The sequence below is a fragment of the Tardiphaga robiniae genome (assembly GCF_013359755.1).
GTDB classification, from domain to species: domain Bacteria; phylum Pseudomonadota; class Alphaproteobacteria; order Rhizobiales; family Xanthobacteraceae; genus Tardiphaga; species Tardiphaga robiniae.
Window position 1 is genome coordinate 56,044 of the sequence record NZ_JABMCJ010000069.1, and the last position, 56,094, is coordinate 112,137.

57 protein-coding genes, 1 tRNA gene and 1 pseudogene (2 of these 59 cut by a window edge) are annotated in these 56,094 nt (G+C 62.3%); 22 read left to right on the plus strand and 37 right to left on the minus strand.

The genetic code is table 11. The annotated features are described in order from the left end of the window. On the plus strand, positions 1-169 hold the end of the coding sequence (locus HP556_RS04040) for a chloride channel protein (protein ID WP_175366008.1). The gene continues 1,586 nt to the left of window position 1, outside the view; 169 of the gene's 1,755 nt are visible here — the last part of the coding sequence; its start codon lies beyond the left edge, outside the window; its stop codon occupies positions 167-169. A gap of 10 nt (positions 170-179) precedes the next feature. Here the strand turns inward: HP556_RS04040 and HP556_RS04045 are convergent, their stop codons facing one another. Beyond that, positions 180-1,274, minus strand: a complete 1,095-nt coding sequence (locus tag HP556_RS04045; RefSeq protein ID WP_175366009.1) for a DUF2855 family protein — start codon at positions 1,272-1,274, stop codon at positions 180-182. Positions 1,275-1,379: 105 nt separating this feature from the next. After that, positions 1,380-2,171, minus strand: a pseudogene (locus HP556_RS04050) (SDR family oxidoreductase). Between the two features lie 74 nt (positions 2,172-2,245). Here HP556_RS04050 and HP556_RS04055 point away from each other — a divergent pair. Further along, positions 2,246-2,665: a winged helix-turn-helix transcriptional regulator gene (locus HP556_RS04055; RefSeq protein ID WP_175366010.1), complete on the plus strand. Its 420-nt coding sequence runs from the start codon at positions 2,246-2,248 to the stop codon at positions 2,663-2,665. Positions 2,666-2,703: 38 nt separating this feature from the next. Here the strand turns inward: HP556_RS04055 and HP556_RS04060 are convergent, their stop codons facing one another. After that, a complete protein-coding gene (locus HP556_RS04060; protein WP_175366011.1) occupies positions 2,704-3,360 on the minus strand; it encodes a DNA-3-methyladenine glycosylase family protein in 657 nt (218 codons plus the stop codon). 134 nt (positions 3,361-3,494) lie between these two features. Between HP556_RS04060 and HP556_RS04065 the strand changes: the two genes are divergently transcribed. Further along, complete coding sequence (locus HP556_RS04065) at positions 3,495-3,710, plus strand: hypothetical protein (protein ID WP_175366012.1); 216 nt, start codon at positions 3,495-3,497, stop codon at positions 3,708-3,710. A 90-nt stretch (positions 3,711-3,800) separates the two neighbouring features. Here HP556_RS04065 and HP556_RS04070 read toward each other — a convergent pair whose 3' ends face one another. The 5 genes from HP556_RS04070 to HP556_RS04090 form a co-directional block, all read right to left on the minus strand. Then, entirely contained in the window at positions 3,801-4,478 is a 678-nt protein-coding gene (locus HP556_RS04070; protein ID WP_175366013.1) for a DsbA family protein, read from the minus strand. Positions 4,479-4,511: 33 nt separating this feature from the next. Further along, positions 4,512-5,291 carry a sulfite exporter TauE/SafE family protein gene (locus HP556_RS04075; protein WP_068729255.1) on the minus strand — a complete coding sequence of 260 codons (780 nt, stop codon included), beginning with the start codon at positions 5,289-5,291 and terminating at the stop codon, positions 4,512-4,514. Between the two features lie 165 nt (positions 5,292-5,456). Continuing rightward, positions 5,457-6,179 carry an LrgB family protein gene (locus tag HP556_RS04080; protein ID WP_089267646.1) on the minus strand — a complete coding sequence of 241 codons (723 nt, stop codon included), beginning with the start codon at positions 6,177-6,179 and terminating at the stop codon, positions 5,457-5,459. After that, positions 6,179-6,562 carry a CidA/LrgA family protein gene (locus tag HP556_RS04085; RefSeq protein WP_175366014.1) on the minus strand — a complete coding sequence of 128 codons (384 nt, stop codon included), beginning with the start codon at positions 6,560-6,562 and terminating at the stop codon, positions 6,179-6,181. Before HP556_RS04085 ends, HP556_RS04080 begins: the two co-directional genes overlap by 1 nt. Positions 6,563-6,640: 78 nt before the next feature. Then, complete coding sequence (locus tag HP556_RS04090) at positions 6,641-7,162, minus strand: hypothetical protein (protein WP_175366015.1); 522 nt, start codon at positions 7,160-7,162, stop codon at positions 6,641-6,643. A gap of 195 nt (positions 7,163-7,357) precedes the next feature. On the opposite strand from HP556_RS04090, the gene HP556_RS04095 reads away from it, so the two are divergent. The 3 genes from HP556_RS04095 (at position 7,358) to HP556_RS04105 (ending at position 11,270) form a co-directional block, all read left to right on the plus strand. Continuing rightward, positions 7,358-7,633, plus strand: a complete 276-nt coding sequence (locus HP556_RS04095; RefSeq protein WP_089267649.1) for a PsiF family protein — start codon at positions 7,358-7,360, stop codon at positions 7,631-7,633. 115 nt (positions 7,634-7,748) lie between these two features. Continuing rightward, positions 7,749-8,813 (plus strand): AbrB family transcriptional regulator, encoded by a 1,065-nt coding sequence (locus HP556_RS04100; protein ID WP_175366016.1) that lies wholly within the window; start codon positions 7,749-7,751, stop codon positions 8,811-8,813. Positions 8,814-9,068: 255 nt separating this feature from the next. Continuing rightward, the gene (locus tag HP556_RS04105; protein WP_175366017.1) at positions 9,069-11,270 is read left to right on the plus strand and encodes a TonB-dependent siderophore receptor; all 2,202 of its coding nucleotides are present in this window, start codon (positions 9,069-9,071) and stop codon (positions 11,268-11,270) included. A 31-nt stretch (positions 11,271-11,301) separates the two neighbouring features. On the opposite strand, the gene HP556_RS04110 is transcribed toward HP556_RS04105, so the two are convergent. Next, positions 11,302-11,835: a disulfide bond formation protein B gene (locus HP556_RS04110; protein WP_175366018.1), complete on the minus strand. Its 534-nt coding sequence runs from the start codon at positions 11,833-11,835 to the stop codon at positions 11,302-11,304. Positions 11,836-12,012: 177 nt separating this feature from the next. On the opposite strand from HP556_RS04110, the gene HP556_RS04115 reads away from it, so the two are divergent. Beyond that, positions 12,013-12,097, plus strand: a tRNA-Leu gene (locus tag HP556_RS04115). An 85-nt stretch (positions 12,098-12,182) separates the two neighbouring features. Here HP556_RS04115 and HP556_RS04120 read toward each other — a convergent pair. Continuing rightward, a complete protein-coding gene (locus HP556_RS04120) occupies positions 12,183-13,400 on the minus strand; it encodes an MFS transporter (RefSeq protein ID WP_175366019.1) in 1,218 nt (405 codons plus the stop codon). A 307-nt stretch (positions 13,401-13,707) separates the two neighbouring features. Between HP556_RS04120 and HP556_RS04125 the strand changes: the two genes are divergently transcribed. The 3 genes from HP556_RS04125 (at position 13,708) to HP556_RS04135 (ending at position 17,136) form a co-directional block, all read left to right on the plus strand. After that, on the plus strand, positions 13,708-14,934 hold the full coding sequence (locus HP556_RS04125) for a hypothetical protein (protein ID WP_175366020.1): 1,227 nt from the start codon (positions 13,708-13,710) through the stop codon (positions 14,932-14,934). A gap of 175 nt (positions 14,935-15,109) precedes the next feature. Next, a complete protein-coding gene (locus HP556_RS04130; protein ID WP_175366021.1) occupies positions 15,110-16,024 on the plus strand; it encodes an alpha/beta fold hydrolase in 915 nt (304 codons plus the stop codon). Between the two features lie 98 nt (positions 16,025-16,122). Beyond that, positions 16,123-17,136, plus strand: coding sequence for an LLM class flavin-dependent oxidoreductase (locus HP556_RS04135; RefSeq protein ID WP_175366022.1), 1,014 nt, complete (start codon positions 16,123-16,125; stop codon positions 17,134-17,136). 6 nt (positions 17,137-17,142) lie between these two features. Here the strand turns inward: HP556_RS04135 and HP556_RS04140 are convergent, their stop codons facing one another. From HP556_RS04140 to HP556_RS04155, 4 genes are all read right to left on the minus strand, one after another. Continuing rightward, positions 17,143-18,504, minus strand: coding sequence for a carbohydrate porin (locus HP556_RS04140; RefSeq protein WP_175366023.1), 1,362 nt, complete (start codon positions 18,502-18,504; stop codon positions 17,143-17,145). Positions 18,505-18,509: 5 nt separating this feature from the next. Next, on the minus strand, positions 18,510-19,541 hold the full coding sequence (locus tag HP556_RS04145) for a transporter (RefSeq protein WP_175366024.1): 1,032 nt from the start codon (positions 19,539-19,541) through the stop codon (positions 18,510-18,512). Positions 19,542-19,781: 240 nt separating this feature from the next. After that, the gene (locus HP556_RS04150; RefSeq protein ID WP_175366025.1) at positions 19,782-20,555 is read right to left on the minus strand and encodes an acetoacetate decarboxylase; all 774 of its coding nucleotides are present in this window, start codon (positions 20,553-20,555) and stop codon (positions 19,782-19,784) included. Between the two features lie 50 nt (positions 20,556-20,605). Then, positions 20,606-21,388, minus strand: a complete 783-nt coding sequence (locus tag HP556_RS04155) for a 3-hydroxybutyrate dehydrogenase (RefSeq protein WP_120287308.1) — start codon at positions 21,386-21,388, stop codon at positions 20,606-20,608. Positions 21,389-21,593: 205 nt separating this feature from the next. On the opposite strand from HP556_RS04155, the gene HP556_RS04160 reads away from it, so the two are divergent. After that, positions 21,594-22,754, plus strand: coding sequence for a patatin-like phospholipase family protein (locus HP556_RS04160; RefSeq protein ID WP_175366026.1), 1,161 nt, complete (start codon positions 21,594-21,596; stop codon positions 22,752-22,754). A gap of 111 nt (positions 22,755-22,865) precedes the next feature. On the opposite strand, the gene HP556_RS04165 is transcribed toward HP556_RS04160, so the two are convergent. From HP556_RS04165 to HP556_RS04200, 8 genes are all read right to left on the minus strand, one after another. Then, entirely contained in the window at positions 22,866-24,494 is a 1,629-nt protein-coding gene (locus HP556_RS04165; RefSeq protein WP_093757439.1) for an inorganic phosphate transporter, read from the minus strand. Positions 24,495-24,630: 136 nt separating this feature from the next. Further along, entirely contained in the window at positions 24,631-25,308 is a 678-nt protein-coding gene (locus HP556_RS04170) for a hypothetical protein (protein WP_175366027.1), read from the minus strand. Between the two features lie 103 nt (positions 25,309-25,411). Continuing rightward, complete coding sequence (locus HP556_RS04175; protein WP_068729285.1) at positions 25,412-25,660, minus strand: hypothetical protein; 249 nt, start codon at positions 25,658-25,660, stop codon at positions 25,412-25,414. Between the two features lie 115 nt (positions 25,661-25,775). Beyond that, a complete protein-coding gene (locus HP556_RS04180) occupies positions 25,776-27,770 on the minus strand; it encodes an ATP-binding protein (protein WP_338117529.1) in 1,995 nt (664 codons plus the stop codon). A 59-nt stretch (positions 27,771-27,829) separates the two neighbouring features. After that, positions 27,830-29,326 carry an ATPase domain-containing protein gene (locus tag HP556_RS04185; protein WP_175366029.1) on the minus strand — a complete coding sequence of 499 codons (1,497 nt, stop codon included), beginning with the start codon at positions 29,324-29,326 and terminating at the stop codon, positions 27,830-27,832. 79 nt (positions 29,327-29,405) lie between these two features. Further along, positions 29,406-30,179: a thioesterase family protein gene (locus HP556_RS04190; RefSeq protein ID WP_175366030.1), complete on the minus strand. Its 774-nt coding sequence runs from the start codon at positions 30,177-30,179 to the stop codon at positions 29,406-29,408. Between the two features lie 24 nt (positions 30,180-30,203). Then, complete coding sequence (locus tag HP556_RS04195; protein WP_068729293.1) at positions 30,204-31,172, minus strand: NAD(P)H-dependent flavin oxidoreductase; 969 nt, start codon at positions 31,170-31,172, stop codon at positions 30,204-30,206. Positions 31,173-31,407: 235 nt separating this feature from the next. After that, positions 31,408-32,052 (minus strand): glutathione S-transferase, encoded by a 645-nt coding sequence (locus tag HP556_RS04200; protein WP_093758151.1) that lies wholly within the window; start codon positions 32,050-32,052, stop codon positions 31,408-31,410. Between the two features lie 155 nt (positions 32,053-32,207). On the opposite strand from HP556_RS04200, the gene HP556_RS04205 reads away from it, so the two are divergent. Beyond that, the gene (locus HP556_RS04205; protein WP_175366031.1) at positions 32,208-32,771 is read left to right on the plus strand and encodes a TetR/AcrR family transcriptional regulator; all 564 of its coding nucleotides are present in this window, start codon (positions 32,208-32,210) and stop codon (positions 32,769-32,771) included. 2 nt (positions 32,772-32,773) lie between these two features. Here HP556_RS04205 and HP556_RS04210 read toward each other — a convergent pair whose 3' ends face one another. From HP556_RS04210 to HP556_RS04225, 4 genes are all read right to left on the minus strand, one after another. Beyond that, positions 32,774-33,361, minus strand: a complete 588-nt coding sequence (locus tag HP556_RS04210; protein WP_068729297.1) for a hypothetical protein — start codon at positions 33,359-33,361, stop codon at positions 32,774-32,776. A gap of 46 nt (positions 33,362-33,407) precedes the next feature. Then, positions 33,408-33,989 carry a YqaA family protein gene (locus HP556_RS04215; RefSeq protein WP_089267665.1) on the minus strand — a complete coding sequence of 194 codons (582 nt, stop codon included), beginning with the start codon at positions 33,987-33,989 and terminating at the stop codon, positions 33,408-33,410. A 67-nt stretch (positions 33,990-34,056) separates the two neighbouring features. Beyond that, positions 34,057-34,455 carry a phosphoribosyl-ATP diphosphatase gene (hisE, locus tag HP556_RS04220; RefSeq protein ID WP_089267666.1) on the minus strand — a complete coding sequence of 133 codons (399 nt, stop codon included), beginning with the start codon at positions 34,453-34,455 and terminating at the stop codon, positions 34,057-34,059. Positions 34,456-34,605: 150 nt separating this feature from the next. Next, complete coding sequence (locus tag HP556_RS04225; RefSeq protein WP_120287316.1) at positions 34,606-35,037, minus strand: hypothetical protein; 432 nt, start codon at positions 35,035-35,037, stop codon at positions 34,606-34,608. A gap of 235 nt (positions 35,038-35,272) precedes the next feature. Here HP556_RS04225 and HP556_RS04230 point away from each other — a divergent pair, with 235 nt between their 5' ends. The 6 genes from HP556_RS04230 to HP556_RS04255 all read left to right on the plus strand — a co-directional run bounded on the left by HP556_RS04230 (position 35,273) and on the right by HP556_RS04255 (position 42,969). Continuing rightward, positions 35,273-36,346: an ABC transporter substrate-binding protein gene (locus HP556_RS04230; RefSeq protein ID WP_175366032.1), complete on the plus strand. Its 1,074-nt coding sequence runs from the start codon at positions 35,273-35,275 to the stop codon at positions 36,344-36,346. A gap of 105 nt (positions 36,347-36,451) precedes the next feature. Then, the gene (locus HP556_RS04235) at positions 36,452-38,248 is read left to right on the plus strand and encodes a glucan ABC transporter ATP-binding protein/ permease (protein WP_093757446.1); all 1,797 of its coding nucleotides are present in this window, start codon (positions 36,452-36,454) and stop codon (positions 38,246-38,248) included. 207 nt (positions 38,249-38,455) lie between these two features. Further along, positions 38,456-39,952 (plus strand): D-alanyl-D-alanine carboxypeptidase family protein, encoded by a 1,497-nt coding sequence (locus HP556_RS04240; RefSeq protein WP_175366033.1) that lies wholly within the window; start codon positions 38,456-38,458, stop codon positions 39,950-39,952. Positions 39,953-40,087: 135 nt separating this feature from the next. Next, entirely contained in the window at positions 40,088-41,776 is a 1,689-nt protein-coding gene (locus tag HP556_RS04245) for a long-chain fatty acid--CoA ligase (protein ID WP_175366034.1), read from the plus strand. Positions 41,777-41,830: 54 nt separating this feature from the next. Continuing rightward, the gene (locus HP556_RS04250) at positions 41,831-42,376 is read left to right on the plus strand and encodes a DUF924 family protein (protein WP_175366035.1); all 546 of its coding nucleotides are present in this window, start codon (positions 41,831-41,833) and stop codon (positions 42,374-42,376) included. Between the two features lie 107 nt (positions 42,377-42,483). Then, on the plus strand, positions 42,484-42,969 hold the full coding sequence (locus tag HP556_RS04255) for a peroxiredoxin (protein WP_089267673.1): 486 nt from the start codon (positions 42,484-42,486) through the stop codon (positions 42,967-42,969). Positions 42,970-43,156: 187 nt separating this feature from the next. Here HP556_RS04255 and rnhA read toward each other — a convergent pair whose 3' ends face one another. From rnhA to ispH, 3 genes are read right to left on the minus strand one after another with little or no spacing between them, the layout of a single operon-like run. Beyond that, a complete protein-coding gene (rnhA, locus tag HP556_RS04260) occupies positions 43,157-43,609 on the minus strand; it encodes a ribonuclease HI (RefSeq protein WP_120287321.1) in 453 nt (150 codons plus the stop codon). Further along, positions 43,606-44,586 (minus strand): homoserine kinase, encoded by a 981-nt coding sequence (locus tag HP556_RS04265; protein ID WP_175366036.1) that lies wholly within the window; start codon positions 44,584-44,586, stop codon positions 43,606-43,608. Before HP556_RS04265 ends, rnhA begins: the two co-directional genes overlap by 4 nt. 5 nt (positions 44,587-44,591) lie before the next feature. Next, entirely contained in the window at positions 44,592-45,557 is a 966-nt protein-coding gene (gene ispH, locus HP556_RS04270) for a 4-hydroxy-3-methylbut-2-enyl diphosphate reductase (RefSeq protein WP_089267676.1), read from the minus strand. 245 nt (positions 45,558-45,802) lie between these two features. On the opposite strand from ispH, the gene HP556_RS04275 reads away from it, so the two are divergent. Continuing rightward, positions 45,803-46,498: a DUF1013 domain-containing protein gene (locus HP556_RS04275; RefSeq protein WP_093757450.1), complete on the plus strand. Its 696-nt coding sequence runs from the start codon at positions 45,803-45,805 to the stop codon at positions 46,496-46,498. A 101-nt stretch (positions 46,499-46,599) separates the two neighbouring features. Here HP556_RS04275 and HP556_RS04280 read toward each other — a convergent pair whose 3' ends face one another. Continuing rightward, positions 46,600-47,190 carry an SMI1/KNR4 family protein gene (locus HP556_RS04280; protein ID WP_158596724.1) on the minus strand — a complete coding sequence of 197 codons (591 nt, stop codon included), beginning with the start codon at positions 47,188-47,190 and terminating at the stop codon, positions 46,600-46,602. 166 nt (positions 47,191-47,356) lie between these two features. On the opposite strand from HP556_RS04280, the gene HP556_RS04285 reads away from it, so the two are divergent. Further along, positions 47,357-47,686 carry a potassium channel family protein gene (locus HP556_RS04285; RefSeq protein ID WP_093757451.1) on the plus strand — a complete coding sequence of 110 codons (330 nt, stop codon included), beginning with the start codon at positions 47,357-47,359 and terminating at the stop codon, positions 47,684-47,686. Between the two features lie 11 nt (positions 47,687-47,697). On the opposite strand, the gene HP556_RS04290 is transcribed toward HP556_RS04285, so the two are convergent. The 7 genes from HP556_RS04290 to HP556_RS04320 form a co-directional block, all read right to left on the minus strand. Continuing rightward, entirely contained in the window at positions 47,698-47,916 is a 219-nt protein-coding gene (locus HP556_RS04290; RefSeq protein WP_011665834.1) for an alkylphosphonate utilization protein, read from the minus strand. Positions 47,917-48,060: 144 nt separating this feature from the next. Further along, positions 48,061-48,753 carry an OmpW/AlkL family protein gene (locus HP556_RS04295; protein ID WP_120287324.1) on the minus strand — a complete coding sequence of 231 codons (693 nt, stop codon included), beginning with the start codon at positions 48,751-48,753 and terminating at the stop codon, positions 48,061-48,063. 180 nt (positions 48,754-48,933) lie between these two features. Further along, entirely contained in the window at positions 48,934-49,200 is a 267-nt protein-coding gene (locus HP556_RS04300) for a hypothetical protein (RefSeq protein ID WP_120287325.1), read from the minus strand. A 72-nt stretch (positions 49,201-49,272) separates the two neighbouring features. Next, complete coding sequence (locus tag HP556_RS04305; protein ID WP_120287326.1) at positions 49,273-51,183, minus strand: propionyl-CoA synthetase; 1,911 nt, start codon at positions 51,181-51,183, stop codon at positions 49,273-49,275. Between the two features lie 65 nt (positions 51,184-51,248). Then, entirely contained in the window at positions 51,249-51,782 is a 534-nt protein-coding gene (locus HP556_RS04310; RefSeq protein WP_120287327.1) for a tetratricopeptide repeat protein, read from the minus strand. A 3-nt stretch (positions 51,783-51,785) separates the two neighbouring features. Further along, positions 51,786-52,787 (minus strand): tetratricopeptide repeat protein, encoded by a 1,002-nt coding sequence (locus tag HP556_RS04315; protein WP_120287328.1) that lies wholly within the window; start codon positions 52,785-52,787, stop codon positions 51,786-51,788. 29 nt (positions 52,788-52,816) lie between these two features. Continuing rightward, complete coding sequence (locus HP556_RS04320; RefSeq protein ID WP_120287329.1) at positions 52,817-53,758, minus strand: TAXI family TRAP transporter solute-binding subunit; 942 nt, start codon at positions 53,756-53,758, stop codon at positions 52,817-52,819. Between the two features lie 206 nt (positions 53,759-53,964). Here HP556_RS04320 and HP556_RS04325 point away from each other — a divergent pair, with 206 nt between their 5' ends. Together HP556_RS04325 and HP556_RS04330 are read left to right on the plus strand one after the other, a co-directional pair. Beyond that, positions 53,965-55,980 carry a TRAP transporter permease gene (locus tag HP556_RS04325; protein WP_089267687.1) on the plus strand — a complete coding sequence of 672 codons (2,016 nt, stop codon included), beginning with the start codon at positions 53,965-53,967 and terminating at the stop codon, positions 55,978-55,980. 87 nt (positions 55,981-56,067) lie between these two features. Continuing rightward, on the plus strand, positions 56,068-56,094 hold the start of the coding sequence (locus HP556_RS04330) for a TAXI family TRAP transporter solute-binding subunit (RefSeq protein WP_120287330.1). The gene runs 945 nt beyond the window's last position; only the first 27 of its 972 coding nucleotides appear in the window; its start codon is at positions 56,068-56,070; the stop codon falls past the right edge of the window.

Genomic DNA, 56,094 nt, shown 5'->3' on the forward strand with positions numbered 1-56,094 from the left:
GAACATCCGCGACGCCATGGTGGTATTCGAGGGCGCCGAAGCGGAATCGCTGGCGGTGGTCGAGGCCGAAAGCCACCGCGTGCTCGGCACGCTCTCGGAAGCCCACGCAACACGGCGCTATGCCGAAGAGTCCGAGCAGCGCCGCCGCGAAGCCCTCGGCGAGATGTGATGGTCCGCCGTTAGCCGTCCGCGAGCGACAGCATGTGCCCCTGATCGGGCGGCACCCGGCCGGCCAGTGTATCGCGATAGATATTCTCGACGGCGACAGGGCCACGGTTCTCGGCAACCGTGAGCGACTGTTCCAGCAGCGGCAAGAAGCCCGACCACGCCGCGTTGAAGCGGGTATCGATGCCGCCCGGTCCCCATTCTTTGGCGCGTTTGCGGATTTGGTCCGGCGCGAAGAACCATGAGGGCTTGGCGCCGGGAAGCTCTTCATCCACCGCTGCATCCTGATGGGTGAGCCCGACGCGCCCGCTATAAACGAGTTTGTCCTTGAGGTGCCGATGCAGCCGGCCGCGCAGGTCGGCATTCCCGGCCATATCGACGAAGGCCACCGGCTGATCGGCGGGCAGCGTATCGATATGATCGTAGAGCACGACATCGTCGTAGCAGCCGAGCGACCGCACGAAATCGGCGTTGCCCGTTGATGTGAGTCCGATCACACGAACCGGCTTGCGCTTGCTGTGCAGCAGATGCGCAAGACCGAAGGCTGTCTTGCTGGAGGCACTGGAGAGAATGACAGTGCGTGCACCGAAGAATTCCTCCTCGGCGAGAAAATCATCGACCAGGAACGAGAGCATGAAGAGCGGCCGCAGCAGCGCCTGATAGTCGCCATTGCGCCCGGCAAAGGCCGGGTCATCCGTCACCCGCGCATAGGCATTGTAGACCGGGGCCACGCCCTGCCGATGCGCCGCGCCGTCGCGCAGGCCGCGCTTGCTGACATCCGCGGCCTCGATCACCAGATGCGAGGCCATCGGGAAATAGCCGAACAGCCGCTCGCCTTCGGCGATCTGCGGGTGCATCGACGCGATCACCCTGCCAAAACCCCAGACCGGAATATTGCCGAAACCATCAGGCGCCTTGAACAACTGCCAGTATTTCATGACGTCGCCCAGCATCGCATAAGTGACGTTGTTCGCGGTGAAAGCGAAGCGTTCGACCTCGACCGGAAGGCAATCATCGGACAGCTCGTCCAGTCGCGGCAGCGACATCTGCACCAGCGCGGTGTTCTGAAAATTATTCTTGGCTATGTTGAATTGCGTATACGCGTTCATGATCGAACTCCGCTGCGTTTCCCTGCAGCGATCATTCCTTTCACCAATGTCTGTTTTGCGACAGCGGAGTTGTTTAAAACAACGTCCGTTTCAAACGCTGTTCGACTACACCGTGGGAACCGTGCCGCCGTCGATCACGAATTCTGCACCAGTGATTGATGCCGCGCGCGGCGATGCCAGAAATGCCACGAGGTCCCCGACTTCGTGCGGCCTGGCCGGGCGTCCGAGCGGAATACCGCCGAGCGAATCCATCAGCATTCTCTGCGCGCCCTCATAATCGGTGCTGTTCTCGTCGGCGATCGTCTGCACCAGCCCGACGGCGGCCTCGGTTTCCACCTAGCCCGGCGAGACGCGCACCACGCGGATGCCTTTCGGGCTAACTTCCTTTGATAGCGCCTTGCTGTAGTTTCCGAGTGCCGCTTTCGCTGCCGCGTAGGCCATCGTGGCATCGTGCAACGGCAGCACACGCTGGATCGAAGTGACATGAATGATCACGCCGGATTTCTGCTCCAGCATCGACGGCAACAGAGCGCGATCGAGTCGGACGGCAGCATAGAGATTCAGGTCCATTGCGCGCTGCCAAGCGGCGTCATCGAGCTTTGCGAAACCGCCCGCAGACGCGGACGACCCGCCAACGACGTGGACAATGATATCGATGCCACCGAGGCGCTTCAGGACCGCGTCGGCGAGCGCCGTGCACCCGTCGGCGGTGGCAACGTCAGCAACGACGAAGCCGGCATGGTCCGGCATGCCGGCCGGCCTGTTGCGCGCTGTCGTGAGCACCACTGCACCCTGTGCCAGCAGGCACGCGACGACGGCTGCACCAATACCTTTGGTCCCACCGGTCACGAGCGCCCGCTTGCCAGCAAGTTCGCCGCTCGCCTGATGATTTGTCATCGTCCAGTTCCTCGTTTTCACATCCGCACAGCGCGGCGCATTGTCTGCGAGGGAAATGCGGATATGTTTGCCGAATGACAAGAACGCACGAGAAAGTGGGGGACTTACCTCCAGGTAAGGAACCGTGGACTGCAACGACCGCATCGGACGGGATCGAGCAGTCGCTGAAGATGATCGGCGGACGCTGGAAGCTGGAAATCCTGTTTCGTCTGTTCGGGGGCCGAATTTTGCGCTTCTCTGAACTCGAACGCGCAATCCCTGCGGCCTCGCAGAAGATGCTCGCGCAGCAATTGCGGCAGCTCGAGGCCGACGGCATTGTTCGACGCGTCGTGCATGCGCAGGTGCCTCCGAAGGTTGAATATGCGCTAACGGATTGGGGCGAGTCTCTTTGCCCTTCGCTCGACGCACTGCTCACATGGTTCGCATGGAAGCCAGCGTCCGACGCCGCAGTATCTGCCATGGGGACATCCACCTCGCCTCCTGCCGAGGAATAGCCTGGCCCGCGCAGTCGATGCTGCGGCCCGCGACGTGTTCACTTCGCCGGTTTGCCGATCACGCCTTCGCGCTTCTTGATGGCGTGATAGTAAGCCCACCACAGATGCGCCGCGGCGCCGCGCAGCGGACGCCATGGTTCTGCCAGCGGCGCCATCTGTTTCACGGTCGGACGCTCCTTGAGACCGAGCCCGACCTTGATGGATTCCTGAATGGCGACATCGCCCGCCGGCCATGCGTCGCCATGGCCGAGACAAAACAGCAGATAGACGTCGGCCGTCCATGGTCCGATGCCGTGCAATGCGACCAGCGTGTTATGCGCAGCGTCGGCGTCTTCCTCGGCGAGCACATCGAGATTCAACCGCTCCTCGACGAGTTCGCGCGCCAGCGCCTTCAATGTCTTGATCTTCGCCGCCGACAGGCCAAGCCGGCCCAGGCGATCGGTACGCGCCTTGCGGATGGCGTGATGATCGAATGGCGAGAAGGCGCCGGAGACGCGTCCCCAGATCGCCGAAGCCGATGCCACCGAGACCTGCTGCCCGCAGACGATCTGCGCAAGCCCTTCGAAGCCCGGCGCACGTTGCCGCAGCGCCGGCATCCCGGCCATGGCCAGGATCGGTTTCAGCCGCGGGTCGAGCTTCACCAGCTCCATAACGGCGGCGTCGAGCACGGATTGATCGGTAAGATGAACGGTCATGATCCCCAAGGATCACCACGGCGTGACCGCAAGATCAATGCTGCCAATGAATGCGCTGCGGCAATAGCGCACCATGCAACCGGGAACCAAAGCCCCGGACGTCGCGTTGTTTGGGTTCAATGGAGGCTACCGCTATGCGGACGTTTTTTGGAATGATCCTGGGTGCACTGATCCTGGGCATCGGCGTTTACATCTACGATTCGATGTCGAGCTCGTCAGTGGCGAACGGCCAGACGGCGCAGGAGCGCCGGACGATCGTCAACTGGGATGTTGCTGCCAATGAGTGGGAAGCACTGAAGACGCGCACCAAGCAGGATTGGGCCAAGCTCACCTCGCAGGTGAAATCGTAAGCACATCAGCAACGAGAAGACTGGTTACGCCGATCAAAGATGCCCTCGCCGATGAGCGGGGGCATTTTTCTGTCTTGAACGTGCCGACTTTTACTTCTTCGCAGCCGCGGCCTTACGCGCATCGGCGATCGCGAGAACGAATTGTTCTTTGGTGATCGGCCCGGGAATGCGGAACTTGCCGACGATAAAGGATGGCGTGCCGTTAAAGCCGAAAGCCGTCGCCTGCTCATCGATCTGCTTCAGCTTGGCAACGATCGCATCCTGATTTTTCTGCAGATCGGCGACGGCGCGATCGACATCGATACCGGCCTTGGCGAGCCGGTCACGCGCGATCGCTTCCGTCAGTTTGGTATCGAGGCTGATCAGGGCGTCTTGCGCCTCGATGAACTTGTTCTGGTATCTGGCAGCGAGCACGAGACGGGCCGCATAGACGGACACCGGCCCGAGGATCGGCCAGTCCTTCGACACCAGGCGAACCTTGCCGTCTTCCTTCACCAGGGCGTGCAGGTCGGGGGCGATCTTGCGGCAATAGGGGCATTGGTAGTCGAAATATTCGACGATGGTGATGTCGCCCTTCGGGTTACCGGCGGCCGGGATGTCCGGATCGCGGAGTACCGCGGCTTCGTTAAGGACGTCTTCGTCCTTGGCGGCACCAGATGCCGCGAGGACCTTGCCGGACGCGCCGAGCAGCATGGCGCCACCGAAAAGCCCGAGCGCAGCGCGGCGCGTCGTGGCGGTCTTCGAGGTCTCGCGGATTGCGGCGGTCATGATGTTCTCCGAAGACGCATCATGCGCCAGCGCTCAGGTGATGTAGATGTTGCGGGCCAACATATAGAGCGCCACGACGATAATGATAGACGCAAAAACGGTATTCAACGCGCCCCGCCGCAGCGACAGATGCCGCGCCAGGCTGGTTCCCAACAGTCCGCCGAGCAGACCACCCAGAATGAACACCAGCGCAAGTTTCCAGGAGATCAGCCCGGACCAGGCATAGCTCGATGCCGTGGTGAGACCGAATGCGGTGACCGCCACCAGCGATGACGAGATCGCACTCATGATCGACATGCCCGTGGCCGCCATCAGCGCCGGCACGATCAGAAAGCCGCCACCGATTCCGAAGAAGCCGGACAGCGCGCCGGTGACAAGACCCAGCGCAAGCAGCGAAGGCGTGTTCGACATGCTGATCTCGACGCGGTGCTCGCCGACTTGGGCGCGCGTCTTCAGCATCAGCACGGCGATCACCAGCATCAGGACCGCGAACAGCGCCAGCAAATTCTGCCCGTCCACCTGCTTGCCGAGAATCGAGCCTCCGAGCGCACCGGCGATTCCTGCAGCAGCAAACACCAGCGCGCAGGACCAGTGCACATTGCCCCCACGCGCATGATTGCCGAGATTGACCGCCGCATTGGCGGCGACCGCAATGGCGCTGGTGCCGATCGCGACATGGGGCTCGGGAACGCCGACAACATAGACCATCAGCGGCACAGCGAGGATCGAGCCGCCGCCACCGACCAGGCCGAGCGAGAAGCCGACCAGTGCGCCCGAAGCCAGGCCGAGCGCCCCCTGCATCACAGTCATCATGAACGGCTGATTCTCATCTTCTCATCTGAGCATGATCTTTCGAAAAAATCAGTGTCCACTTGTTCGGATCATGCGCGCAACGGCGTGACCATAATGACCTTTCCGGCCCGGCTCCATGCAGCCGGCATCACAAATCCGCCTGCCGGGAAAACGCTGTCGTGAGCATCAGCGCACCAGCAGGGTGACGGCAAGCGGAACCAACAGGGAGGTCACCAGCGCATTCAGGCTCATGGCGATGCCAGCAAAGACGCCGGCCACGGCATCCACCTGAAAGGCCCGTGCGGTGCCGATCCCATGCGACGCCAATCCGACGGCAAAGCCACGGGCGCGATAGTCGCTGATGCCCATGCGGTTCATCATCGGCGTGACGATGATCGCCCCCATGATGCCGGTCAGCACCACGGCCACCGCGGTCAGCGATGCGTCAGCGCCGAGCGACTCGCTGATGCCCATGGCGACGCCGGCGGTGACCGATTTCGGCGCCAGCGACAGCACCACATTTTGCGGCAGGCCGAAGGCCTTTGCCAGCAACACCACCGAGACGATTGCCGTGGCACAGCCGACCACCAGCGCAGCGAGCATCGGCACGATCGCTGCCGCCACGACCTTGCGATTCTCATAGAGTGGCACCGCGAGCGCCACGGTCGCCGGACCGAGCAGGAAGTGCACGAATTGCGCACCGCTGAAATAGGTCGTGTAGGACGTCCCGGTCATCAGCAGGAACACGGCGATGATCCACATCGAGTGGAACACCGGATTGGCGAACGGATGCCGGCCGGTCGCCAGCGACAGCGCATCCGCCGTCGCATAGACCAGCAGCGTCACGGTCAGCCAGAGCAGAGGCTGCTGCGAGAGATAGACCCAGAGTGAGAACGGATTGGCGGTCATCACGCGCTCCGCCCGCGTGTCATGACCCGGCTGATGATGAGGAACGTCGCCACCGTCACCAGCAACGTGATCACGACCGAGATCGCCAGAACACCGACGATGGCCGTGCCATGTTCGGCCAGCAGATCGAGCTTCTGCACCACGCCGACACCGGCGGGAATGAACATCAGCGACAGATGCGCGAGCAGGCCCTTCGCGGCATTCTCCACGCCGCCGCCCTGCAGCGGCCCCTGCGCAAATAGCGCGGCACGATCACGCAGCAACAGCAGAACGAGCAGCAACAGCATGCCGAGCACCGGGCCGGGCACCGGCCATGCAAAAGCGCGCACAGCGATCTCGCCAGCGAGCTGGCACAGCAGGATCAGGGATAGACTGGCAATCATGGGGACTCCGCGGGTGACGGATCGTTATCGCCCGCGAAGCAAGTGATGTCGATCAACCCCAGCGCGCGGCTGATCCGATCAGGCGGCACCCTTCAGCTTCTTGGTGCATTCGCTGTAGTAGCCGCCGCCTTTTTCGATCCACTTCATGCCGCCATTGGCATTGGCGGCCTTGTTGGCATTGTACTGATCCACGCAGGTGTGCATCCGCGCCTTGCCGGCCGTCTCCTTGGCGTATTTCGGATCGACCGCCGACGGGAAGGTGGCAGGGCCTGCCGGAGCCGCAGCTGTCGTCGCTGCCGGCTTGGGGGCTGCAGCAGGTTTGGGAGCCGCTGCGGGCTTGGCTTCAGCAGGCTTGGCTTCGGCAGCCTTCGGCGCCGCGGTTGCAGCAGGCGCAGCGGCGGGCGTCGTCGCAGCGGCATCGGTCCCGCATTCGGCTTTGCGGAAGTCATTCCATTTCTGGCCGTTCAGCGTGCCGGCGGTCTTGGCCGCCTGATATTTTGCACTGCATTCAGTCGCGGTGAGTGCATGGGCCGGACTGAAAGCAAGCAAAGCAAAACTGGACACTGCAATCGCGCAGGCGAATTTGACAGGCATTGTCATGGCGTTCTCTCCCTTTGCTACACAAAGTAAAAGTAGACGATGGCATCCTATCGCTACCGCTGCATGTGGCAACGACATCGCAGCTCCCCGCGAAAAATTATCGTGATCGCACCATCAGATATATTTGAACTCATTCACCTGCCGTTCAGCCCGGCGCGCCCACCCTGTCCTCCCTGTTCAATTCGAGGTGCTGCCATGATCCGATTCGCTTCCAGCCTAGCTACCGCTGCCGTCGCCTCCTTCCTCCTGGTCGGCGCGGCCACCGCTCAGACACCTGCGCCGGCGGCCACCAAGACTGCGCCCGCCAAGGCGGCCCCCGCCGAGAAGATGGCGCCTGCGGACAAGACAGCCGAGAAACCCCGCACCGCAGCGTCACTCGAATGTTCGAAACAGGCCGATGCCAAGGGCCTGCATGGCACCGAGCGCCGTAAATTCCGTTCTGAATGCAAGAAGACCACGAAACCGAACTAAACTCTCGTCATGCGCCTGTCCCTCGCCCGGAAAGCGAGGGACAGGTAGACCACACTGCATTTGTCGACAGGTGCGGACTTTGCCATAAAGCGGGCTCCTTCAGCTTTCCGTGCAAATGGCCATCGCTCTTCCCAGCTCCCTGCAGATCCGCACCACCCTTGAGACCCTCGTCATCGGCACGACCGGCGGCGCGCTATTCTATTGGGCGGAATTGCCGGGCGGGCTGATCTCCGGCGCGATGATCGCGGTCGCGGCTTACGGCATCTTCGGCCGCCCGGTCGGCCTGCCGCAGCCGATGGCCCATGTCATTCTGATGACACTGGGCCTGTCGCTCGGCTCGATGGTGTCGCCGGAAATGGTGCACAATCTCAGCGCCTATCCGGTGACTATCGCGCTGCTAGCGCTGGCCACCTTCTGCGCCACCTTCGGCAGCAGCATCTATCTGCAGCGCGTTCATGGCTGGGACCGCACCTCGGCGCTGCTGGCTGGCAGCCCCGGTGCGCTGTCGCAGATCATCATGCTGGCCACCGAGCGCAATGCCGACGTGCCGGGCATCGCCGTCGTGCAGATTTTTCGCGTCATCATCCTGACCGGCATGGTCCCGCTGCTGCTCGCCGCCACCGGCCTGATGGGTCATGGCCCGCTGCCGTCGCGCGGGCCGGAAGCCTCGCCGCTGGCGCTCGCCGAACTCGCCGCCGCGGCCATCGCCGTCTCGCTGTTCATGCGCTGGATCAAATTTCCGGCGAGCTGGATGTTCGGCGCGATGATGGCCTCGTCGGTCCTGCACGGCACCGGCTGGGTCCACGGCACGCTGCCGCAATGGGCCTATATCACGGCTCTCGTCGGCATCGGCAGCCTGATCGGCTCGCGCTTCGGCAAGATCTCGCCGCGCACTATTCTCAGCCACGTCTGGGCGGCGCTCGGCTCGTTCGCGGTCGCCATCGCCATCTCGTCGGTGTTCGTGACGATCATCGCGCTGACCACGACTGTGAAACTGAGCGATGTCGTCGTCGCTTTCGCGCCCGGCGCCATGGACGCCATGCTCGCACTGGCGCTGACGCTGCATATCGATCCGGTGTTCGTCGGCGCGCATCATCTGTCGCGCTTCATCTATGTGTCGATCGTCACGCCCGGAATCGTGCATCTGTTCGGCAAGGCGCAGGACGATATCGACGATTGATCTTCAGTCGTCGCAGACACCGATCGAAACAATGGAATAGATCTAACAAATATGAGCGCCTTGCAGTGATTGCAGACATTTGCGTCGCAAGGTCTAGACGTATTCTACCGCGCATCGTAGTGCGCCACGAAACCAATCAAGTTAGACGCTCGATCAAGCTGGCGTGACCAGCATCATCGAGGCGTTGAAATGAAATTGAGAACAAGAAAATCGACGAAGCAGACTGCACTGCTTTGCACCGTCAGTGTGATAGCATTGGCGACGGATCTTCCGCGCGATGCATTCGCGCAGGCCAGCCTGCCGCCAGTCACGGTGGATGCTCCACAGCCGCAACGCGCGCGCAGCACGACAGCAACGAGATCACAGACATCGGCACGCGCAACGCGACGCACACGCACGACGACACCGCAGATTTCACCCGCGCCATCGGTTAATGAGCGCATCTATAGCGCCGACAACAACAGCTATGTCGCAGGTCAGGCCAGTTCGGCGTCGAAGACGAATACGCCGCTGATCGATACGCCGCGTTCGGTGAGCGTCATCGACCGCAAGGAGCTCGATGACCGCGGCGTCACCAGCATTCCGGAGGCGGTTCGTTACACAGCCGGCGTCACCACCGGCGGCTTCGGCTACGATCCGCGTTTCGATCAGATCTATGTCCGCGGCTTCTCGACGACGACGCTCGGCGACTTCCGCGACGGACTGAAGCAGTTCCCCTCCGGCTTCACCACATTCCGGACCGAACCCTATCAGCTTAACAGCGTCGAGGTGATCAAGGGCCCGGCTGCCGTGCTCTATGGACAGTCCGTCCCCGGCGGCCTCGTCGATCGCCGATCGAAATTCCCGGTCGAGAATCAGGTCAACGAGATTTCATTAGAAGGCGGCACCTATGGCCGCATGCAAACGGCGTTCGACATCGGCGGTGCCAGTTCCGACAAGTCGCTGCTGTACCGCCTGGTGGGCCTCGGCCGCGCCGGTGAGACCAATTACGATATCGCAGACGAGCGGCTGATGCTGGCGCCATCGATCACCTGGCGACCGACCATCGACACCACGCTGACCGCATATGCCATCTTGCAGAAGGACGAAACCGACGCCAGCGTCGCCATGCTCAATCGCGACGGCCAGCTGGTGAACGTCAACGGCACGACCATCAAGCTGCGATCGAGCGATCCGAAATACGACTATCTGCGGCAGCAGCAGGCGCAGGTCGGCTACAAGCTCGAGCACCGCTTCGACGACGTCTTCACATTCCGTCAGCACACGCGGTTCGGTGTGCTGCATGCGGAATCGCGCTATGTCAGCGGCAGCTTCGCGACGCCAACATCGACCGTCTATGACCGCGGTGCCGTAGCCGTCGGCGATGACCAGACGAGCTGGCAAACCGACAATGCGCTGCAGGCCGACTTCGCCACCGGCCCGGTCGTCCACCGCACACTGTTCGGCGTGAATTACGATCACAATACCTGGGACTTCAAGCTCGGCCTGGGCGCGGTGAATCCCGGCTATGCGCTCAACATCTTGAATCCTGTCTACGGCATTGCCGGGCCAACCCCGGGTTATACGTCCGGTTCGCGTTCGACGCAGGAACAGGTCGGCGTCTATCTGCAGGACCAGATGCGACTCGGCAACTGGCACCTGTCGGTCAGCGGCCGTCAGGACTGGACCGATCGCACGCAAATCAATTCCTATACGGGCGCCGTCACAGGCGCGCGCAACGACAACGCGTTCTCCTACAGCGCCGGCCTGCTCTATCACTTCGAGAACGGCATCGCGCCCTATGTGAGCTATGCGACCTCATTCCAGCCGGAGACCTCACTCGGCCTCGACGGCATCGTGCTGGCGCCATCCGAAGGCGAACAAATCGAAGGCGGCGTGAAGTATCAGCCACGGCCCGACGTGCTGCTCACGGCGTCGATCTACGACCTCAAGGAGAAGAACGCCGCCAAGCTCGCCGGCTATGTCAACGGCATCGCCTATTATGCCTCGGTCGGCGAAATCCGCGTGCAGGGCTTCGAATTCGAGGCACGCGCACGACTCACGCCGGAACTCGAAACGGTGACGGCCTACACCTATTCCGACGCGGAGATCACCAGGAGCTCGATCGCGACCGAGCTCGGCAAGACCCCTGCAGTGACGCCGAAGCACACCGCATCGAGCTGGATGAACTACACCTTCCTGAACGGTTCGCTTGAAGGCCTCGGTCTCGGTGCAGGTGTCCGTTATATCGACGCGACCTGGACGTCGAACGACAACACCTCACGCAACAACGGCTATACGCTGTTCGATCTGGCCGCGCGTTACGATTTCGCCAAGCTTGGACCGAAGTTTGCGGGCTATCAGGCCTCGATCAACGCCAACAACGTCGCCGACGAGCAGGTTGCAGTCTGCAATTCCGGCTACTGCTATTTGAGCCAGGGACGCACGGTGATCGGCACGCTGCGCTATCGCTGGTAGCGGTGCCTCAGCGGCCAGGACCGGCGGCGGATCAGCGCCGTGCGGTCTTGCCGGCGCCCCACAGTGCGATCGCCGCCATCGCCAGCGAGATCAGCACATTGTAGCCGGCCAGCGACAGGCCTAGGAAACGCCACTGCACCTCGTCGCAGCGAATCACCTTCACGGTGTCGAGGCGCTCCAGCAGGCTGCCGGCCTTGCCGAGATCGACCACCGGACCCGAACAGTCCGTTGGACCCTGCCAGAATGTCCATTCGACGCCGGTGTGATAACCGCCGAGCACCGCATTGGCGAGCGCCGCCAGCGCCAGCACAACGAGGCCGGTCACAACCAGGCCGCGCGGCGCGTCCCTGGCGGCAGCAATCGCCACCAGCACCGCCAGCGGAATCGCGAGATAATAGGCATAGCGCTGTTCGAGGCAGAGCGGGCACGGCCGGATATCCAGCACCAGCTGGAAGAACCAGGCCCCCGCCAGCGTCGCCAATGCAATCAGACCGACCGCCAATGCAGCGACCAGCGCCGGGTTCGACGACGCAGGCGTGGAGGTGTGTGCGGTCTGGGCAGGCACGGTGCTCTCCGGAGTGGCTGCTGCGTCCTATCCCGGGCTCACCAGCCTGTCGAGGCAGCCCCGATCACACTGGAGTGTGCGCGGCGGCCAATCTGGCCAAACCGCAGGTTGACCCGCCCGGAGCGCCCGCTATATTCCGCCCGCTTCGCGCCCCCGGTCTCCGGCCGGCGTCCGAAGGCCCCTGTGGCGGAATTGGTAGACGCGCTCGACTCAAAATCGAGTTCCGCAAGGAGTGCTGGTTCGATTCCGGCCAGGGGCACCAACAGCTCATCAGCAATAATCCGTTGACGACGGGCTATATTTCCGAAAAGCGCGTCACCCGCAAATGACGACTGGAGGATTTGTCCTCACGCCGGCAGAGGTGCGGGCTCCGCTTTCGCCACCGGCATCGGCCTGAATGTCATTGCAATCAGGAAAGCGCCGAGCCCCATGATCCAGGAGCCGATATAGAGCCAAGCGTAGCTGGCGAACGCGTCGTAGATCAAACCTCCGGCGAGAGGTCCAGTCGCCATGCCAAGGCTGCCGGCCATGGCCGTTCCGCCGATCACCGTGCCCATCATCCGCAGCGGAAAGTTTTCGCGTGCGAGAACGGCGTAGAGCGGCATGGTGCCGGCGTAGATGAAGCCAAAGACCGCCGCCACGGTGTAGAACCCGCCGAGCTCACGCACGAAGACAAAACCGAGCGCCCCGAACGCCTGGGCGAGCAAGCCAAGGACCAGTACACGCTTGGCGCCAAAACGGTCGCCGAGCAGGCCGAAGGCGATACGGCCGCCCATCCCTGCCAGACCCTCGACGCTATAAATCGTGACCGCAGCGACAAGCGGTATGCCGCAGCTGATCGCGTAGCTCACAGTATGGATGATCGGCCCAGAATGCGTGGCACAGCAGAAGAAATTCGTCAGCAGCAGGATGATGAACTGTGGCGAGCGTAGCGCCTGCGCGCGCGACATCTCTGCCCGCGCCGGCTCGGCGGATGGAGCGGAAGGCGCGCACTCCAGCGCCGGCGCGCGGCGCACCAGCAGCGAGACTGGAATCATGATCGCGGCCACGACGAGGGCCACGATCTGCATCGAGGTGCGCCAATCGTGGTTCGAAACGAGCCAGGCCGCCAGCGGCGACATGGTCATGGGCGCCATGCCCATCCCCGCCGAAACCAGCGAGACGGCCAGGCTGCGATGCGTATCGAACCAGCCGGTGACCGTCGCCATCATCGGCGCAAAGATCGCGGCGGTGGCGCCGCCGACCATCAACCCGAAGACAAATTGAAATGCGACCAGAGATGTCGCGAGGCTCGCCAGCACCAGGCTTGACGCGAGGACGACCGACCCGGTCAACACCACCGGGAGTGGCCCCAATCGGTCGGACAAGGTGCCCCAGATCATGCTGGTGACAGCCATCGCGAGGAAGCCAATTGTCATGGCGCTGGATATACCGGTGACCGACCAGCCGGTATCCCGCGCGATCGGCTGCAGGAACACCGGCAACGAAAACATGCCGCCGATCGCGACGCAGCCCAGAAGGCCGCCCGCGGCGACGATTACCCAGCGATAGTGAGAATTGGTCATTCCTGGTCTCCACTTCAGCGGTCTTAGAGTGGAAGACGCACGGGACGGGCCGGAGCCGACAGGCCGACGGCCAACGCAGCTCACGTTTTTGCGAGCGCATACAGTTGTTCGTTGCCGCGATGACAGTGATCTTGCGGGCCAGTGGACCGATTCGGTTGATCGCTGACGAGAACATCTCTTGTCGATCGGCGGTTTATTAAGTCTAACAGGCTCAGACTGCCCCGAGGCGTCACTGGGGCTTCATGCGTGCGAGATCGAAATGCCCGGCCTGAGCAGACGAGCCATCCTGAGGGGAGGCGCGGCGTCGATGATGCTGCGCTCCGGTCCATTGGCCGCGCTGCCGCTTCCCGGCCCGTCCGATACCTTCACCGACAGCGTCGGCGTCAATGTGCATATCAGCAGCGAGCCATATGCGAGTCATTTCGACCGGTTTCACGATCTGCTTGCGGCATCAGGCATTCGCCATCTGCGCGACGAGTTGCGACCTAGCAACGATCTCGATCGCTGGCGCGCGCTGAACAAACGCTCGAACATCCTGTTCAATGTTGTGGTGTCGCCGGCGACCAACACCGTGCCGGAGATGATGACCTATCTCGCCGCATTGGGCATCGAGCGCGTCTCGGCGATGGAGGGCCAGAACGAGGGCAACAGCGACTGGTTTCTGTCGCTGCCGCTGGCGAAGCCGGGCTGGAGCAATGTCGTCGTGAACTATCAGCGCGAGGTGCACCATGCGCTGCGCGCGCGATATGCGGCGACGGAGTTGCCGCTGCTGTCGCCAAGCGTCATCAACTGGAAGCCCGCCGACGTCGCGCTGCTGCGCCCGGCCGCGCAGTTCAGCGATGCCGTCGCGATCCATTCCTATGTACAGAAGGCGCAAGAGCCGGAAACAACCAACGATTACGCCGCCGTGTCCTGGTATCTGCACAATATGCGCGACGCGTTCAAACCCGGCGCACCCGCACTGGCAACCGAATGCGGCTATTGCAATGTCGTGAAGCCCGGTACCTCCGGCGTCTCGGAAACGGCGGCGGCGCTCTATCTGCCACGGCTGCTGCTCAACAACTTCCGCCTCGGCATTCTCCGGACATTCCTCTACGAATTCTTCGATGGCGGTACCGATCCCAATGACGGAGAACATCATTGGGGCCTCGTCCGCAATGACGGCTCGCCGAAGCCTGGCTACCATGCGATCCGGAATCTCCTGTCCGCACTGAAAGGCGCACGCCGCGCCAACAACGATCCGCCGCTACGCGTGGCATCCACGGCACCGGACCTGCGGCATATCGCGTTTCAGGATGCGCAGGGACAACCGCTGCTTGCGGTATGGCGCGCGGTGCGCTGCTGGAATGTGGAGAAGGCTGAAGACATCCCGGTGCCCACGGAGCCGCTCGACATCGCCGTCGATGGCCCTGCCGCTTCGCTCTCCTTCAACCGTCCGAATGACGATGCCGAGTGGCGCCGCGTGCCGGTGACCGACGGGCACACGACGATCCCGCTGGACGGGCGCGTGGCGATCATCCGGCGTTCCAGCTGAGCTGGTATGAGTTGCTGTGGCTTGAACCACCCCGCCGCGCTTTGTATCCTGAAACTGCGTACGAACTGACGGTGAGCAGCAAAGTCTTTCAGACAAGGTCTTTTAGACTCTGCGGTCCGGCCAAGCATACGACAGCTTCGCCTTTTGCTCCAAAATATAACGGATTCTCCCCCATATGGACTATGCGCCTTCCGCTCCGGCCCTTGCGGCCGAGACGCACGCTTTTCAGGTTCTGCTCGAAGATGGCGCCACAGCCAGCATACGCGTTTATGGAAAAGGTCCACGGATCATCTGCAGCCATGGCAATGGCCTCGCCATCGATGCTTTTCAAAGCTTCTGGCGCCTCTTCACGGATGACTATGAGACCGTGGTGTTCGACTTCCGTCATCACGGCCGGAGCAGTCCGTATCGCCAGCCCATCCCGCATGTCTGGCCGCAGCTCGTCCGCGACTATGAGGCGATCATGCAAGGGATCGCGCGCGAACTCGGCGCGGCGCCGAGCCTCGGTGCATTTCATTCGATGAGCGCACTGACGACCCTGCTGCATGCCGCCGAATATCAGACGCCGTGGATCGGCATCGTCGGCTTCGAGCCGCCGGCGACGCCGCCAGCGAGCTATCCGGAGTTCCAGAGTTTCCGCACGGAAAATGACAGGCTCGCCGGACGCGCTGCGCAGCGTCGCGCCACCTTTCCGAACGTGCAGGAGCTGTTCGAGTCCTATCGCCGCAGCTCGGCATTTGCCGGCGTCGACGATGCCGGACTGCAGGCACTCGCCGCATCCACGCTGCGCTCGAACGACGACAGCCTGCTCTATGAACTCGCCTGCGCCAGGGAATTCGAGGCCAGCATCTTCACCATGCAGGATCTCCCGGGCGCTTGGGAGCGGATGTGCAGCGTCAGGCTGCCGGTGCAACTCGTCGCCGGTGAACCAAAGACGAGAACCAGCCCGTTCGTCGACATGGAGCGTGCCTTCGCGCGCGATGGCGGCTTTGCCTTCACCACCGTGCCTGACGCCTCGCATTTCATGCAGATGGAAAAACCGGCCGAATGCGCCGCAATCGTCCGCGCCTTCCATGCGGGCCTGACCTGACCGCTCGGGAGTAACGCCGGGCTGCCATGCCGGCCGCGCAACCGGCTGGCAATCCGCCCCAGCCATGCCCACATGGCAAGGGCAATGGGAGCCGTTTCATGACCGCACTTTCGATCCTCGACCTCGTCCGCGTTACCCAAGACACCGATGCGCGCGGCGCGCTCGACAATTCCCGCGATCTCGCCGGTCATGCAGAGCGCTGGGGCTATCAGCGTTTCTGGGTCGCCGAACATCACAACATGATCGGCATCGCCAGCGCGGCGACCTCGGTGGTGATCGGCCATATCGCAGCGGGGACCAAAACCATTCGCGTCGGTGCCGGCGGCATCATGCTGCCGAACCATGCGCCCATCGTCATCGCCGAACAGTTCGGCACATTGGCGCGGCTGTTTCCCGGCCGTATCGATCTCGGCCTCGGCCGCGCACCCGGCACCGACCAGACGACCATGCGGGCGCTGCGCCGCTCGCTGCAGAATTCAGACAATTTCCCGCAGGACATCCAGGAGCTGCAGGCCTATTTCGCTCCGGCCGGCCCGAACCAGCGCCTGCAGGCGGTGCCTGCCGCGGGCACCGACGTGCCGCTATGGATCCTCGGCTCCTCGACCTATGGTGCGCAGCTCGCCGCGGCGCTCGGCCTGCCCTACGCTTTCGCCTCGCATTTCGCGCCCGACCAGTTGCTGCAGGCCCTGCAGATCTATCACCAGCACTTCGAACCATCCGAACAGTCGACGAAGCCGCATGCGATGGTCGGCGTCAACATCATCGCCGCCGACACCGATGCCGAGGCCAAGCGGTTATGGACTACGCAGCAGATGTCGTTCACCAACATGTTCCGCGGCACCCGCGGGCTAAGCGCGCCGCCGATCGACGATATCGAGACCTACTGGGCGCCGGCCGAGAAGATGCAGGCCATGGGCATGCTGCGGCGCTCGATCATCGGCTCGAAGGAGACGGTTCGCGCCGGCATCGCTGCGCTGGTCGAGGAGACGGGCGCGGATGAGCTGATGATCGTCTCGGACGTCTACGACCACGCCACGCGGCTCAAGTCCTATGAGATGATCGCCGAGGCGGCTGCGGGTCTCACCAAGACACCGGCTGAAGCGACCGGCTGAAGCGTTTCAGAAATTGATGGTGGTGCGGACGCCGAACACCGCGGCGTCCTTGATACGCTTTGTCTGCGTGGCATCGTTGGGATCGACGGCGCCGCCGGCGGGATGCATCACATATTGAAACACCGGCTGCACCGCGACACCCGGCGCGACCGCAGCGAGATAGGTTACTTCCAGCACAGCTTCAAAATCGCGGATGGGCGATTGAATTCCGGTGAAAAGCTGCACATCACGATCAAGCCCGCGCGCGCCATCCGAAATGCGCGCATAAGTCATCGCGATTCCGAACTTGTCGTCGGGCCGCTCTGCCGAGAAACCCGACACCTGAATGCCGCCATCGAGATAGAAGCTGATCAGATTACGATCGGACGGGCTGATCGATGTGCGCGCAAAGAAGCCGATGCCCTTGTCCGGGCCGAGTGCACTGAAAGCGAGCCGCTGTTCGTAAACGGCGAAAACGCCGCGATTGCCACGTCGCATCAGCGGCTCGCCGGTGCCGGCCGGATCGGCCTGCGACAGGCCCTGTGCGGTCCAGCGCTCGTCATCGAATTCGGCCAGATGCACCCAGCCGCCGCCGGTGATCGATCCGGGCAACTCAGACGGGCCGAGCTTGTAGGCATATTTCAGTTGCCCGATGATCCACGGCGGATCGTTGACGCGAAATGCAAGACCATGCGCGTTGGCGATCTGCGGATCATTCGGACCGGGCGCTGCCGCACTGCCATTAAACACCGCCAGATAGGCCGTGAACGCATCCGACAGACTGGCCTTGAAACGAACGCCCGGCACGGCGAGTGGCGGCGAGGGTCCGCCCGCCGGCAGGACCACGCCGGTAATGCCGGGCCAGCCCAGCGCCGAGTTGACGAAGATATCGTCATACTTGCTGTCGATGAACTCGATATCGGATGGCTGCTGACCGACCTTCACCAGCAGTCTGCCGCCGAACAGCGACTGTTCGATCCAGAATTCATAGAGCCGCGTCGCCGGCAGCGCTTCGATGCCGCTCACCAGCATCAGATTGCCGATATAGTCGCGCGACAGGCCAGGTCCGTGGATCTGATAGACATTGGCGTGAAAGGTCGCGCCGCTCCAGCCGACCGCCTTGTCGAGATCGACATCCACGCCAAAATCGAACCGCCCCTCATAGACCGCGCCGCGCCGGATGCCGCCGGACGCATTGCCGAGCGCCTCGCCGATGTAAGTGGCTGACAGCGCCACACCCCATTCGGCGAGCCGGTCATTGATCGGCTTCAGGCCATTATCGCGCCAATCGCCGGCATGCGCCGATGACAGCGAGATCGTGCCACAGGCGACAAGGCCGGCGAGCGCCATCATCGCACGGACCATCCAGCACGAAAACACACCAATCATGATAGCTACCTGATGATCTTGAGGCGCTTCATCACGGCATAGGCCGATGCTGACGAAATCAATATCAGTGCGCCCGCCCAGAGAAATCCGGTTTCGACATCGGTCAGCGGCAGTCCCTTGGTGTTCATACCGAAGATGCCGGTGACCAGCGTCGGCGGCAGCAGAAGCGCGGTAAGCACTGAAAGAACGCGAAGGCTTTCATTGCCGCGTTCCTCGATCTGCAGATGCAGCTCTTCCTGCAGCAGCCGGCTGCGCTCGCGCATCTCGACGACGTTGTGATCCAGCCCGTCGAGGCGCTGCGCCAGCTTGCCGGCACGCAGCTGCAGCGACGGTTTCAACTCACGCTGACCTTTGGCCTCAAGCCGCTGGAATACGATGCGCAGCCCGGACAGCTGCCGATGCAGCCGCACGCAGGTCCGGCGCAGACGGCCGAGCTTCTGCAACATGTCACGGGAGTCGCCGGAGACCACCTGCTCCTCGATCTCGTCGAGCGATATCGCCAAACTGTCGGCGACGCCGTCCATGGTGTCGGCAACATTCTCCACGATCGTCTCAAGCAGCGCGGCCATGCTGTCGACCCGCTGGCCCTGCTCAAGCGAACGGCGCGTCGCATCGACGGCGCAGAGTGCATGATGCCTGCCGCTGATCAGCAAGCGCTCGGTCATCACGAAGCGCAGATAGCCGGTGTCTTCGGTCGCCTCGTCGATATCGCGCAACAGATCCGAGATCACGCCATAGATACTGTCATCGGTGGCATGGAGCTGCTGATATGTGTCCTTGGACAGCAACAAGGCACGGGCCTGCTCCGGCGCATGCAATGGGATCTGCGCCAGCCATTGCAGCGCGCGCGCGTCAGTGAGATTGAAGTGCAGCCACAGCAGCCCGCCGTGAACTAGATCGATGCCGGCATCGACCGGCAACGGCTCCGGCTTGCCGTCGGAATGGATGCGGAAGGCCCAGACCAGACCCGGGATTGGATCGGACACGCCTGGTATGGACGTCACTTCTGCAGATGAGACCGGCACTTCAAGCTGCATCGGACACCCACCGTTTTTCACGCCACGCAATACGCATGCGCCACCAAAAAAATAAAATATCTGCCTGCGGCCACCTGACTGTGTCAGCCGGTCGCAGGCACTTAATGACACCCTTGTTACAGGGATATGTCAGCGGAGATGAGATGATGATCCGATTAGAAAAAATCGGACCATCATCTCATCTCTTTGTTTTGAGCGTGATCTTTCGGAAAACCGGTTTCCACTTTTCCGGATCATGCTCTATTCGGCGGCTTCAGCGAGTGCGTCGCTCTGCTTGTTGTAGTCATGGACGACGCGGCCATAAGGCAAAGTCAGATCGGCCAGGAAATGATGCGCACCGATCACGCGGCGCACCGGAAAGTCGGCGACCGGCGCGTTGACATGCGGGATCAGATGCAGACGGCCCGGGCCGAACCATGAGCCCTTCACGGTGATATCAGTCAGGTTGATCGCCACCAGCTGACAGACTTCCGCGCTGCCATCGACGCCGGGGATCAGCTTCAGGTTGATCTGGGTCTTGGACAGCGTGGCGAGCGTCGCTTCGCCATTGCCCGCCATGGCGCCGTGCTTGTAGGCCATCGTGCCCATGGCCACCTGCTGCCCGGCATATTCCAGCGTGCCAGTCAGCGTGTCCTTGACCACTTCAAGTTTCGGATGGGCGTATTTCTTCGGAAAGCCCCAGATCTCGCGGCCGGCGGCGATCGGCGGATCATCGTCCAGATACATCTGCGACACGAAGTTGACGTCCTCGCCCTTGAAACGCGCGGGGATCACGAGGCCCGTTTCCGTATAGCTGCCGAAGCCCGATGAGTCCGGCATCTTGATCCATTCATAGTGGACGATGGGCTGTTCGATCGGCTCCAGCGGCTCGGGCAGACCCATCCGGATCAAATCAGGATCGGTCTCGTAGGTGATGACAAGGAATTCGCGATTGATGAAGCGATAGGGACCGGCGGGATAGCTCGGGCCGGCCATCGGCATCGACGGCAAACGGAGGATGTCTTCCTGGCGCATCGGAAACTCCTTGAGTGTGAAGTCGCAGGGTTCGGATCGTTGGGTTAAACTCAGTGCGCGGTCCACCCGCCATCGACCGGCAGCGTGATGCCGGTGATCGAACGGGCGTGGTCGGTGCAGAGGAAATTGACGACCGAGGACAGTTCCTCGACGGTCACGAAACGTTTGGTCGGCTGGGCGGCGAGCAGCACGTCCGAGATCACCTGCTGTTCAGTGATGCCGCGCGCCTTGGCCTGTTCCGGGATCTGCTTTTCGACCAGCGGTGTCATCACATAGCCCGGGCATACTGCATTCACGGTGATGCCATGTTCGGCGACTTCCAGCGCCGCCGTCTTGGTCAGCCCGGCAATCCCGTGCTTGGCTGCGACATAGGCCGACTTGAACGGCGAGGCCACCAGCGCATGGGCCGAGGCGATGTTGACGATGCGGCCCCAGGACTTCGCCTTCATGTGGGGGATGGCGAGACGTGTAGTGTGAAACGCACTCGACAGGTTGATCGCCACGATCGCATCCCACTTCTCGACCGGGAATTCCTCGAGCGGCGCGACATACTGGATGCCGGCATTATTGACCAGGATATCGACGCCGCCGAATTCCTGTTCCGCCTGCGCCATCATCGCCGCGATGTCATTGCCGTCGGCCATGTTGGCGCCGCTATACAGCACCCGGATCTGATGGCTGTCGGCGATCTCGCTGCGGATCGCCTCGATCTCATTGGCATCACCAAAGCCGTTGAGCACGATATTGACACCGCTGGCTGCAAGGCCGCGCGCGATGCCAAGGCCGATGCCGCTGGTCGAGCCGGTGATGATGGCGGACTTTCCAGACAGCATGGGCGCAACCCTTCGTAAGCAAACGTTAATATCTGCTTCTTTGCTAGCGATCCTGTTTGACGGCGGTATGAGGAATTTCCTTCAGCCGCGTGACGCGCTTCATGGGCTGACGCGCATTCATCGAATTTGCTATTTGTCACAACGCCGTCACTGCTCATCTGAATTCTGCCGCCAACATCATGTGATCGTTGAGGAGAAGACGAAGATGGACGCGCGGACACCCGGTTCAGAGACGACCACCGAGACCAACTGGCGCCCCGATCGCTGTGATCGTGTAGCACTGGTGCTGCAGGGCGGTGGCGCCCTCGGCGCCTATCAGGCCGGCGTGTATCAGGCGCTACATGAGCAAGGCATGGAGCCGGACTGGGTGTGCGGCGTATCGATCGGCGCGATCAATTCGGCGATCATCGCTGGCAATCCGCCGGAAGACCGGCTGGAGAAGCTGCAGATCTTCTGGGACCGCATCACCGCCCGCAAGGTCTGGCACTACACACCGGACGGCGACGTCTATCGCAAGGCCCGCAATCTCGCGAGCTCGTTCATGACCACGACCCTCGGCCAGCCCGGTTTCTTCAAGCCGCACGAGGTCAATCCGTGGTTCAGCCCGGCCGGTGCAAAGACGGCCACGAGCTATTACGACACCTCGCCGCTACGCGACACCCTGCTCGAACTGGTCGACTTCGATCTCATCAATTCGCGCAAGACCCATTTCGCCGTCGGCGCAGTGAACGTCATCACCGGCAATTTCCTGTATTTCGACAACAAGAAGGAAGTCATCGCGCCCGAACACGTGATGGCATCAGGCGCACTGCCGCCAGCTTTGCCGATGGTGAAGATCGGCACCGATCATTTCTGGGATGGCGGCATCGTCTCCAACACGCCGCTGCAGCACCTGCTCGACCAGGAAGACAAGATGAACTCGCTCGTCTTCCAGGTCGATCTGTTCAGCGCACGCGGCGTGCTGCCGCGCGATATCCAGGAGGTTCTGGCCCGGCACAAGGACATCGTCTACTCGTCCCGCACCCGCCACAACACCGACATCTACCGACGCATGAACAATCTGAAGTCGGAGCTCTACAAGGTCTTGCAGCGCATTCCCGACGACCAGCTCAGCGACGAGGAACGCGCGCGGCGCGACAGCCTGTCGGATCTGCCGGAGATCACCATCCTGCAGATGATCTATCAGCAGAAGGCCTATGAGGGCGATTCCAAGGACCACGAGTTCTCGGCGACCTCGATGCGCGAACACTGGCAGAGCGGCCTCGACGATACCCGCCGCACATTGAAGCGTCGCGACTGGCTGGCGCTGCCGGAGCAAGGCAAGGGCATCGTGGTGCACGACGTGCATCGCGAGAGCAGTTCCTGACCGACGATACGTCCCAATAAAAAATGGCCCGCGCAGATGATGCGCGGGCCTTTTCTTTTGGCGGTTTGAAAAAGCGAGGCCGCCGCGTTTCCGCAGCGGCCTCGTCTGTTCTCAGAACAACTGGCTGAACAGCACGTAGAGCGAGGCCGAGAGCATGATGGCGCAGGGCAACGTCAGCACCCAGGCCATCAGCAGGTTGCGGATGGTGGCCATCTGCAGGCCCGAGCCGTTCGCCGCCATGGTGCCCGCAACGCCGGACGACAGCACGTGGGTGGTCGAGACCGGCAGACCGAACACGTCGGCCGCGCCGATGGTGGCAGCGGCCACGAGTTCGGCCGAAGCACCCTGCGCATAGGTCAGATGCGTCTTGCCGATCTTCTCACCGACGGTGACGACGATGCGCTTCCAGCCGACCATGGTGCCCAAACCGAGCGCGATGGCCACGGCGATCTTCACCCAATCCGGGATGAACTTGGTGGCGGCATCGAGCGAGCCCTTATAGGCATTGAGGGTCGCGACATCTTCCTTGTTGAGGTCGTTTTCCTTGTCCTTCATCAGGAAGCGTATGGCTTCCGATGCGAGATACATGTCGTTGCGGGTGTTGCCGACGGATTCCGCAGGCACCTTGTCGAGCGTGCCGTAGCTGCGAACCTGATCGCCGACCTGCTGCACGAGAACGGCGAGCGACGGATAGGTGCCTTCGCTGATCTTGCGCTGCGAGACATAGGTGGTCACCGCCGGACGGGGATCGCCGATGATGCTGTGGCCGGCGCCCTTGGCTGCGATCACCTTGGCGGCTGCGATGGAGTTGACCTGGAACTGCGCCACGCGGGATTCCGGCAATGCGCGATTCAGCGCATAGGCGGTCGGCACGGTGCCGATCAGCACCAGCATGATCAGGCCCATGCCCTTCTGACCGTCATTCGAACCATGTGCGAAGGACACGCCGGTGCAGGTCGCGATCAGGATGCCGCGGATCCACAACGGCGGTGCCTTGTTGCCGTCCGGTGCTGCGTACAAAGCAGGGTTACGCACGACGAACTTCAGCACCAGCAGCAGGATGGCGGCGCAGGCAAAGCCGAACAGCGGTGACAGCAGCAGCGCATAGCCGATTTCGGTGGCCTTGCCCCAATCCACACCCGAGGTGCCGTCACGGCCACGCATCAGCGCATTGGCGATACCGACGCCGATGATCGAACCGATCAGCGTGTGCGAGCTGGAGGCCGGCAGGCCGAGATACCAGGTGCCGAGATTCCAGATGATCGCCGCGATCAGCAGCGCGAACACCATGGCAAAGCCGGCACCGCTGGAGACCTGCAGGATCAATTCCACCGGCAGCAGCGAAACGATGCCAAAAGCCACCGCGCCCGTGGAGAACAGCACGCCGAGGAAGTTGAAGAAGCCCGACCACATCACGGCGAATTCCGCCGGCAACGAGTGGGTGTAGATCACCGTGGCCACCGCATTGGCGGTGTCATGGAAGCCGTTGACGAATTCGAAGCCGAGCGCGATCAGCAGCGCCACGAACAGCAAGAGGTAAGGCAGGTAGCTGGTAACGCGGGTGCCGGTGGCATTGACGTCCACATAGATGCTGTAGGCGACGAACAGGAGGCCGGCGGCCAGGATCCCGAAAAACAGGATCATCGTCAGCGGGTTAAAACCCTTGTCGAGATTGGGCCGCGACGCCGGCTCAACAGCCGCGCCTCCGGAAATGGATTGATTGGCAGTGAAATCGGTCATGAAACGCCCCCGTTACAGGTTAAGAGGCGTTAATCTCTGCACCACGGATGCGAAGCCCGGATGACAGGCGCGACAATTTGTCTGTTACGGGTTGTGACAGTCCGGCGTCACCGATGCGGCCGGTATATGACAGGGGTCAGATCGCCGACGCGACCTTTTCGAGTCCGATCATGCGCGCCAGTGCACGGACTTCGCGCTTCTGGTCCTCACGCAACTGGAACAGCAACGGCATCGCAGCAGACTTGAGTTGCTGCACCTCGTCGCTATCGGGATCGATCGGCGGAGCGCCGGCCGAAGAACTGGCCTGCTTGGTCTCGTGGATCCTGCGTGCCACGTTGCGCAGCGCCGCTTCGACGCCGGGCCAGTAGGATTCCTGCGACGCGGTCAGATTGAGCCGGGTCTTGATCGCCGAAATCTGCGCATCGCTGAGCAGCGTATAGGTCTTCTGCACCGGCTTGGCAGCAGCCTTGGGCTTAGCGGTCGGCTGCGGCACCACGATCGGCGCGAGCACCGTCGAACCGGGTGCTTCGATCGGACTGTCGGATGCAAAGGCCTGGCGCAACGGACTGCCGTCGACGCTCGGGACCTGCTGCGGATCGAGCGACGCCATCATGGCGCCGGCCAATGGCAACTTGTCTTTCTTGCCTTGCGTATTGGAAACCGGTCCGCGCGACACCGCGACCGAATTTTGCGCGGCACTGTCGTCATATGACAGCGACAGCGATGGGATGCTATCGCGACCGAGGATGCTCGCAACAGCCACGCCGGTCAGCAACAGGCAGCCCAGCACAAGAAGGGTCAGCGCACGCGTCAAGCCAGTCTCCGAAATTCAGGACCACCAGAGGTACCTGTCCTCACAAATGGAGATTAATTATGGCCTAACCATACCAGAACGGTGCGATAATACTCACAGACGTTCAGGCGGCATTGGCGAGAACATAGGCTTCCTGGATGTCGCTCACGATATCGGAGGCTTCCCACAGCGCATCCGGGGCGACCGATTGCATGCTGATGGTCCAGTTTGCGCCCTTTCCGGCGCGGGGCGTGCTGACGATGTCGAACTGCACCTCGCGGCACAGCGGATGACGGCCGAAAGCTGCGGCCACGCGTGCCTTGATCTCCTCGATCGTAGCCGGCGTCTTCGCGAAATAGGCTTCGATATCCATGATGGCCCCTGAATCGGTTGATTCCCGATCGGGGCATTGTTGGTTCCACAGGATTTAATGAATGGTTAATTTTGCTGCGCCGCTGGCAGATTGATACCACCCGGCCGGAGTGGGCTCAGCCCAGCAGTTGATCGAGCCGATCCCGGAGCTGATCCTGATGGTAAGGCTTAGCGAGCCGCGGCAGATCGAGCTGAGCGCCTTCGGGCAAATCCGCATAACCGGTGGCGAGCAGGACCGGCAGCGACGGCCGCATTTCGCGGGAATAGGCCGCAAGCTCGATGCCCGTCATGCCGGGCATCATGTGATCGGTCATCATCAGATCGAGCGGCTCGTCGCTTTTCAGAATCTCCAGCGCATGCCGCCCCGAAGTCGCGGGGATCACGCGATGGCCGAGATCCTCCAGCATCTCCGTCGTCGACATCGCGATGAGGGGATCGTCATCGACAAACAGGATCACGGCAGAGCGCGCGGCATGGCGCATGACGTGGGCCGTATCGGCGGCCTCCGGCTTCCTGTCGGTGACCGGCAGCACGAGGGTCGCCGTCGTTCCCTTGCCGACGACGCTCGAGAGATCGAGCGTGCCGCCGAGCTGTACGGCCAGACCGTGCACCATGGACAAACCGAGACCAGTCCCCTTGCCGAGCGGCTTGGTCGAGAAGAACGGTTCGATCGCCTTCTTCAACGTCTCCGGCGACATGCCGGCGCCATTGTCGATGATCGACACCTTGAGATAGTCGCCGGGCTTCAGAATCGGGTCGCCCTTGCCGACCTTATGCTTCTTCACCTTGATATCGATGGAGCCGCCGTCCTGCATGGCGTCGCGCGCATTGATCGCGAGATTGAGGATGGCGAGTTCGAGCTGATTGGGATCGATCTGTGCCCGCGGCAGATTGTCGGGAATATCGAGACGCAGCGCCACGCGCGGCCCGAGCGAGCGCTCGAGCAGATCGCTCATGCCGCGGACCAGCGCGCCGAGATCGACGGCCACGGCTTTCAGATCCTGCTGCCGCGCGAAGGCCAGCAGCCGCTGCGTCAGCGAGGCGCCGCGCTCGGCGCCCTGCATGGCGCCATCGACCAGTCGTTTCAGGCGCGGATCATCCGGCATGCGCTTGCGCAGCAGATCTAGATTACCCATCACCGCCATCAGCAGATTGTTGAAGTCATGCGCGACGCCGCCGGTGAGCTGGCCGATGGTCTCCATCTTCTGCGCCTGGCGCAGTTGGTCCTGCGCCTTCTCGCGCGCCGCAACTTCCTTCATCAGGTCGTTGCTGCGTTCCTCGACACGCTGTTCGAGTGTCGCCGTGAGTTCGGCAAGCGCGGACCGCTCCGCCGTCAACTGCTCCAGCAAGTTGTCGCGATCGATATCGGCAGACTTTCGCGCCGTGATATCGACGGAGACGCCGACCAGCGTTTTCGGCTTGCCGTCAGGCCCACGGACCATGCGCGCGCGCGTCTCGACCCAATGCACCGAGCCGTCCGGCCAGATATTGCGGTATTCGACATTGTAATCCGCGCCGGCCATCAGCGTCGCATCGAGCGCCTGCTGGCGTTGCTCGCGATCATCGGGATGAACCGCGGCCTGCAACTCGCTGAACGTGAATGACTGATCCGGCCGGCGGCTGAAGCATGCCTTGGTCGTATCCGAGACCTCAAGCCGAAGTTCGGGCAGATGCAGTTCGAGCGTCCCGAGCCGTCCTGCATCGAGCGCCGTCTGCAGCAGTCCCTGACTGTCGCCGAGGTCTTCGAGAATGGCGCGCGTCTGATACTGACGCCGGCGCGCGCGGACGGCCGAACCGACGATCGAAATCAATGTGGTCGGGTGAAACGGGCGCTCGATGAACGTCACATTGCCGAGTAACTGTCCGAGCCGCGCGGCATCCGGATTGCGCTCCGGTCCGCCGCCTTGACGTGTCAGCAGGACGATCGGGAAATCGGACCACGACGGTTGATCGTGCAGCCAGTTGCCGAGGCCGCGCAAATCGACAGTCTTGATCGCCTCGTCGGCGATCACCGCGACGCCCGCACCGCCCCTGATCTCCTCGAGCAGCGCCGGAAAATCCGCGCAGGGCTGCGCGTAAAAACCGGCCTCGCGGATCAAGGCCGCAGCCACGGCAGAATCACGCCCTGTGGGAGCAAGAATGACAGCGCGCTCGGAGGAACGCCCCGGTTTCACGCCGAGGATCCCTCGAGCAGAGAACTTTGACCGTTGTAAATGGGTACGCCACGCAACACGCCCTGGAATTCGCTCAGCGGCGCGCCGATCGTGAGGCCTCGCCCGTCGATCCGGTACTCGCGAATGGTCGACTCATGCGCACCGGTTCGCTTCTTGATCACGGACATCGCACGGCGAACGCTGCCGCTTGCTTCGAAGTAACGGAGCAGGATCACGGTATCGGCGAGATAGGTGACGTCCACCGGCGCCTTCATATCGCCGACGAGGCCGTGCTGCGCCACCGTCATGAAGGTCGCTGCGCCCCTGCGGTTGAGATATTGCAGCAGCTCATGCATGTGCAGGATCAGCGAGTTCTCTTCCGGCATCGAGGCCTGATAGCCATTGAGACTGTCGATCACGACGGTCTTGATGTTGTGCTCGTCGATCTGACGACGGACGCGATGCGCAAATTCACCGGGCGACAATTCGGCGGCATCGACCTGTTCGACAAACAGATGCCCGCTTTCCTGCATGGCAGGCAGATCGATTCCGATTCCCTTCATGCGATCGAACAGCAGTCCAAGTTCCTCGTCGAAGATAAACATTGCGGCCTTCTCGCCGCGCTTCACCGCTGCGACTACATTGACGATCGCAGTGAGTGATTTGCCGGTGCCCGCGGGCCCGAGAATCAATGTGCTCGAGCCTGTTTCGATGCCGCCGCCCAGCAATTGGTCGAGTTGCGCAATGCCGCTCGACTTGGTCTTGCGATCCATGCTGTTGCGGAATTCGGATGCGACCAGCCGAGGAAAAACGTTAAGCCCGCCCGTGGTGATGGTGGCATCGTGGTAGCCGCCGCGAAACTTGACGCCGCGATACTTGATCACCCGCGCACGCCGACGCTCTGCGCCGTAGGAGGGCGCCAGCTCTTCGAGCCGCAGCACGCCATGTGCGACGCTGTGCACTGTCTTGTCGGCCACTTCCGCCGTGAGGTCGTCGAGCAACATCACCGTCGTGCCGAATTTTGCGAAGTAATGCTTGATGGCCAGTATCTGGCGGCGATAACGCAACGAGCTCTGCGCCAGCAGCCGGATTTCCGACAGGCTGTCCAAGACGACCCTGCTCGGCTGGGTGCGTTCCACCGCCTCGAATATCTGCTTGGTGGTTTCGCCGAGCTCGAGGTCGGACGAATAAAGCAGGCTCTGTTGCTGATCCTCGTCAAGCAGGCTTTCCGGCGGCAGGAGCTCGAAAACTTCAATGCTCTTGTCGAGGGTCCAGCCATGGGACGCTGCGCCATCGCGCAACTCACTATCCGTCTCGGATAGCGTAATGTAGAGCCCCTTCTCTCCGATCCGCGCGCCCTCCAGCAAGAACTGCAAGGCGACCGTGGTCTTGCCTGTCCCCGGCGCGCCTTCGACGAGAAAAATGTGACCTCGGGAGAATCCGCCGGAGAGGATATTATCCAATCCCCAGATGCCGGTCCTGGCTTTGTCGTCCTGCACGTGCGTCGAACTCATACTGCCCCCTGACGCGCGATAACCGGGGCAATATCAATCGGTTCCCTGTCCAGGACAAAAATTCTAAAAAGCGCGGTCGTCAACGTTTCTCAATGACCAGGCTCTGCACCGCCCGGCCGAAATAACCATTGATATCGGCGAGCTTCGACGCAGCAAGACCGGCGCCATCCGGCCCGATCCAACTCTCCCCGTCCAGCAGGATCCAGTCGCCCACCGGCGGACGTGACAGGCTCACGGTGAGGTCGGCATTCAGGAAGGTCCAATCGTCGAAACTCAGCACCGGGGACGAGCCGTTGCTGAAGTCGGCCGCGATCACCGCACGCATCACCTGCGAGAGGCCGGCGCCTTCGACGATCGGCCGGTTGGCCCGGTACCAGATCGCGCCCGGCCCGAGCGACAGGAAGCCGCCGCGCACCGCGCGAATGGTCATGCCGGTGACGAAGGGACTGCTGGCGTAACGTGGCTCCAGCAATCCACCCTGATCCGGCGGCGGCACCGTGACCGGCGGATCGGTGATCTCCGACGGAAGCGCCTGCGCCTCCGCCCTGATCTTCAGCACTGTCGCACGCACCACGACTGTACCGTTCGCCATCAGTCTGACGCCAACGAGCTGAATCTTGCGGCCTTCGCGCAGCACCTCGGTCTCGAAAGTGAGCGGCGCTACCGGCACCGGCCGCAACAAGTCGATGGTGACACGCGTCACATGCATCGGACTTGCGGTCGGCATCTGTTCGGCCAACCAAGTCACCAGAGCCGACGGCGCCGAGCCGTGCTGCATGGTCTCGTTCCACGGACCCGCAGCATGCGGGCTGGTGACGACATGGTTGCCGTCCACGCGATAGATGGCGTCCATCAGATCGGCCTTCTCAATGCAGGATCAGAGCGGCGGATCGATCGCTTCGTCATATTCCTTCTTGAAACGCGCAACGAGTTCGGCCACCGGCACGACCTTCGACACGCTGCCGATGCCCTGGCCGCTGCCCCAGATTTCCTTCCAGGCCTTTGGCTTGGCACGCTCGCCACTGGCGTCGGTGCCGAAATTCATCTTGGTCGGATCGGACTCCGGCAGATTGTCCGGGTCCATGCCGGCGGCGACGATGGACGGCTTCAGATAGTTGCCGTGAACGCCGGTAAAGAGATTCGAATAGACGATGTCTTCCGAGCCGGAAGCCGCGATCATATCCTTGTAGCCCGGCACCGCATTGGCTTCGGTGGTGGCGATGAAGGCCGAACCGATATAGGCGAAGTCGGCACCGAGGATACGCGCGGCGCGAATGGCGCGACCATTGGCGATGGCGCCCGACAGTGCGATCGGACCATCGAACCACTGCCGGGTCTCGGCGACGAACGCGAGCGGCGAAATCTCGCCGGCATGACCGCCGGCGCCTGCCGCAACGAGGATCAGGCCGTCAGCCCCCTTCTCGATCGCCTTGTGCGCGAAACGCTGATTGATGACGTCGTGAAACACGATGCCGCCCCAGGCATGGGCCGCCTGATTGAGTTCTTCACGCGCGCCAAGCGAGGTGATCATCATCGGCACCTTATGCTTTTCGCAAAGCGCCATGTCCTGCTCGAGCCGGTTGTTGGACTTGTGCACGATCTGGTTGACCGCGAAGGGTGCGGAGAGCCGATCCGGATGCGCCTTGTCATGCGCGGCGAGTTCTTCCTTGATCCGGTGCAGCCATTCGTCGAGCAGCGCCGCCGGACGCGCATTCAGCGCGGGAAACGCGCCGACGATACCGGCTTTGCACTGCGCGATGACGAGATCCGGCACCGAAATGATGAACAGCGGCGAACCGATCACGGGCAGCGACAGGCGGTTCTTAAACAAAGCCGGCATCGACATGGGAAATTCCTCGACTTCTTTTCTTGATTTGTGCGCGATCCTGCGCGCCTGCCCCCGGTCGATCCGGGTGCGGGCGGACGATGCCAGAAGCGTGGGGCGGATGGCAATTGCGCTGCGGGAGAAAAAAGCCGGACCCCGAGCGGCGTTCGTCCGGTAGGCGGAATAATGGGGCACCACATTATCCAGGTGGCGCCCCATTATCAGGATGACTGATCGATTATCGGCAAGCGCCCGATCAAGCCGGATCTGACATCGTCACACGGTTCTTGACGCTGGGACGCTCGTTCATCCTTGCGTACCAGGCGTGGAGAGCCTCGTACTCCGCAGGCACCTCAAGCTTCACGAGACCGGCGAAGATCAAACCGCCAATTACCGTGATATCGGCCATCGAGAAAAAATTGCCGGCGATGAATGGCTGCTTTTTCAACACCCCGTCAAAGTACGCCATTCCCCTGAGCGCCTTGTCGCGCTGGCGGAAACCCCACTCGGCATTTTGATAGATCTCGACGTGGGGTCCGAGCCCCGGTGTCGCGTGATGGAAATAGACACTGATGGCGTCGAGCAGCTCCAGCTCGGCACGCTTGCTCATCATGTGGATCAAGCCCGTGTCGCGCGGCGTGCCGCCGGTGAGCGTGGGGGAGCCGTCAAGTCCGTCGAGATATTCGGTAATGGCGGTGCACTCGGCAATGAAAGTGCCGTCGTCGAGTTCGAGCACCGGCAGCGTGCCTGAGTAGTTCTTGGCGAGAAACGCCGGCTTCTTGTGCTCGCCTTTGGTGAGATCGACCGACACGAAATTGATGCGCGATCGGAGGTTCTTCTCGGCCACCGCGATCCGGACGCGCGCCGGGTAAGGCCCCGTACTCCAGTCGTGAATCGTCATCATCGGGAGCTTTGTCGCGTCGCCATTGGAGATCTGAGTATTCATTAGCCTATCCTACCTATCAGTTGGTAGGGTGATTTACGGCTTTGATCTACAGGCGTCAACGCCTATCTATCACTTGGTAGGCCGCAAACACGGGGTTGTGAGACCGGGATATGAGTTCGAATTCCAGAGAAGCCATCCTGGCGGCCGCGAAACTGACCGCGCAGGCCCATGGCTATAGCGGCCTGAATTTCCGTGATCTTGCGGCAGAGGTGGGCATCAAGGCCGCGAGCATCTACCACCACTTCCCGAGCAAGGCCGATCTCGGCGCCGCGGTTGCCAGGCGCTATTGGGAGGACTCGGCCGCCTATCTGGAGGCACTGCTGGCTGAGTCCAAGGATCCGGCCGCCTGCCTCCGCCAATATCCCGGCACGTTCCGCAAGGCGCTGGAGAGCGGCAACCGCATGTGCCTGTGCAGCTTCATGGCCGCCGAATATGACGACCTGCCGGAGCCGGTGAAGAAAGAGATCCGGACCTTCACCGATATCAATGTGGCATGGCTGAGCAAGGTTCTCGTCGCTGTAACCGCGCTGAGCCTTGAGGAGAGCGAACCGCGCGCGCGCGCCATCTTCGCCGCCATCACCGGCGCCCAGCTAATGGCCAGAAGCCGCGCGGATGTCTCACTCTATGACGCGCTCATCGAGAGCTATCGCGCAGCGGGTCTGTTGCCCGCATAGATCTACTGGCAGAGCGCCTGGGTGACGTAATTTTCCGTCTTGCAGTCACCCGGCTCCGGCGCGCGGCCGGGGATCATGGCCCTGGGCGAGCAGCTTTGCGCTGCGTCGGTGTCGAGGCTCTTGCCGTCCTTGAAGCCCTTGCTCTGACACAGTTTGTCCGAGGCCGCCTTGCAGTCGGGTGCGCCATTGGCAGCGACCGGACAGACTACCCTTCCCTTCACCACCGTGTTGAGCTTGGTCAGGCTGTCGGTGCCGAGCGACGGCATCGCGGGCAGCGATGGCAGCAGCGAGGTGGAATTCTTGAACAGCTTGCCGATTTCGTTGAACAGGCCGGGATTCTCGGGCGCCGGCGGCGGTGACGGCGGCGGCGCCTGTTCAGCCATAGGAGCCGGCGCGAAAGCCGCGGCAGGCGGGGGTGCGGCCGAGGGAGCCGGGACAACCTGAATCGTGATCGACTTCTGCGGAGCCGGTTGCTGCTGCATCGCCTGCGACCAGGCGCACATCGTAGCTGCGCCCACGGTCAGCACCGCGATCGCAGCGACGACGCAGTTGCGGGTTACCGGAGCCAACAGACGGGTCAAATCGAACATGATGCGGAACGTATCCCGACACCTGCGCCGGGGGAAGCATCCAGATCTAGAACAGCCGGAATGCGATGATGAAGCCGAGCACCAGAACGCCGACGCCCAGCGCAACCCACAGACCCAGACGCTTCTCGATGGTCTCGCGAATCCACACGCCGTACCGGTTGAGCAGGATGGCGACGACATAGAAGCGCACGCCACGGGCAACCACCGACAGCGCGATGAACATCCAGATATTATAGTTCGCGAAGCCTGACGTGATGGTGACAAGCTTGTAGGGGATCGGCGTCAGCCCCTTCAGCAGGATGATCCATGCGCCATATTCGGCATAGCCGGCGCGGAATGCCTCGACCTTGTCGCCATAGCCATAGAAATGAATGACCCATTGGCCGACGGAGTCATACAGCACCGCGCCGATGAGATAGCCCACCACGCCGCCGAGCACTGAGGTAATGGTGCAAATGCCCGCATAGAGCCAGGCCTTCTGTGGCCGGGCCAGCGCCATCGGAATCAACATCACATCCGGCGGCACCGGAAAGAACGAACTTTCCGCGAAGGACACGATGCCCAAAATCCAGAGGGCATAGGGCTTGTGGGCGGCGTCGATACACCAGTCATACATTCGTCTGAGCATGGTTCGCGATGAACCATCCTGACGCCGATTTGTCTATGGCTGGGCTGACACGCGCGAGACGAAAAGCTTAACTCAACTTGCGAAGGCGACGACCTTCGAGCGCGACGATTGGCCGCCGCGCAGCGCTTTGTTCGATGGATTTGGGCCGTTTCGGCGGTTTCGGGAGCTTTTCGGCGATACCGAGCATGTCTTCACGCCGGCTCATCTCGGCCCAGACCTGCTCAGGACGCACGCCCGCGGCCGCCCACAATACAGTCAAATTGTAGAGAAGATCGGCGCTTTCGCGGATCACGGCGTCCGGTTTGCGGTTGATCGCATCGATGACGACCTCGATGGCTTCTTCGGCAAGCTTCTTCGCCATCTTTTCCGGCCCCTGCTGATAAAGCCGGGCCGTTCGCGAGACCGATGGATCGAGATCCTTGGCCGCGATCACCGCCTGATAAAGCCGGTCGAGCGAATCACTCATGCAACTACACTATCCCAAAGCCGTGGCCAGCGCGTTAACGCCTGGCATTCAAGTGTCTGCAACGACGTCAAAACGCCGGCCGCAAGCGCGACCGGCGTTTGATAGTTAAGTGACAGTTGCATGACGGAATAAGTTGTGACCGATCGCGAACTACCAGGTCATACGACGCGAATTATCATAACCATGACCACCGCCGTAGCCGCGATACGGTACGCCACCGTAATAGGCAGGACCGCCATCATAATAGGCTGGGCCACCGCCGTAGTAGCCGTAGCCCGGGCCATTATCGTAGTAATAGTCACGACGGCTCTGCGTTGCAGCGATTGCGCCAATGGTACCGACGATGGCGCCAAAGGCCGCAAGGCCGGCAGCATTGCCGCCACCGCGATAATGACGACGGCGCGCGCTGCTGAAATCGGTCGCATCGCTGGTGCCGTGAGTTGCAACAGCCTGGCTCGTGCTCTTGGCGACAGGCGCCGCAAATGCTCCGGTCGGCGCAATTGCCGAGATCGTCATGGCCGCGACGGTCGCCACGATGGCGGCGCGGCCAGTCTTATTAAACAATCCATTTCGTACGAACATCTCAATGTCCTCCGTGGTCGTCTGGCCCTGTGGGCCTCTGTATAGCCAACCACTTCGGCCACTATGAGTTCCCCAACCCCAACGGCAGCTGAACGATCGGTGTCCAAATCGGGGCAGTCATCTCCCGTTCAGCCTTTTACGGTTAGAAACGACGCGCAAGATGTCGCACCATACCGCCATCAATCAGACATGCCCGGCGGGGTAACTGCCGGTCCGTCAGTCGTTAAGTATCTTGATGCCCAGAAACGCGACCAACATTTCCCGGCGGCATGTCCTCCTCTCGCTGAGTGCGCTGGGCTCCGTCGCTTTTTGCGCGTCATCGGGACAGGCCGCCGACGACAACAAGACAGCTGACGACAAAACACCAACCAATATCCAGTTTGCGCTCGATCGCGCAGTCGATGCGATTGCCGCACCTTTCGTGCTGGCCGATGCCCGCGGCCTGTACCGGGCCGAGAACTTGAATGTAACCACCACCGTCGCCGCAGGATCGAAGGAGGCCATCGCGCGGATCGCTTCCGGCGCCTGCGACATGGCGCTGGCCGATCTCAATGCGTTGATCCGCTATCGCGGCGATTCCGATGCCGCGACAGTGAAAGCCGTCTTCGTGCTGCTCAATGTAGCCCCCTATGCCATCGTCGCCCGCAAGAGCCGCGGCGTGATCTCGCTCGGCAGCCTTGAAGGAAAAGTGCTTGGGGTCGCTGATCGCGATCTCGCGATCCGGCTATGGCCGGCACTGGCCAAGCGCAACAACATCAAGCTTGCAGCCGTGAAGCTGGAGAGGATCAGCGCCGCGGTGCGCGAACCGATGCTCTCGGCCGGTCAGGTCGATGCGGTCACCGGCTTCTCCTATCTCTCGGCGGTCAACCTGCGCGACCGCGGCGTCCCCGCCGATGACCTGGCGGTGTTTCGTTTCGCCGAGTTCGGCTCCGCCGCCTATGGCCTCGCGCTGATCGTCAATCCGAAATTCGCTGCCGCCAGACCTGAGGCCGTGAAAGCATTCATTCGTGCCGTCACCGCCGGGATGCAGTTGGCGATCCAGGACCCGGCCAAGGCGATCACCGACGTCATGACCCAGATGGAGAATGGTTCGCGCGAGCTCGAACTGACGCGGCTGCACGTTGCCATTACCGACAATATCCTGACCGACGACGTCCGCCGCGACGGGCTGGGTGGCATCGACGCCGCGCGCTTTGAGGCGTCGCTCAACGAGATCGCCGAAGATTTTACCTTCAAGAAGCGCCCCTCAGCCGCGGACATCTTCGATGACAGCTTCCTGCCGGGCTCGGTCGGCCGCAAGATGAACTGAAGAAGTTCAACTGAACAACTTTTCCCGAAGCTGTATTCGGCTGCCATCCCCGCCTAGACTATGCGCAATCGGTTATCCCGTTCGCGCTGCGCTGAGTGACCTCCCATGATCCGTCTTTACACCCGTGTGCTGGAGCTGCTCGGCAAGGAGAAGCGCCTCGGCTGGATCCTTGCGGGCGCCAACCTCCTGCTGGCCGGCGCGCAATTCGCCGAACCGGTGCTGTTCGGCCGGATCATCGACGTGCTCTCCGGCAATCTCTCGACGGCCGCAATGCAGACGGACAGCGCATCGCCCTGGCCGCTATTGGCGGCCTGGGTTGCGTTCGGCCTGTTCACCATCGTCTGCGGCGCGGTGGTGGCGCTTCATGCGGATCGCCTCGCGCATCGCCAGCGCCAGGCGGTGCTGACCGATTACTTCGAACACATCATGCAATTGCCGCTGACCTTCCACACCGGTACGCATTCAGGGCGCCTGATGAAAGTGATGCTGGCCGGCACCGATGCCCTGTGGCGTGTCTGGCTCGGCTTCTTCCGCGAGCATTTCGCCTCCATCGTCTCGCTGTTCGTCCTGCTGCCGCTGTCGATCTATCTGAACTGGCGGCTGGCGATCCTGCTCGTGATCCTGTGCGTCGTGTTCACGGTGCTGACCACCATGGTCGTGCGCAAGACATCGGGCATGCAGAGCGACGTCGAGGAGCATTACGGCGACCTTTCCGCGCGCGCCTCCGACGCGCTGGGCAATGTCGCGCTGGTGCAGAGCTTCACGCGCATCGATGCCGAAGTACAGGGCCTGCGCGGCGTCTCCAGCCAGTTGCTCGAAAAGCAGATGCCGGTGCTGTCATGGTGGGCCCTGGTCTCGGTGATGACCCGCGCCTCCACCACCATCACGGTGCTGGCGATCTTCACCGTCGGCATCGCGCTGCATCAGCAGGGTCTCACCACCGTCGGCGAGATCGTGATGTTCGTCAGTTTTGCGACGATGCTGATCCAGAAGCTCGAACAGGTGGTCTCCTTCATCAACACCATCTTCATGGAAGCGCCGCGGCTGCGCGACTTCATGAACGTCCTCGATGCCGTGCCTGCCGTGCGCGACCGCATCGACGCCATGGATCCCGGCCGGCTGCAGGGCATGGTCGAATTCAACGACGTGTCGTTCTCCTATGACGGCAAGCGGCCGGCCATCGCGGATCTGTCCTTCACGGCGCTGCCCGGCGAGACCATCGCGCTCGTCGGCGCCACCGGCGCGGGCAAATCCACCGCTATCGCACTGCTGCACCGGGCCTTCGACCCGCAATCCGGCATCATCTCGATCGACGGTATGGATGTCCGTGCACTCACCCTGTCGGGCCTGCGCCGAAACATTGGCGTCGTGTTCCAGGAGGCGCTGCTGTTCAATCGCTCCATCGCCGACAACCTGCGCGTCGGCAAGCCGGATGCGACGGACGAAGAGTTGCGCATTGCCGCTGCCCGCGCCCAGGCGCTCGATTTCATCGAACGCAGCGATAACGGTTTCAACACCAATGCCGGCGAACGTGGCCGCATGCTGTCCGGCGGCGAGCGGCAACGGCTGTCGATCGCCCGTGCACTGCTGAAGGATCCGCCGATCCTGATCCTCGACGAGGCCACCAGCGCGCTCGATGCCGTGACCGAGGCCAAGCTCAACGTCGCTCTCGATGAAGTGATGAAGGGCCGCACCACCTTCGTGATCGCGCACAGGCTGTCCACCATCCGCAACGCCACGCGCATCCTCGTATTTGAGAACGGCCGCGTGATCGAAGCGGGAACTTTCGATGAACTCGTGATGCAGGGCGGCTATTTCGCCAGTCTGGCCGCCGCCCAATTCATGGTTCAGGAGGACGCACGCGCCAGCATGGCCCTGCCCGATGTCGCCGAACCCCTTTGATGTCTTTGGAGAACCGGTCGAAATTTGGCCCCTTTCATCACCGATTTAACCGGCTCGCCACTGTTCTGATGCTCTCGGCCGGTATAGGTTTGCAGCCGTCACCGCGTGACGGCAGACCGACATGAGAGCCCCGAACCTCAAATCCAAGAATTGCTGCGCGCGGTGCTGGAGCACTGCAGGCGGGCCGCAAAGGACCGGAATCGGATAGTGCAGTTTCACTTCGCATCGCGCCGCCTGCTATCACTCAACTGGTTCATTCTCGCCGCGGCACTTGCGCTCGGCGTGACTGCGCCGCGCACGGCCAGTGCTGAAGCGCTTCTGCTCGTCGAAGCCGATACCGGCAAGGTCCTGCAGGCCGAGAACGCGACCTATCCGTGGCACCCCGCCTCCGTCACCAAGCTGATGACGACCTATGTCACGCTGCAGGCGGTGAAGCAGGGACGCATCAACCTCGACACGGTGGTGACCGTGTCGCCGATCGCCTCCGCACAGTCGCCATCGAAGATGGGCTTCAAGGCCGGCACGCAGGTCACCATCGATAACGCGTTGAAGATGATGATGGTGAAGTCGGCCAACGACATGGCCGTCGTGCTCGCCGAAGGCGTCGGCGGCTCCGTCGACGGATTTTCCGCGATGATGAATGCCACGGCGCAGAAGCTCGGCATGACGCAAACCCACTATGTCAATCCGAACGGCCTGCCCGCGGACGAACAGGTGACCTCGGCGCGCGACCTCGCGATCCTTGCGCGTGCGATCATTCGCGACCTGCCGGAATACGAATATTTCGTCCATATTCCTGCGATCAAATTCGGCCGCCGCATCACGCCGAACTTCAACAAGCTGATCGGCCGCTATCCCGGCGCCGACGGCATGAAGACCGGTTTCATCTGCGCCTCCGGCTACAATCTTGTCGCCACCGCCACCCGCGGCAACAAGCGGCTGATCGCGGTGGTGCTCGGCGCCTCGTCCGGCCAGGCGCGCGCCGTCAAGGCCGCGCAGCTGCTGGAACGCGGCTTCAACACCGGCACAGGCGGCCTGACCTGGCTGCAGCCGGCGCTCGGCACCGTGGATGCCCTCGCACCGATCGACGCCGCACCGCCCAACCTGCGCGACGAGATGTGCGGACCGAAACGTAAGCGCCCGGCCAGCGACGCCGATGATGAAGTCGTCGCCAGCAACGAAGCCAGCAGCCAGGCCATGTCGTTCTTCACCGCCGGTCTGCAGCCGCCAACGCTGCGCCCGGTCGACATGATCGCCGCAGCCGCCGCACCGGTCGAGCCGGTGATCGTTTATATTGGGCCGAAGAAGACCGGTGCCGACCTGATCGCCGCCAATGCGGTGGAAGAAGCCCGGCAGACGCCAAAGCCCAAGGGCAAGAAGGGCACCAAGACCGCCGCCAAGAAGCCTGATGCGGCAGCCGACACCAAGGACGCTAAACCCGCAGCATCGGCCGAGGCAAAAACGGCCGCGAAACCTGCGGCCAAACCGGCTGCAAAACAGGCAGCGGTGAAACCGGATGCAGCCGCGCCGAAACCGGCCGCTGCAGCTAAGCCAGCCGCCGCCAAGCCCGCGGCTGCCAAGCCTGCCACGGCGGCCACCGGCGCTCCGGCCACAACGCCGGCCAAGCCGAAGGCAGCGGCCAAACCCGCACCGAAAGCTACCACCGGCGAAGCCAAGCCGGCTGCGGCAGCTCCGCGCACTTAGACCTTCGTCGACAAGGCTCAACTATCATCGTTAACGCGGCCGGTTTCCGGCTGCGTCATGTTGCGCCGCGCCTTGCTATCAAGGGCAGCTTTGCTCAATACTTCGACGAAATAATCAAATCGAGGGGGAAGTGTCATGGAGCGCATCTGGCTCAAACAGTATCCGGCAGGCGTGCCAGCCGACATCGACGTCAGCCTGTATCCGTCGCTGGTCGATCTGCTCGAAGAGAGCTTTGCCAAATTCCGCGATCGCAAAGCCTTCATCTGCATGGATAAGTCGATCACCTATCGTGAGCTCAACGAAATGTCCCTGGCGCTCGGCGCCTATCTGCAGAGCAAGGGCCTCGCCAAGGGCGCCCGTGTCGCGCTGATGATGCCGAACGTGCTGCAATATCCGATCGCCACCTCCGCGGTGCTGCGCGCCGGCTATGCCGTAGTCAACGTCAACCCGCTCTACACGCCGCGCGAGCTCGAGCATCAGCTCAAGGATTCCGGTGCCGAAGCCATCATCGTGCTGGAGAACTTCGCCTCCACGGTGCAGCAGGTGATTGCCAAAACCAATGTGAAACACGTCATCCTTGGCAGTATGGGCGACATGCTCGGCTTCAAGGGCGTGATCGTCAATCTCGTGGTCCGCCGCGTGAAGAAGATGGTGCCGGCCTACGAATTGCCGGGCGCTGTCTGGTTCAACGATGCGGTCTCTGCCGGGCGCAGCATGAAGATGAAGAAGCCGGTGCTCGGGCCCGACGACGTCGCCTTCCTGCAATATACCGGCGGCACCACCGGTGTTTCCAAGGGCGCGACGCTGCGCCATCGCAACATCCTGGCCAATGTGCTGCAGAACGATGCCTGGCTGCAGCCGGCGCTGCGCAAGCCGCCGCATGTGGACCAGCTTTTCATCGTCTGTGCGCTGCCGCTCTATCATATCTTCGCACTGACGGCCTGCTTCCTGCTGGCCGTGCGCGCCGGCGGCGTCAACCTCCTGATCCCGAACCCGCGCGACATGCCGGGCTTCGTGAAGGAGCTGATGAAGTATCAGGTCAACAGCTTCCCGGCCGTCAACACGCTCTATAACGGCCTGCTGAATACGCCGGGCTTCGACCAGGTCGATTTCTCCAAGCTGAAGATTTCCAACGGCGGCGGCATGGCGGTGCAGAAGGCGGTGGCCGAGCGCTGGCTGAAGACGACCGGCTGCTTCGTCGCCGAAGGCTACGGACTGTCGGAAACCTCGCCGACGCTGACCTGCAACCCGGCCGATGTCGATCAGTTCAACGGCTCGATCGGCGTGCCGGTGCCATCGACCTGGATCTCGATCCGCGACGACGACGGCAACGAAGTCCCGCTCGGCGAGCCCGGCGAGATTTGCGCCAAGGGCCCGCAGATCATGTCGGGCTACTGGAACCGGCCGGACGAGACCGCCAAGGTGATGACCGCGGACGGCTTCTTCCGCACCGGCGACATCGGCATCATGAGCCCCGACGGTTTCACCAAGATCGTGGATCGCAAGAAGGACATGGTGCTGGTCTCGGGCTTCAACGTCTATCCGAACGAGGTCGAGGACGTCATCGCCAGCCATCCCGGCGTGCTGGAATGCGCCGTGATCGGCGTGCCAGATCCGAAGACCACCGAGGCGGTGAAGGCCTTCGTCGTCAAGAAAGACCCGAACGTCACCGCCGAGGACATCATCAAGTTCTGCGGCACCCAGCTCACCAACTACAAGGTGCCGAAACAGATCGAATTCCGCACCGCCCTGCCGAAGACTAATGTCGGCAAGATCCTGCGCCGCGAACTCCGCGACGAGAAGAAGCAGGCCTCAGCGGCCTGACACACTGCTATAGGGTGGGCCCGCTTTCGCATGGCCCACCCTATGGATTTCAGCATGACTGCAACGACTCCCGCCGACATCATCGCCTTCTGGACAGACGCCGGCTGGGACCGCTGGTACGCCAAGAACGACGATTTCGATGCCGAGATCACCCGCCGCTTTCGCGCGCTGTGGGATGAGGCCGTCGCAGGCAACCTTGCGTCATGGGAGGCCAGTGACGAGGGCACGCTCGCTTTGATCCTCGTGCTCGACCAGTTTCCCCGCAACATGTTCCGCAACGACCCGCGCGCTTTTTCCAGCGATCGCCTCGCTTGCGACCTCACGATCAGGGCCGTCGCGCGCGGCGTCGATCAACGCGTCGACCAGCAGATGCAGCAGTTCGTCTATATGCCGCTGATGCATTCGGAAGACCTCGCCGATCAGGAGCGCTGCTGCGCACTGTTTCGCGCCACCGGCGAGACCGACAACCTGAAATTCGCCGACGAGCACGCCGACATCATCCGGCGCTTCGGCCGTTTCCCCCACCGTAACCGGGTGCTGGGGCGCAGCACCACGGCGGAGGAACAGGCGTTTCTGGATGCCGGCGGCTTCGGCGGCTGACGTCATCATGATGCGCGCAGCAGGCCAAGTTTTGCGCAGCGCCCAATATTGCCCGCGTCATGCAGCCGGTCTAAACACACTCACCCGCATTTCAGGAGAGATCGACGATGACCATTCAAGTTGGCGACAAGCTGCCCGAGTCCAAGCTCCGTGTCATGACCTCCGAAGGTCCGGCCGTGAAGACCACCGACGACATCTTCAAGGGCAAGAAAGTGGCGCTGTTCGCGGTGCCCGGCGCCTATACCGGCACCTGCCACAAGATGCATCTGCCGAGCATCTTCCTCAACGCCTATGCCATCAAGGACAAGGGCGTCGACACCATTGCGATCATCTCCGTCAACGATGTGTTCGTGATGAACGCCTGGAAGAAAGACACCGATCTGCGCGACGAAGCTGTGTTCCTCGCCGACGGCAATGCCGACTTCACCAAGGCGATCGGTATGGAGCTCGACGCATCGGGCAACGGCCTCGGCATCCGCTCGCATCGCTATTCGATGCTGGTGGAAGACGGCAAGGTGACCAAGCTCAACCTTGAGCCGGCACCGGGCAAGGTCGAAGTCTCCGGCGGCGACACCCTGCTCGGCCAGCTGTGAGCTAAAGCCCTCTTACTTCCCCTCTCCCCCAGCGCAGCGAAGCTGCGCGCCGCGGGAGAGGGTGGATCGAACACGCGAAGCGGGTTCGAGACGGGAGAGGGTTTGAGCGCGGGGATGCAGCCCCCTCTCCCGCCTTCGCTTCGCGAAGGCACCCTCCCCCACGAGGGGGGAGGGGAAAGAGAGCCCGCTACTGCCTGTTCCGATTTTCCGCCAGGCCGTCCCGCGACAGCTGATCGGCACGCTCGTTCTCGGCATGGCCGGCATGGCCCTTGACCCAGTGCCAGCGCACATCATGGGTCTTCAGCGCGGCGTCGAGGCGCTGCCACAGGTCGACATTCTTCACCGGCTTTTTGTCCGACGTCTTCCAGCCGTTTTTCTTCCAGCCGTGAATCCAGCTCATGATGCCGTTGCGCAGATACTGGCTGTCGGTGTGCAGATCCACCGAACACGGCTTTTTCAACGCTTCCAGCGCGGAAATCGCCGCCATCAGCTCCATGCGGTTGTTGGTGGTGTGGGCCTCGCCGCCCTTCAATTCCTTCTCGGCGTCGCCGAAACGAAGGATCGCGCCCCAACCGCCGGGGCCGGGATTTCCCGAACAGGCGCCGTCGGTATAGATCGTCACAGGCGTCGCAGTGGTCACGCGGGCTGCCTCGCCGCTTCGACGCCGTAGTCGGCCATCGACGTCACCGACTGGTGGAAGCGCAGCTTGCGGACATACTCGACCGGATCCTTCGGCTTCACGAAGGCGCCTTCCGGCACATTGAGGAAGTCCACCAACCGCGTCAGCAGGAAACGGATCGACGCGCCGCGCGCCAGCAGCGGAAACGCCGTGCGCTCGGCAGCGGTCAACGGACGCACCGCTTCATAGGCATTGAGGAAAGCGCGCGCCTTGGTGGCATTGAACGACAGGTCCGGCTCGAAGCACCAGGCGTTCAGACAGATCGCCACGTCGTAGGCCAGCATGTCATTGCAGGCGAACGGGAAGTCGATCAGGCCGGAGAGCTTGTCGCCGAGAAAGAACACGTTGTCCGGAAACAGATCCGCATGGATCACGCCTTCCGGCAGATCGGTTGGCCAATGCGCGGCAAGATAGTCGAGTTCGGTCTGCAGGAAAGCGCGCAGCCCGGGCTGAACCGTATCGGCGCGCGGTGCCGCGAGGTCGAGCAAACTGCGCCAGCCATCGACCGACAGGTTGTTCTTGCGCACCAACGGGAAATCGCGCCCGGCGACATGCATCCTCGCCAGCGCTTCGCCGACACCGGCGCAATGCATCGCGTTGGGACGACGCGGCCACATGCCTTCGAGGAAGTTGATGATCGCGGCGGGCCGGCCGGCGAGCGATGCATAGACCGCACCGTCGCGATTCTTCTGCGGCTGCGGGCAATTCACGCCGCGCGCGCAGAGATGTGCCATCAGACCGAGGAAGTAAGGCAGGTCATCCGCTTCGACGCGCTTCTCATAGAGCGTGAGGATATACGCGCCCTTGGAGGTGTGCATCAGGAAGTTGGAATTCTCGACGCCTTCGGCGATGCCCTTGTAGGAGAGCAATTCGCCGACATCGTAGCTCTTCAGGAAGTCCGCGAGATCATCGGCGGCAACATCGGTATAGACCGCCATCGCGGTTACGCCGCGGCCTCGGGACGCAGCGAACGCGGCAGCGGGAAGAATTCGTTTTCTTCAGCAGCCGACACCGTCTCCACATGCAGCTCATAACGCTGCGCGAAGGCATCCATGATCTCTTCGACGATCACTTCCGGCGCCGAGGCGCCTGCCGTGATGCCGAGGCTGGTGATGCCCTCGAACATGCTCCAGTCGAGATCGCTGGCGCGCTGTGCCAACACCGAAACCCTGCAGCCCTCGCGCTCGGCCACTTCCCGCAGACGCTGCGAGTTCGACGAGTTCGGCGCACCGACAACGATCAGCGCATCGACCACCGGCGCCACCTTCTTCACGGCAAGCTGGCGGTTGGTGGTGGCGTAGCAGATGTCTTCCTTGTGCGGCCCGTTGATCGTGGGGAAGCGGCTCTTCAGCACTTCGACGATCTCGGCGGTGTCGTCGATCGACAGCGTCGTCTGGGTCACGAAAGCGAGATTGTTCGGATCCTTCGGCTGGAAGGTCTGGGCGTCTCCAGCGGTCTCGATGAGCTGCACAGCGCCAGGCGGCAGCTGGCCGACGGTGCCGACCACTTCCGGATGATGCGAATGCCCGATCAGCAGGATCTCACGGCCGCGCTTGAAGTGGATCGCCGCCTCGCGGTGCACCTTGGTGACCAGCGGGCAGGTTGCGTCCAGCGAGAAGAAATTGCGCTGACGGGCATCCTCGGGAACCGATTTCGGCACGCCATGGGCGGAAAATACTACCGGCGCGGAGGTATTGTCCGGGATTTCGGCGAGTTCCTCGACGAAAATCGCGCCCTTGGTCTTCAGGCTGTCCACCACATACTTGTTATGGACGATCTCATGCCGGACATAGACCGGTGCGCCATGGATGGCGAGTGCGCGTTCGACCGTATCGATCGCCCGGACGACGCCTGCGCAGAAGCCGCGCGGCGAACAAAGAACGATTTTCAGGGACGGTTTGGTCGTCATATCGGGGCGATCCAGGGGCCTGGGCACCAAAATGGCAGGTGCGATGGGTCAGATTGGCAAAATTCAGCCAAAGAGCTTGTCTGAATAAGGACTTGGGGCCGGTTTGCGGCGCTGTCAAGGCCGAACTGCCGGGCATTGCGCGGTTGCCCTCTGACAGATTATATAGAGCCTTAATTCCCGTCATCACCGATGACCAGACGGCTTCGCCTCCGAAAGAGGTGGGCGAAGCGCAAAGGAGATGTGCCATGAGCAATGCCCCGCTGATGCCAAAGGCGACGGCCGTGTGGCTGGTCGACAATACGGCGCTGACCTTCGATCAGGTCGCCGATTTCACCAAGATGCACCCGCTCGAGATCCGCGCCATTGCCGACGGCGACGCCGCCCAGGGCATCAAGGGCATGGACCCGATTTCCAACGGGCAGCTGACCCGCGATGAGATCGAAAAGGGCGAGAAGGACAAGAATTATCGGCTCAAGCTCGAAGAGAGCAAGGTGATCCTGCCGCCGGCCGCCAAGAAGAAGGGCCCGCGCTACACCCCGGTGTCGCGCCGTCATGAGCGCCCGAGCGCGATCCTGTGGCTGGTGCGTAACCATGCCGAGCTGAAAGACAGCCAGATCATGCGGCTGGTCGGCACCACCAAGACCACCATCGCCTCGATCCGCGACCGCACCCACTGGAATGCCTCGACCCTCACCCCGATGGATCCGGTGACCCTCGGCCTGTGTTCGCAGATCGAACTCGATTTCGAAGTGCAGCGCGCGGCCAAGGAAAAGCCGACCGACCAGGCTTACGGCGGCGCGACCCTGCTGCCCGCGTCGGAAACCACCCGCAAGGACGAGCTGGAGACCGCCGAGAGCGGCAGCGGCGACCTCAATGTCGATGCCGTGTTCGCCAAGCTGAAGGGCATCGGCGGCGGCAAGAAGCAGGACGACGACGAATAAGCGGCTGCGCTGCGCACAGATGCGCGGCGGTAATAACAGAATTGAAAACGCGGCGGTTCATCCCGCCGCGTTTTTTTTGTTTCAGGTGATGCGCCGCCCGCTTACGCCAGCGGGCGACAGATGCTGACATTGATGCTGCCGTCATCGTCATATGCCACCAGCTTGCCGATGAAATTCGAGAACGACGTGGCGACTTCGATGAAACAGCCCTGTCTGTCGATCATGTAAGCGAGGACGTCGTCGGCATTCTCCAGGTTCACGCCTGCATCAGCCAGTTCGCTGATGTCCGGGATGACCTCGTGATCGACGAAGTAGATCTTGCCCTTCGCCTTACCCTTGTAGATTTCGACGATCGGATCGCCGCCGTGACTTTCCGCCACCGGATAGCAGAACGCACGAAACGCTTGGTCCCAGAGATCGGCTTTGGCCAGGAATACCCCTATGTCGTTATATTCGAAGCCGGTATCGAGGCCGTGCAGATAGCGAATTGAATCGAATGTCTCGACGCCATCAGCCAGCGGGCTGGCTGTGTCGAGATCGAAATAGAAGCCGTTATTCGCTTTCAGAAACGCCGTATAATCGGATGAGAATTCGATACCCTGCTCGGCGGCAAAAGCTGCAATCGCCTTCTCCGTCACCGGCTTGAATGTCATCGCATCGGGATAGTCTTCGAACCTGAACTCGTTCGCCATCATGTACTCCGCTTATGCGTAAAGGATCCCGCCTGAGCGGTGCCTCCCTTGGTGCTGCAGAGGTAAGGCAAGGTTCATGGTCGCGCCCGACGCATAATCGTCACTTTCCAAACGCCATCGAATCCTGCGACATCGCGCATGGACGGCAACGCATGGAGTGGCGACGATGGCATCTCTCTGGCTTGGTCTGATGCGCTTGCTGGCCGGCTTCCGCCGCGGTCTGCGCGATCCGGAATTTCGCGCGATCCTGTTTCTGCTGGCCATCGCCATGACCGGCGGCGCCGTGTTCTTTCACGCCGTGGAAGGCTGGCCGTGGATCGACGCCGCCTATTTCAGCGCGATGGCGCTCACCACCGTCGGCGACGCCACGCTGTCGCCAACCACCGCCATCGCCAAGATCTTCACAATGCTGTTCTCGATCTGCGGCATCGGACTGATGCTGGCATTCCTGTCGCGGCTATCGACGTTCCGAGAGCATGAGGAAGGCCGGGAGTGATATCGTAGCCGTCACGCCTTCTTCAGAAATTCCGTGCGCAGCACCAGGCCTTTCACCTTGTCGGTGCGGCCTTCGATCTCGTCTTCATTATCGGTGAGATGGATGTTCTTGATCACGGTGCCGCGCTTGAGCACGGTGGACGAGCCTTTCAGCTTGAGGTCCTTGATCAGCGTGACGGTATCGCCTTCGGCGAGCAGCGCGCCGTTCGAATCCCTGACCTTGATGTCCATGATGTTGTCCTGATGGTGCGGTGGTGTGGAGCGGGGCACCCAACAGGATGGGAGCGCCGAAAGCAACAGTGGCACGGCAAAATCGCAAAAAAGAAGGGCCGACTGACATCGGCCCTTCCGTCACACAGTGAGAGATCGAAAGGATCAGAACTTGTAGGTGATGCCGGTGCCGACCAGCCACGGATCGAGCTTGACCTGGCCGGTGATCGCCGCGCCGCTGGCCAGCGTGCCTTCCCAATCCGGGCGCATCCACATCTTCTTCACGTCGACGTTCCAACCCCAATGCTTGTCGATCATGTAGTCGAAGCCGAACTGCAGCACCGGCGCCGCGGTGTCTTTCAGACGGCTGCTGGTTACGCCCACACCGCTCGCACTCTGGCTGAAGAACCAGGTGTAATTCACACCGGCGCCGATATAGGGCTTGAAGGCGCCGAACTGCGTGAAGTGATACTGGAAGGTCAGCGTCGGCGGCAGCAGCCACGCCTTGCCGACATCGAGGCCGGCGATGGCGCCGTCGCCGGTGACGTGGTGCTTGGTGACGCCAAGGATCAGTTCAGCTGCGAGGTTCGGCGTGAAGAAATACGAGATGTCGAGTTCGGGAACGACCTGATCCGAGGTCTTCAGGCTGGAGCCCGGCACCTGGTGAACCGACCCGCCATTCTCCGGAATGACGCCGAGCACACGTAGGCGGATCATCCAGGGATTCCACGCCTCGACCACCGGCGCCTTGGTATACGGCGCCGCGGCCGGAAGATCGGCAGCACCTGCCGTCGTCGCCATGCTGGTCATCGCCGTTGCTGCCATCAGCAACGACACGGTCGTCAGAATTCTCCTCATCGCGAAGTGCCCTGTCTTTCGATTCGTTCGGGGTGAACGATCTCACCCGATCAAATCCGAAAGACGCTCGCTGCGGCGCTCACACGTTGATCTCAATCAAAAGCAAACGACCGCACAGCGTCTCGCTGCGCGGTCGTTGCCTTTGGGAGACACAATTTTGCGGAATATCAATCGCCGGTGTTACGGCCGGTTCGGATTGTTCAGCATGTATTCGCCGAGATTGCGCTGCGCGCGGTCGGCACGATTGATGGCATTGCTGCGCTGAACGTCGCGGTCCTTGCGGCAGGCCGCATATTCCGGCGAACCGACAGCGACACCATTAGCGCGGCAGATCGCGTCATCGTCATCGCCGAGGCTCGACATCGGAATATCGGTGCGGCGCGCGCAGGCGCTGAGCAGCGTCGCGGCCAGCGTCAGCGCGATGAGAGAGGTCGAGGTCAGTCGCATGCATGGTTCCGTTACTTGATCTTCTCTGACGTGAGAGTGTTTAGCGCGAAATGCGGGATTTGTAAGGTCTGCTCAGACCCTGCCCTTCAGCGCCGCACCGATTTCGTCCAGTGACTTCGGATCCTCGATGGTCGCGGGCATGGTCCAGCTGTCACCGTCCGCGATCTTCTTGATGGTACCGCGCAGGATTTTGCCCGAACGCGTCTTCGGCAGCCGGCCGACGGCGATGGCGAGCTTGAACGCCGCGACGGGGCCGAGCTTTTCGCGCACCAGCGCGACCACTTCCTTCTCGATGTCAGCAACCGGCCGCTCAACGCCGGCCTTCAGCACCAGGAAGCCGCAGGGCACCTCGCCCTTGATGGTATCCTTGATCCCCAGCACGGCGCATTCGGCGACGTCCGGATGCGAGGCCAGAATCTCTTCCATGCCGCCGGTGGAGAGGCGATGGCCGGCGACATTGATGATGTCGTCGGTGCGGCCCATCACATAGACATAGCCATCGTCATCCAGATAGCCGGCATCGGAAGTTTTGTAGTAGCCGGGAAACTCGTTGAAATAGGCTTCCTTGCAGCGCTCGTCCTGCTCCCACAATGTCGGCAGACAGGCCGGCGGCATCGGCAGCTTGATGACGATGGAGCCCATGGTGCCGGCGGGTACCGGCTTCGCAGCTTCGTCCACCACCTCGACCTTGTAGCCGGGCATCGGCACCGTCGGCGAGCCGTGCTTCACCGGGAGCTGGCCAAGGCCCACCGGATTGCCGGCGATGCACCAGCCGGTCTCGGTCTGCCACCAGTGATCGATCACCGGCACCTTCAACTGCTTCTCGGCCCAGTCCACCGTCGGCGGATCGGCGCGCTCACCGGCCAGGAACAGCGTGCGGAAATGCGAGAGATCATATTTGCGAATGAAACTGCCGTCCGGATCGTCCTTGCGGATGGCGCGGAAGGCGGTCGGCGCCGTGAAGAAAGCAACGGCCTTGTGTTCGGAGATGACGCGCCAGAACGCGCCGGCATCCGGCGTGCCGACCGGCTTGCCTTCATACATGATCGACGTCGCGCCATGGAACAGCGGCGCATAGACGATATAGCTATGGCCGACCACCCAGCCGATGTCGGAGCCGCACCACCAGACTTCGCCCGGCTTCACGCCGTAGAGATTCCACATCGACCAGGCGAGCGCGACGGCATGACCGCCATTGTCGCGCACCACGCCCTTCGGTTTGCCGGTCGTGCCGGACGTATAGAGGATATAGAGCGGATCGGTCGCCAGCACTGGCACGCAATCCGCGGACTTCTTCGCCGCCATCGCCTTGCTGCGCAATTCGGCCCAGTCATGATCGCGGCCGGCCACCAGGTCGCAGCCATGCTGCGGGCGCTGCAGGATGATGCAGGCATCGGGCTTCGCGCTGGCGAGCGCGATCGCTTCATCCAGCAGCGGCTTGTATTGCACGATGCGGCCGGGCTCGATGCCGCAGCTCGCGGACAGGATCAGCCTCGGCCTCGCATCGTCGATGCGTGTCGCGAGTTCCTTCGCCGCGAAGCCACCGAACACCACCGAATGCACCGCGCCGATGCGCGCGCAGGCGAGCATGGCGACCACAGCCTCAGGTACCATCGGCATATAGAGGATGACGCGATCGCCCTTGCCGACGCCAAGGTCCTGCAGGATGGCGCCGAGCACCTGCACCTCATGCAGCAGCTGTGCATAGGTGATTTTCCGGACCTCACCCGTCAGCGGTGAGTCGTGAATCAGCGCGACCTGATCGGCGCGGCCACCGGCGACATGGCGATCCAGCGCGTTGTAGCAGGTGTTCAGCACGCCGCCGACAAACCAGCGGCCGTAGAGACCCACGGACGGATCGAACACCTTCTTCGCTGGCGCAATCCAGTCGATCGCCTTCGCGGCTTCGCTCCAGAAGCCTTCCGGATCGGACAGCGACTGCGCGTGGACGTCGTGATAGCGGCTGGATGCGTTGGTTGTCATGGCGTCTCTCCCGCCCCAGCTTTACCGCCGGGTTCATTGCACACTGATTGTCACGGGATCGCCGGCTATTTCAAGGGTGCCTTTGGTTGTGGCTTGACCGACATCTCCACGCCGATCCGCTCGATTTCCTGCGCCAGCGCCTTGTAATTGGCGCGCGCGACGTCGAGTTGCGGATCGAGCTTGATCGCCGCACCGAAATCGCGGACTGCGCGCGGCCGATCGCCCTTCTTGCGCCAGAGTTCGCCGCGCGCATTGAACAGAACGGCCTGCGTCGGATCGAGTCGCAGCGCCGCATCGTAATCGGCGATGGCACGATCGGTCTCATCCTTGCGGGTGTAGACACCGGCGCGCGCAATCAACGCTTTCAGCCGGTCGGCCCGCTCGGTCTTTTCGTTGTCGATCAGCGTGCTGCAAACTGCGAGAATCTTCTCGTCATCACCTGACGCAACAGCCGCCACGCACAGTGCGGGATCGACGTGCGCGGTGGCTGCCGGCTCGTTGACCGCTGGCGATGCCCTGTCGGGAGCCACGCAACATAATACGAGCAGGACGCCGATAACGCGCAATACGCTGCCCACATATGAATTGCGAAAAGTCATTGTCTATCGGGTGCTCGCATCGGCGGATGGATGCAATCCAATTGCCGGCTTGCGCGCCGCCACCCGATATTTCTCAAGCTGCTTGCGATGTCGCAAAGCGATATCCAGCGTTGAATCGATCTGAACGGCTGCGTCGAAATCGGCCAGAGCGCGCGCAGGGTCGCCCTTGTCGCGCCAGGCGACGCCGCGATTGTTATAGGCCATCGCCAGCTCCGGCTGAAGCTGCAGCGCCGTCGTGTAGTCGGTGATGGCGCGATCATATGCGCCGCTGAGACTGAAGGAGTTTCCGCGATTCACGAAGTAGCTAGCCTTCGGCTCCAGCCGGATCGCCGCGTCGAAATCCGCAATCGCGCGGCCATAGGCATTGTTGCGCGCATAGGACTGACCGCGCGCATCGTAATGTTCCGCGGTCGGCTCCAGGCGAATGATGTCGCTCTGGTCGTCGATCACCAGATCGAAGCGCTTGACCTTGGCATAGGCGGCCGCGCGATCGATGAGACCCTGCACCCGCGTCGGATCGAGCCGGACCGCTTCATTGTAATCGCGAACGGCCAATCGATTTTCGTGCATCGATGCGAAGGTCGCGGCGCGGCTCGCAAATAATTGGGCCTCGTTCGGCCGCAGCTTGATCGCGCGGTCGAAGTCATCAAGCGCACGGTCGAACTTCTTGCCGGCCGCAAGCGCCTTGCCGCGGGCTTCGAGCGCTGCGGCCGAGAGGGGATCGAGCTGAACTGCCAGATCACCATCCGCAATGGCTAGGTCGACCTGTTCCAGCCTGAGTTGCAGCCCGGCGCGCACGATCAGGGCATGAACGCGGTCCGGCGGTGCCGCCGTCGAGCCGATCACCAGGGCGCAGATGCCGAGCATCTGCTCGGGCGGCAAGGTGTCGTCATTCGCGCAGGTGGCAGCGGCCTCGACCGTACCCTGCGCTCGGACGGCCGCATGGGGCAGCGATGGCGCCGCAAGAGCGGCACACAGAACCAACGTCCGAAACGAATGACCCATGAAAGCCCCAGCAAGCCAGCCGGACCACTCTACCTGATCAGGCCCCGCTCCCGATAGTAGCGCAACGCGCCGGGATGCAGCGGCACCGGGTTTTTGCTCACGGCGCTCGCCAGCCGGATCTCGTGGCCAGCGCGGTGCGCGATGGCGAGTTCGTCGAGGCCGCCGAACAAGCGCTTCGTCATCTGATAGACGAGTTCATCCGGCACGGCATTACTCGTCACCAGATAGTTCATCACCGATGCCGTCGGCACGGATTTGTCCTGACTGACATAGGTCCGGGCTGGAATCCGGTCCGGCTTGAACGGCACGCCGATCTTTCTGACCAGCGCGGGCGGCACTGGCACGATGACGATATCCGTGGCCTCGCTGAGTTCCCTGATCGATGTCACGCCGAGACCCGCAGACTGCAGCGTGGCATCGAGCTTCTTCTCGATCATCATCGTGGTGGATTCGGCAAAGGAGAAATACCTGATCTCGCCGAGATTCTCATAGCGCAGCCCCGCAGCGCCCAGAATGGCGCGGGCGTTCAACTCGGTGCCCGATCTCCGCTCGCCAACCGAGAGGCTCCGGCCCTTGAGATCGCTCAGCGTCCTGATGCCGCTCTCTTTGGTGGCAACGATCTGGATGTAATTCGGATAGAGCGCGCCGATCACCCGCAATCGGTCCTGCTTGCCGTCAAAGCCCGCCGTGGCATTGCCGGCCCAGGCGTCCTTCAGCGCGTCACCGAGCGCAAAAGCCACCTGCCCGGTGCCTTGCTGCAAGCGCGAGAGGTTCTCGACCGAACCGTCGGTTGTCTGCACCTGAACTTTCGCGCCGGGAATATCCGCATAGATCATCGCAATCGAGACGCCGAGCGGAAAATAGATCCCGGATGTATTGCCGGTCAGCAGCGTGATCGACGGCTCGGCGCGTGCCGCTGCGCTGCACATGACGACCACACCCGTCATGGCGGCTATCAGACGCTTCCTCATACTCATTTTATTCCTGTCATTCAGGCCGCGAACGTGAACCGCAGCCCTCATGCGGTCAACGGCGTCGCAATAGCGAACGCCGTTGCCGCGACGAAAGTTTCACCGGTAAGCCCTTGCGCCAGCCGGGTAAAACGGCATGAATGCGCCGCACTCAGAATAATAAGGCCGGCAAAGCCGGCTGCGGGAAATATCCCGGGGGATGAAACATGGCTGACCAGAAATCAAACGCGAGCGATGACACCGTTGCCGTCTCCGACGAGGCATTGGCGAAGGCTGAAGCCTTCATCGAAGCCGATGAAGGCGCAACAAATCGCCTGCTCGGCTGGGCCGGAACGATCTCCACCGGCATCGCCGTCGTCATGAGCCTGTTTCATCTCTATGCCGCCTACGCCATCGTGCCGACGCAGGAGCTGCGCTATGTCCACGTCGCCTTCACGCTGATCCTGAGCTTCCTGCTGTTCCCCGTCGCTGCGCGCTTCCGCAACCGCGTGCGCTGGTGGGACATCGTGCCGGGCATCGTCGCCATCGGCACCATTGCCTATGCGCTGTGGGGCGGCGACGATTTCACCGACCGCGCTACGCTGCCGGATCATATGGATGTCATCGTCGGCATCGTCTTCATCGTGCTGCTGCTGGAAGCGACCCGCCGCACCACCGGCCTGATCATGCCGGTCGTGTCCGTTTTCTTCATTGCCTATGCGATGCTCGGCCCGCATCTGCCGGCGCCATGGACTCATCGCGGCTATGACCTGCCGCGCCTCGTTGGCCATCTCTTCATCACGCTGGAGGGCATCTTCGGCGTCGCGGTCGACGTGTCGGCCACGCTGATCATCCTGTTCACGATCTATGGCGCGTTCCTGTCGATGTCCGGCGCCGGAAAGTTCTTCATCGATTTCTCGCTATCGTTGATGGGGAACAAGTCGAACGCCGCCGGCCGCACCGTGGTGCTGTCGTCGTTCCTGCTCGGCGGGCCTTCCGGCTCCGGCGTCGCCACCACCGTGATGATCGGCACCGTCGCCGCCCCCATGCTGGCCAAGGCCGGTTTCGAGAAGAACGCTGCCGGCGGCCTGCTCGCCGCGGGCGGTCTCGGCGCGATCCTGTCACCGCCGGTGCTCGGCGCCGCCGCGTTCCTGATCGCTGAATTCCTCAAGATCAGCTATCTCGACGTGATCTGGATGGCGACCATCCCGACCTGTCTCTACTACCTGTCGCTGCTGATCATGGTGGAGATCGACGCCAAGCGGTTCGGCGCCCACAATGTCAATGTCAGGCCTGAACTCAGCCTCGGCGTGATGATGAAGCGTTACGGGTTCCACTTCATTTCTCTGCTCGCCGTCGTCGTCTTCATGATCATCGGCTACTCGCCGTCACTGTCGGTGTTCTACGCCACCCTCGTCACCTTCGTGCTCAGTTTCCTCCGCAAGGACACTGCGCTGGTGCCGAAGAAGCTGGTGAAGGCGCTGGCCGATGGCTCGATCGGCGCGCTCAATGCCGCCACCACCTGCGCCTGCGCCGGCATCGTGGTCGGCGTCGTCACGCTCACCGGCCTCGGCCTGAAATTCTCGTCGATCGTGATTTCCTATGCGGGCGGCAGCCTGTTGCTGACGGCGATCTATACGGCGCTGATCGTCTGGATCATCGGCCTCGCAGTGCCGGTCACCGCGTCCTACATCATCTGCGCGGTGATCGCCGCGCCCGCACTGATCAAGCTCGGCGTGCCTGACTACGCCGCACACATGTTCATCTTCTATTACGCCGTGCTCTCGGAAGTCTCGCCGCCCACCGCGCTATCGCCCTTCGCGGCGGCGGCGATTACCGGCGGCGATCCCTACAAGACCACGCTGCAATCGTGGAAATACACACTGCCGGCGTTCCTGGTGCCATTCGTCTTCGTCTGCGATCCGCAAGGCGTCGGCCTGCTGCTGAACATTCCGAAGGGCGGCTCGTGGGTCGACATCGTCGAGATCACCTTCAAGACCACGCTGGGACTGCTGGCACTGGCCGCCGTCGCGCAGAACTGGGCACTGCGACAAAATACACCGATTGAGCGCGGCTTGCTTCTGCTATCGGGATTACTGCTGGTATTCCCGAGCTTGATCGAGGCGATCATCGAATCGATCATCGGTCGCGACATCAGCTACACATTCGTGCCTGGCCTCATCATCGGCCTCGGCGTGCTGCTCTGGCAGGCAAGGACGAGGACGCAACCGGCACCGGCATGACCAACGACAGAAACGAATAACGTCAAGTTATCGCATGACAGCGGACGCCGCAGATAAGCGGCGCCGCCGACTTCAGGGAGTGACGCGATGAGATGGACAGCTTTCAGACACAGG

Excerpts from the sequence above, each read along its gene's own strand:
- HP556_RS04155 (WP_120287308.1), bottom strand. The coding sequence starts at position 21,388 with ATGCTGTCTGGAAAGTCCGCCATCATCACCGGCTCGACCAGCGGCATC.
- HP556_RS04185 (WP_175366029.1), bottom strand. The coding sequence starts at position 29,326 with ATGAGTTCGACGCACGTGCAGGACGACAAAGCCAGGACCGGCATCTGG.
- HP556_RS04080 (WP_089267646.1), bottom strand. The coding sequence starts at position 6,179 with ATGACCGCCAATCCGTTCTCACTCTGGGTCTATCTCTCGCAGCAGCCT.
- HP556_RS04295 (WP_120287324.1), bottom strand. The coding sequence starts at position 48,753 with ATGAGGAGAATTCTGACGACCGTGTCGTTGCTGATGGCAGCAACGGCG.
- HP556_RS04075 (WP_068729255.1), bottom strand. The coding sequence starts at position 5,291 with ATGATGACTGTGATGCAGGGGGCGCTCGGCCTGGCTTCGGGCGCACTG.
- HP556_RS04150 (WP_175366025.1), bottom strand. The coding sequence starts at position 20,555 with ATGCGCCAGGAAGACATCCTCCGTTTGCCGTCGATGCCGATGGCCGGC.
- HP556_RS04045 (WP_175366009.1), bottom strand. The coding sequence starts at position 1,274 with ATGAACGCGTATACGCAATTCAACATAGCCAAGAATAATTTTCAGAAC.
- HP556_RS04265 (WP_175366036.1), bottom strand. The coding sequence starts at position 44,586 with ATGGCGGTCTATACCGATGTTGCCGCCGATGATCTCGCGGACTTCCTG.
- HP556_RS04300 (WP_120287325.1), bottom strand. The coding sequence starts at position 49,200 with ATGCGACTGACCTCGACCTCTCTCATCGCGCTGACGCTGGCCGCGACG.
- HP556_RS04130 (WP_175366021.1), top strand. The coding sequence starts at position 15,110 with ATGGACTATGCGCCTTCCGCTCCGGCCCTTGCGGCCGAGACGCACGCT.
- HP556_RS04125 (WP_175366020.1), top strand. The coding sequence starts at position 13,708 with ATGATGCTGCGCTCCGGTCCATTGGCCGCGCTGCCGCTTCCCGGCCCG.
- HP556_RS04315 (WP_120287328.1), bottom strand. The coding sequence starts at position 52,787 with ATGGGTCATTCGTTTCGGACGTTGGTTCTGTGTGCCGCTCTTGCGGCG.
- HP556_RS04200 (WP_093758151.1), bottom strand. The coding sequence starts at position 32,052 with ATGACGATTCACGACTGGAGTACGGGGCCTTACCCGGCGCGCGTCCGG.
- HP556_RS04290 (WP_011665834.1), bottom strand. The coding sequence starts at position 47,916 with ATGGACATCAAGGTCAGGGATTCGAACGGCGCGCTGCTCGCCGAAGGC.
- HP556_RS04235 (WP_093757446.1), top strand. The coding sequence starts at position 36,452 with ATGATCCGTCTTTACACCCGTGTGCTGGAGCTGCTCGGCAAGGAGAAG.
- HP556_RS04255 (WP_089267673.1), top strand. The coding sequence starts at position 42,484 with ATGACCATTCAAGTTGGCGACAAGCTGCCCGAGTCCAAGCTCCGTGTC.
- HP556_RS04305 (WP_120287326.1), bottom strand. The coding sequence starts at position 51,183 with ATGACAACCAACGCATCCAGCCGCTATCACGACGTCCACGCGCAGTCG.
- HP556_RS04325 (WP_089267687.1), top strand. The coding sequence starts at position 53,965 with ATGGCTGACCAGAAATCAAACGCGAGCGATGACACCGTTGCCGTCTCC.
- HP556_RS04055 (WP_175366010.1), top strand. The coding sequence starts at position 2,246 with ATGACAAGAACGCACGAGAAAGTGGGGGACTTACCTCCAGGTAAGGAA.
- HP556_RS04310 (WP_120287327.1), bottom strand. The coding sequence starts at position 51,782 with ATGACTTTTCGCAATTCATATGTGGGCAGCGTATTGCGCGTTATCGGC.
- HP556_RS04085 (WP_175366014.1), bottom strand. The coding sequence starts at position 6,562 with ATGATTGCCAGTCTATCCCTGATCCTGCTGTGCCAGCTCGCTGGCGAG.
- HP556_RS04100 (WP_175366016.1), top strand. The coding sequence starts at position 7,749 with ATGGCCATCGCTCTTCCCAGCTCCCTGCAGATCCGCACCACCCTTGAG.
- HP556_RS04065 (WP_175366012.1), top strand. The coding sequence starts at position 3,495 with ATGCGGACGTTTTTTGGAATGATCCTGGGTGCACTGATCCTGGGCATC.
- HP556_RS04135 (WP_175366022.1), top strand. The coding sequence starts at position 16,123 with ATGACCGCACTTTCGATCCTCGACCTCGTCCGCGTTACCCAAGACACC.
- HP556_RS04195 (WP_068729293.1), bottom strand. The coding sequence starts at position 31,172 with ATGTCGATGCCGGCTTTGTTTAAGAACCGCCTGTCGCTGCCCGTGATC.
- HP556_RS04250 (WP_175366035.1), top strand. The coding sequence starts at position 41,831 with ATGACTGCAACGACTCCCGCCGACATCATCGCCTTCTGGACAGACGCC.
- hisE (WP_089267666.1), bottom strand. The coding sequence starts at position 34,455 with ATGAGTGATTCGCTCGACCGGCTTTATCAGGCGGTGATCGCGGCCAAG.
- HP556_RS04145 (WP_175366024.1), bottom strand. The coding sequence starts at position 19,541 with ATGCAGCTTGAAGTGCCGGTCTCATCTGCAGAAGTGACGTCCATACCA.
- HP556_RS04280 (WP_158596724.1), bottom strand. The coding sequence starts at position 47,190 with ATGGCGAACGAGTTCAGGTTCGAAGACTATCCCGATGCGATGACATTC.
- HP556_RS04225 (WP_120287316.1), bottom strand. The coding sequence starts at position 35,037 with ATGTTCGTACGAAATGGATTGTTTAATAAGACTGGCCGCGCCGCCATC.
- HP556_RS04245 (WP_175366034.1), top strand. The coding sequence starts at position 40,088 with ATGGAGCGCATCTGGCTCAAACAGTATCCGGCAGGCGTGCCAGCCGAC.
- HP556_RS04285 (WP_093757451.1), top strand. The coding sequence starts at position 47,357 with ATGGCATCTCTCTGGCTTGGTCTGATGCGCTTGCTGGCCGGCTTCCGC.
- HP556_RS04095 (WP_089267649.1), top strand. The coding sequence starts at position 7,358 with ATGATCCGATTCGCTTCCAGCCTAGCTACCGCTGCCGTCGCCTCCTTC.
- HP556_RS04275 (WP_093757450.1), top strand. The coding sequence starts at position 45,803 with ATGAGCAATGCCCCGCTGATGCCAAAGGCGACGGCCGTGTGGCTGGTC.
- HP556_RS04165 (WP_093757439.1), bottom strand. The coding sequence starts at position 24,494 with ATGACCGATTTCACTGCCAATCAATCCATTTCCGGAGGCGCGGCTGTT.
- HP556_RS04160 (WP_175366026.1), top strand. The coding sequence starts at position 21,594 with ATGGACGCGCGGACACCCGGTTCAGAGACGACCACCGAGACCAACTGG.
- HP556_RS04215 (WP_089267665.1), bottom strand. The coding sequence starts at position 33,989 with ATGCTCAGACGAATGTATGACTGGTGTATCGACGCCGCCCACAAGCCC.
- HP556_RS04060 (WP_175366011.1), bottom strand. The coding sequence starts at position 3,360 with ATGACCGTTCATCTTACCGATCAATCCGTGCTCGACGCCGCCGTTATG.
- HP556_RS04205 (WP_175366031.1), top strand. The coding sequence starts at position 32,208 with ATGAGTTCGAATTCCAGAGAAGCCATCCTGGCGGCCGCGAAACTGACC.
- HP556_RS04070 (WP_175366013.1), bottom strand. The coding sequence starts at position 4,478 with ATGACCGCCGCAATCCGCGAGACCTCGAAGACCGCCACGACGCGCCGC.
- HP556_RS04230 (WP_175366032.1), top strand. The coding sequence starts at position 35,273 with ATGCCCAGAAACGCGACCAACATTTCCCGGCGGCATGTCCTCCTCTCG.
- ispH (WP_089267676.1), bottom strand. The coding sequence starts at position 45,557 with ATGACGACCAAACCGTCCCTGAAAATCGTTCTTTGTTCGCCGCGCGGC.
- HP556_RS04120 (WP_175366019.1), bottom strand. The coding sequence starts at position 13,400 with ATGACCAATTCTCACTATCGCTGGGTAATCGTCGCCGCGGGCGGCCTT.
- HP556_RS04320 (WP_120287329.1), bottom strand. The coding sequence starts at position 53,758 with ATGAGGAAGCGTCTGATAGCCGCCATGACGGGTGTGGTCGTCATGTGC.
- HP556_RS04140 (WP_175366023.1), bottom strand. The coding sequence starts at position 18,504 with ATGATTGGTGTGTTTTCGTGCTGGATGGTCCGTGCGATGATGGCGCTC.
- HP556_RS04090 (WP_175366015.1), bottom strand. The coding sequence starts at position 7,162 with ATGACAATGCCTGTCAAATTCGCCTGCGCGATTGCAGTGTCCAGTTTT.
- HP556_RS04175 (WP_068729285.1), bottom strand. The coding sequence starts at position 25,660 with ATGGATATCGAAGCCTATTTCGCGAAGACGCCGGCTACGATCGAGGAG.
- HP556_RS04190 (WP_175366030.1), bottom strand. The coding sequence starts at position 30,179 with ATGGACGCCATCTATCGCGTGGACGGCAACCATGTCGTCACCAGCCCG.
- HP556_RS04210 (WP_068729297.1), bottom strand. The coding sequence starts at position 33,361 with ATGTTCGATTTGACCCGTCTGTTGGCTCCGGTAACCCGCAACTGCGTC.